This is a genomic window from Endozoicomonas sp. 2B-B (assembly GCF_053470045.1).
In genome coordinates, this window is the sequence record NZ_JBLZMU010000001.1 from 57,672 (window position 1) to 115,342 (window position 57,671).

35 protein-coding genes (2 of these 35 cut by a window edge) are annotated in these 57,671 nt (G+C 46.0%); 28 read left to right on the forward strand and 7 right to left on the reverse strand.

What is annotated here, in order from left to right; all coding sequences use genetic code 11:
* The 12 genes from ACOMHB_RS00205 to ACOMHB_RS00260 form a co-directional block, all read left to right on the forward strand.
* Positions 1-209 carry the 3' end of an F-box/WD repeat-containing protein gene (locus tag ACOMHB_RS00205; RefSeq protein WP_448215025.1) on the forward strand. The gene continues 1,465 nt to the left of window position 1, outside the view, so the window shows 209 of its 1,674 coding nt (coding positions 1,466-1,674); the start codon falls outside the window, past its left edge; the stop codon is at positions 207-209.
* Positions 210-445: 236 nt separating this feature from the next.
* Entirely contained in the window at positions 446-2,236 is a 1,791-nt protein-coding gene (locus ACOMHB_RS00210) for an F-box/WD repeat-containing protein (protein ID WP_448215026.1), read from the forward strand.
* A gap of 231 nt (positions 2,237-2,467) precedes the next feature.
* Entirely contained in the window at positions 2,468-4,159 is a 1,692-nt protein-coding gene (locus tag ACOMHB_RS00215; RefSeq protein WP_448215027.1) for an F-box/WD repeat-containing protein, read from the forward strand.
* 134 nt (positions 4,160-4,293) lie between these two features.
* A complete protein-coding gene (locus tag ACOMHB_RS00220; protein WP_448215028.1) occupies positions 4,294-5,955 on the forward strand; it encodes an F-box/WD repeat-containing protein in 1,662 nt (553 codons plus the stop codon).
* Between the two features lie 222 nt (positions 5,956-6,177).
* Positions 6,178-7,836 carry an F-box/WD repeat-containing protein gene (locus tag ACOMHB_RS00225; protein WP_448215029.1) on the forward strand — a complete coding sequence of 553 codons (1,659 nt, stop codon included), beginning with the start codon at positions 6,178-6,180 and terminating at the stop codon, positions 7,834-7,836.
* Positions 7,837-8,203: 367 nt separating this feature from the next.
* Entirely contained in the window at positions 8,204-10,000 is a 1,797-nt protein-coding gene (locus ACOMHB_RS00230) for an F-box/WD repeat-containing protein (protein WP_448215030.1), read from the forward strand.
* 124 nt (positions 10,001-10,124) lie between these two features.
* The gene (locus tag ACOMHB_RS00235; RefSeq protein WP_448215031.1) at positions 10,125-11,939 is read left to right on the forward strand and encodes an F-box/WD repeat-containing protein; all 1,815 of its coding nucleotides are present in this window, start codon (positions 10,125-10,127) and stop codon (positions 11,937-11,939) included.
* Positions 11,940-12,100: 161 nt separating this feature from the next.
* Positions 12,101-13,903 carry a DPP IV N-terminal domain-containing protein gene (locus ACOMHB_RS00240; RefSeq protein WP_448215032.1) on the forward strand — a complete coding sequence of 601 codons (1,803 nt, stop codon included), beginning with the start codon at positions 12,101-12,103 and terminating at the stop codon, positions 13,901-13,903.
* A 176-nt stretch (positions 13,904-14,079) separates the two neighbouring features.
* A complete protein-coding gene (locus ACOMHB_RS00245; protein WP_448215033.1) occupies positions 14,080-14,625 on the forward strand; it encodes a hypothetical protein in 546 nt (181 codons plus the stop codon).
* A 149-nt stretch (positions 14,626-14,774) separates the two neighbouring features.
* Positions 14,775-16,565, forward strand: coding sequence for an F-box/WD repeat-containing protein (locus tag ACOMHB_RS00250; RefSeq protein ID WP_448215034.1), 1,791 nt, complete (start codon positions 14,775-14,777; stop codon positions 16,563-16,565).
* A 245-nt stretch (positions 16,566-16,810) separates the two neighbouring features.
* Positions 16,811-18,622 (forward strand): F-box protein, encoded by a 1,812-nt coding sequence (locus ACOMHB_RS00255; protein WP_448215035.1) that lies wholly within the window; start codon positions 16,811-16,813, stop codon positions 18,620-18,622.
* A 194-nt stretch (positions 18,623-18,816) separates the two neighbouring features.
* Positions 18,817-20,607, forward strand: coding sequence for an F-box/WD repeat-containing protein (locus ACOMHB_RS00260; RefSeq protein ID WP_448215036.1), 1,791 nt, complete (start codon positions 18,817-18,819; stop codon positions 20,605-20,607).
* A gap of 39 nt (positions 20,608-20,646) precedes the next feature.
* Here the strand turns inward: ACOMHB_RS00260 and ACOMHB_RS00265 are convergent, their stop codons facing one another.
* Positions 20,647-20,805, reverse strand: coding sequence for a hypothetical protein (locus tag ACOMHB_RS00265; RefSeq protein WP_448215037.1), 159 nt, complete (start codon positions 20,803-20,805; stop codon positions 20,647-20,649).
* 304 nt (positions 20,806-21,109) lie between these two features.
* Between ACOMHB_RS00265 and ACOMHB_RS00270 the strand changes: the two genes are divergently transcribed.
* From ACOMHB_RS00270 to ACOMHB_RS00315, 10 genes are all read left to right on the forward strand, one after another.
* Positions 21,110-22,900 (forward strand): F-box/WD repeat-containing protein, encoded by a 1,791-nt coding sequence (locus ACOMHB_RS00270; RefSeq protein WP_448215038.1) that lies wholly within the window; start codon positions 21,110-21,112, stop codon positions 22,898-22,900.
* Positions 22,901-23,118: 218 nt separating this feature from the next.
* Entirely contained in the window at positions 23,119-24,909 is a 1,791-nt protein-coding gene (locus ACOMHB_RS00275; RefSeq protein ID WP_448215039.1) for an F-box/WD repeat-containing protein, read from the forward strand.
* A gap of 284 nt (positions 24,910-25,193) precedes the next feature.
* Positions 25,194-26,945, forward strand: a complete 1,752-nt coding sequence (locus ACOMHB_RS00280) for an F-box/WD repeat-containing protein (protein WP_448215040.1) — start codon at positions 25,194-25,196, stop codon at positions 26,943-26,945.
* 225 nt (positions 26,946-27,170) lie between these two features.
* Positions 27,171-28,934, forward strand: a complete 1,764-nt coding sequence (locus tag ACOMHB_RS00285; RefSeq protein WP_448215041.1) for an F-box/WD repeat-containing protein — start codon at positions 27,171-27,173, stop codon at positions 28,932-28,934.
* A gap of 134 nt (positions 28,935-29,068) precedes the next feature.
* On the forward strand, positions 29,069-30,730 hold the full coding sequence (locus tag ACOMHB_RS00290; protein ID WP_448215042.1) for an F-box/WD repeat-containing protein: 1,662 nt from the start codon (positions 29,069-29,071) through the stop codon (positions 30,728-30,730).
* A 72-nt stretch (positions 30,731-30,802) separates the two neighbouring features.
* Positions 30,803-31,552 carry an SDR family NAD(P)-dependent oxidoreductase gene (locus ACOMHB_RS00295; protein ID WP_448215043.1) on the forward strand — a complete coding sequence of 250 codons (750 nt, stop codon included), beginning with the start codon at positions 30,803-30,805 and terminating at the stop codon, positions 31,550-31,552.
* A gap of 293 nt (positions 31,553-31,845) precedes the next feature.
* Positions 31,846-33,357, forward strand: coding sequence for an F-box/WD repeat-containing protein (locus ACOMHB_RS00300; RefSeq protein WP_448215044.1), 1,512 nt, complete (start codon positions 31,846-31,848; stop codon positions 33,355-33,357).
* A 226-nt stretch (positions 33,358-33,583) separates the two neighbouring features.
* Positions 33,584-35,137, forward strand: coding sequence for an IS21 family transposase (istA, locus tag ACOMHB_RS00305; RefSeq protein WP_448215045.1), 1,554 nt, complete (start codon positions 33,584-33,586; stop codon positions 35,135-35,137).
* A gap of 10 nt (positions 35,138-35,147) precedes the next feature.
* Positions 35,148-35,906: an IS21-like element helper ATPase IstB gene (istB, locus tag ACOMHB_RS00310; protein WP_448218584.1), complete on the forward strand. Its 759-nt coding sequence runs from the start codon at positions 35,148-35,150 to the stop codon at positions 35,904-35,906.
* A 373-nt stretch (positions 35,907-36,279) separates the two neighbouring features.
* Complete coding sequence (locus ACOMHB_RS00315) at positions 36,280-37,944, forward strand: F-box/WD repeat-containing protein (protein WP_448215046.1); 1,665 nt, start codon at positions 36,280-36,282, stop codon at positions 37,942-37,944.
* Between the two features lie 113 nt (positions 37,945-38,057).
* Here the strand turns inward: ACOMHB_RS00315 and ACOMHB_RS00320 are convergent, their stop codons facing one another.
* A complete protein-coding gene (locus tag ACOMHB_RS00320; protein WP_448215047.1) occupies positions 38,058-40,217 on the reverse strand; it encodes a hypothetical protein in 2,160 nt (719 codons plus the stop codon).
* A 774-nt stretch (positions 40,218-40,991) separates the two neighbouring features.
* Between ACOMHB_RS00320 and ACOMHB_RS00325 the strand changes: the two genes are divergently transcribed.
* A complete protein-coding gene (locus ACOMHB_RS00325) occupies positions 40,992-43,838 on the forward strand; it encodes a hypothetical protein (RefSeq protein ID WP_448215048.1) in 2,847 nt (948 codons plus the stop codon).
* A 690-nt stretch (positions 43,839-44,528) separates the two neighbouring features.
* The gene (locus ACOMHB_RS00330) at positions 44,529-47,369 is read left to right on the forward strand and encodes a hypothetical protein (protein ID WP_448215049.1); all 2,841 of its coding nucleotides are present in this window, start codon (positions 44,529-44,531) and stop codon (positions 47,367-47,369) included.
* A gap of 300 nt (positions 47,370-47,669) precedes the next feature.
* Here ACOMHB_RS00330 and glmS read toward each other — a convergent pair whose 3' ends face one another.
* Together glmS and glmU are read right to left on the reverse strand one after the other, a co-directional pair.
* Positions 47,670-49,502 carry a glutamine--fructose-6-phosphate transaminase (isomerizing) gene (gene glmS, locus ACOMHB_RS00335; protein ID WP_422411270.1) on the reverse strand — a complete coding sequence of 611 codons (1,833 nt, stop codon included), beginning with the start codon at positions 49,500-49,502 and terminating at the stop codon, positions 47,670-47,672.
* Positions 49,503-49,537: 35 nt separating this feature from the next.
* A complete protein-coding gene (gene glmU, locus ACOMHB_RS00340) occupies positions 49,538-50,914 on the reverse strand; it encodes a bifunctional UDP-N-acetylglucosamine diphosphorylase/glucosamine-1-phosphate N-acetyltransferase GlmU (RefSeq protein WP_448215050.1) in 1,377 nt (458 codons plus the stop codon).
* A 329-nt stretch (positions 50,915-51,243) separates the two neighbouring features.
* On the opposite strand from glmU, the gene ACOMHB_RS00345 reads away from it, so the two are divergent.
* Together ACOMHB_RS00345 and ACOMHB_RS00350 are read left to right on the forward strand one after the other, a co-directional pair.
* On the forward strand, positions 51,244-51,984 hold the full coding sequence (locus tag ACOMHB_RS00345; protein WP_422139362.1) for a TrmB family transcriptional regulator: 741 nt from the start codon (positions 51,244-51,246) through the stop codon (positions 51,982-51,984).
* A 161-nt stretch (positions 51,985-52,145) separates the two neighbouring features.
* Complete coding sequence (locus ACOMHB_RS00350) at positions 52,146-52,559, forward strand: hypothetical protein (protein WP_448215051.1); 414 nt, start codon at positions 52,146-52,148, stop codon at positions 52,557-52,559.
* Between the two features lie 89 nt (positions 52,560-52,648).
* Here the strand turns inward: ACOMHB_RS00350 and deoD are convergent, their stop codons facing one another.
* Positions 52,649-53,359, reverse strand: a complete 711-nt coding sequence (deoD, locus tag ACOMHB_RS00355; protein ID WP_422136001.1) for a purine-nucleoside phosphorylase — start codon at positions 53,357-53,359, stop codon at positions 52,649-52,651.
* A 72-nt stretch (positions 53,360-53,431) separates the two neighbouring features.
* Positions 53,432-54,649: a phosphopentomutase gene (locus tag ACOMHB_RS00360; RefSeq protein ID WP_422136002.1), complete on the reverse strand. Its 1,218-nt coding sequence runs from the start codon at positions 54,647-54,649 to the stop codon at positions 53,432-53,434.
* Between the two features lie 427 nt (positions 54,650-55,076).
* Here ACOMHB_RS00360 and ACOMHB_RS00365 point away from each other — a divergent pair, with 427 nt between their 5' ends.
* Positions 55,077-56,900, forward strand: coding sequence for a hypothetical protein (locus ACOMHB_RS00365; protein WP_448215052.1), 1,824 nt, complete (start codon positions 55,077-55,079; stop codon positions 56,898-56,900).
* 3 nt (positions 56,901-56,903) lie between these two features.
* Here the strand turns inward: ACOMHB_RS00365 and ACOMHB_RS00370 are convergent, their stop codons facing one another.
* Positions 56,904-57,026, reverse strand: coding sequence for a hypothetical protein (locus ACOMHB_RS00370; RefSeq protein WP_422139364.1), 123 nt, complete (start codon positions 57,024-57,026; stop codon positions 56,904-56,906).
* A 400-nt stretch (positions 57,027-57,426) separates the two neighbouring features.
* Here ACOMHB_RS00370 and ACOMHB_RS00375 point away from each other — a divergent pair, with 400 nt between their 5' ends.
* Positions 57,427-57,671 carry the 5' end (the start) of a hypothetical protein gene (locus ACOMHB_RS00375; RefSeq protein ID WP_448215053.1) on the forward strand. The gene runs 1,546 nt beyond the window's last position, so only the first 245 of its 1,791 coding nucleotides appear in the window; its start codon is at positions 57,427-57,429; the stop codon falls past the right edge of the window.

Here is a 57,671-nt window from a genome sequence, read left to right on the forward strand (position 1 = left end):
GCCTGGTAGTGACCGCCAGTGATGACAAAACAGCGAAAATTTATGGTCTGGAACCCACAGGATCATGGGGGGAAAAAGCCATCATTTCTCACAGGGGTGCAGTCTACTTAGTCAGCTTCAGCCCCGATGGCCGAAATGTGTTGACCATAAGTAATGATCACACGGCGACAATCACTGAACTAATGGAAGAACGATTGATGATCGAATGAGCGTATTTTTGCTGAAAACCGATTAAAAAACAGCCTTATATTGAGAGCACGATGGCAATTTTTGCACTGGGCTCTCAATGAAACGTTTCTTTCTATCCTTTTCCCGGGTCAGAGCTCTTCTTTTTCTTAACTCAATATTTTGAACTTCCATTACAAAACCGACTCTATTTAGACCGAAGCCATTTTGAATGTCCTTTTCTATGTGAGGATAAATATTGACTCTGGAGGAGCTACTCATGGTCCCTTTGAACAACAATTCCAGCAATGACGGTTCACTCTCGTCAATACCTGAGCGACCTTCACTGGAAGGAACGCCGACGGCTGTCAGTACAGGCAGGGACGTTACTGTCTACAACCAAACGCAATCTTTATTCTTCTATTTGCCCGACGAACAAAAATCTATGATTGTTCGCTATTTGGGTTTTCGCGAGATTACCCGTTTAGCAAAGACATGCAAATACCTTCGCGATCTTATTAAAGATGAAAAAGCTCTGGAAAGAGCATGGTACCGCCGGTTTCCTTCAGAATACCAAAATCCACTGAAGACCCTCGTCAAAACAAAAGATGAGCAACAACTCCGTGAGTGGTTGATGCCGTTTGCGAATAAGGACACTATCGAGTCACTTTTAACACAAAAAGAAAGTACTTTTTTTCCTGCTCAACTCTTTTTCACCAGCAGTAAACTGATGTCTCAATGTGAAAAATTCAAGTTAGTGGAAAAAATCGAAATCACCCATGGTGCAATAGTCAACACGGTCACCTTCAGCACCGATGGTCGCCATATGGTGACCGGAAGTGATGATAATACCGCGAAAGTTTATGGTCAGGAGGACGATGGAACATGGAAACCAAAAACCACCATTTTCCATAATGATGAGGTTTCTTTAGCTAATTTCAGCCCCAATGGCCGCCATCTGGTAACCGCCAGTAAAGATCAAACAGCGAAAATCTACGCCCTGAAGGATGATGGATCATGGGAAGAAAAAACCACCATTACCCATAGGGAATGGCTCATTGCAGCCGCCTTCAGCCCCGATGGCCGCCATCTGTTAACCGCCAGTCTAAAACAAACAGCGACAATCCATGGTTTGGAGGACGATGGGTCATGGGAACTGAAGGCCTCCATTTTCCATGAAAAATCAATCATTTCAGCCGACTTCAGCGCTGATGGGCGCCATGTGTTCACCTTCGGCGATGGTGTGTTGGGGATCCATAGTCAGTCGGACGATGGATCATGGGAAATAGAGGGCACTATCGATGAGAGACTTATCGTTGTGACCAAGTTCAGCTCCGATGGCCGTCATCTGGCGGTTTGTATTATAGGAGACGGTCTGAAAATCTACAGTCTGGGGGCCGCCGGATCATGGGTAAAAAATGACCCTCCTCTACACATAGGCAGGGTCGAGTCTGCCAACTTCAGCGCCGATAGCTGCCACCTGGCAACTGCCAGTAGAGATTGCACGGCGAAAATCTATGGCCTGCAGGACGATGGATCATGGAAACAAACAGCCCTGATTAAGCATGATGTTGTGGTCTTCTCAGCCAACTTCAGCGCCGATAGCCGCCATGTGGTGACCATTGATGGTGATAATACGGCAAAAATCTATACCCGGAATGCCGCTGGAAAATGGTTAGAAAAAGGCAGCTTTACCTTCACACAGCCGATCGACTCGGCTAACTTCAGCGCCGATAGCCGACATCTGGCAATCATCAATCTGGATCACACTGCAAAAATCTATGGCCTGCAGGACGATGGTTCATGGGTAATAAAAGCCACCATTGCCCACGAAGGTTATATCCTGTCAGCCAACTTTAGTGCCGATGGTTGCCTTGTGGTGACCGCCAGTCATGACAAAAAGGCAAAAATTTATGGCCTGAAAAGGGATGGAACATGGGTAGAAAAAGCCACCATTCAACACAATGGAAGCCTCTTCTCAGCCACCTTCAGCGCCGATAGCCGACATCTATTGACCGCCAGTGAAGAAGATTACAAGGTGAAAATCACTGAACTACAGGGGAACAATTGAGGATTGTATGAGTACAAAGCCTGATAACGGCAGGCAACATTAGACGTGTTTTTGCAGAAATGACCGAGCAAAGCGAGTGGTGGTTTTTTGTGCGAACGGTTTCTCTTAATTCCACTGGTCTGAATATTTTGAACTTCCGTTATAAAACCGACTCTAAAAGGTTTAATCAATTTTGAATGCTTTTTCCAAGCAAGGATAAATACTGACTTTGGAGCTTTGGAGGAACCCGATATGACCCCTTTGAACAACCATTCCAGCGATGACGGTTCACTCTCGTTAATACCTGAGCAACCTCCACTGGAAGGAACGTCCATGGCTGTCAGTGCAGGCAGGGACGTTAGTGTCTACAACCAAAATCAATCTTTATTTTTCTGTTTGCCCGACGAACAAAAATCTATGATTGTTCGCTATTTGGCTTTTCGCGAGGTTACCCGTTTAGCAAAGACATGCAAATATCTTTACGATCTTGTTAACGAAGAAAAAGCTCTGGAAAAAGCATGGTACCGCCGGTTTCCTTCAGCATACCAAAATCCACTGGATACTCTCGTCAGAACAAAAGATGAACAACAACTCCGTGATTGGTTGAAGGCATTTGCGGATAAGGACACTATCGGGTCACTTCTAACACAAAAAGAAAGTACTTTTTTTCCTGCTCAGCTCTTTTTCACCAACAGTAAACTGATGTCTCAATGTGAAACATTCAGCCCGGTGGTAAAAATCGAAATTCCCAATGTCGAGACTAAAAATAAAGCTTCCTTCAGCCCCGATAGCAGCCATTTGGTGACTGTCGACCTTGATCAAACAGCGAAAATCACAGGCCAGAAGACCGATGGATCATGGGTAGTAAAAACCACCACCATTCCCCATGAGAGTCTTATCTTGTCACCCACTTTCAGTCCCGATGGTCATCTGATGGTGACCGACAGTCACGACTGCCATGCAAAAATCTGTGCTCAGGAGGACGATGGCTCGTGGAAAGTAAAAGACACCATTGCCCGTGAATTTGAGCTCACCATGTCCACCCCTCTCAGTTTTTCGGTCACATCAGCCACCTTCAGCACCGATGGTCGCTGCTTATTGACCAGCTGTATGGATGGGACGGTGAAAATCTACGACCAGGAGACCGATGGATCATGGAAAACAAAATACACTATCATGCAAAATCCTACGGTCCTAGGGGCCAGCTTCAGCGCCGATAGCAGTCATTTGTTGGTCTGTGGAGAAAACAATGTAACTATCTACGGCCAGAAGGACGATAGCTCATGGGAAGTAAAAGTCACTATTAACCATGATAATTCAGTCAGGTCCGCCAGCTTTAGCGCCGATGGCAGCTATGTGGCAACCGCCAGCGAAGATGGTACGGCAAAAATCTATGGCCTGCAGTCCGATGGATCATGGGAAAAAATCACCATCACTACCTATAATGCTCGGCTCTATTCAGCCACCTTCAGTCCCGATAGCCGCCATCTGTTGACCGTATATGAGGATAACACGGTAGAAATCCATGGCCCGCAAACCGATGGGCCATGGCAAGTAAAATACACCTTTAAGCATAACGACCGGATCAGGTCGGCCAGCTTCAGCCCTGATAGCAATCATATGGTGACCACCAGTATGGATAACACGGCAAAAATCCACTGCCTGCAGGCTGATGGATCATGGAAAGTAAAAGCCACTATTTGCCATAAAGATTATGTCCTGTCAGCCGCCTTCAGTCCCGATAGTTGTCATTTAGTAACCGCCAGTCTGGATTGTACAGCGAAAATTTATGGCCCGGGACCCAAAGGATCATGGGAGAAAAAAGCCATCATTTCTGACAGTTTTGGGATCCAATGGGCCATCTTCAGCCCCGATGGCCGAAATGTGTTGACCATAAGTAAAGATTGCACGGCGAAAATCATTGAACTTCAGAAGAACGACTGATGATCGAATGTTCCACTTGTGAACTTTCATCATAGAACCGAGTTAAAACGGTCTAATCAATTTTGAATGTCCTTTCCAGGCATCCTTTCCAGGCAAGGATAAATACTGAATCTGAATTTTTGAAGGATCCGAGATTGAACCCTCTTAACAACAATTCCGGCATTGACGGTGCACCCTCGACAACACCGAAGCAACCTCGGCTGGAAGCCGCGCCAACGGGTATCAGTGCGGGCAGGGACGTTACTGTCTATAACCAACATCAATCTTTCTTCTTCCGTTTGCCCGACGAAACAAAAACGATGATTATTCGTTATCTGGGCTTTCGAGAGATTACTCATTTAGTAAAGGTATGCAGATATCTTCGCGATCTTGTTAAAAATCATAAAGCTATGGAAAGTGCATGGTATCGCCGGTTTCCTTCATCACACCAATATCAATTAAAAGCTATGATTGCGACAAAAGATGAGCAACAACTCCGTGATTGGTTGCAACCGTTTGCGAATAAAGACACTGTCGAGTCACTTTTAAAACAGCAGGAAAGTCCTTATTTTCCTCTTCAGCTCCTTTTCATCAACAGTAAACTGATGTCTGAATGTAGAAAATTCAAGTTAGCGGAAAAAGCCAGAATTACTCATTCCTACAAAATCGAAACAGCCACCTTCAGTGCCGATAGCCGCCATCTGTTAACCGCCAGTTTGGACAGGACGCTGAAAATCTATAGCCAGCAGTCTGGTGGGACATGGCAAGAAACCGCCAACATTACCCATAACGGTTCAGTCAGGTCGGCCAGCTTCAGCTCCGATAGCCATCATGTGTTGGCCACCATTTATGATAAGACAGTGAATATCTATGGTCGGGAGGACGATGGATCATGGAAAGCAAATGCCATCATTCCCCATGTTGTCGGTGCCAAGTCAGCCAACTTCAGTGCAGATGGGCGCCGTGTGGTGATTGTCGTTGAAGATCATACGGCGAAAATCTTTGCTCAGGTGGACAATGCATCATGGGAATTGGAGGACACTATTCACCTCATTAGTCAGAACGTTTCGGCCAGTTTCAGCCCCGATGGCCGTCATCTGGCGATCTACGGTTTAAATTTCGCTCTGGAAATCTATTGTCAGTCAGACGCTGGATCATGGGTAGGAAAAGCCGTCATTCCACACGATAGCCCAATCCACTCAGCCAAATTCAGCACCGATAGCTGCCATCTGGTAACCACCAGTTTCGATTACACGGCGAATATCTTTAACCTGCAGGTCGATGGATCATGGAAAAAAACAGCCACGATTCAACATGGTAATTTTATCACCTCAGCCAACTTCAGCGCCGATTGCCTCCATCTGGTAACCACAAGCCGGGATTTCACGGCAAAAATCTATGGCCTGAAGTCCGATGGGTCATGGGAAAGAATAACCACCATTACCCATAATGATTGGGTCTGCTCTGCCATCTTCAGTGCCGATGGTTGCCATCTGGTAACCGCCAGTGACGATCGTACGGCGAAAATTTATGGTCTGCAGACCGATGGAACCTGGGCAAAAAAAACCAACATTACCCATGAGGGCCCTGTCCTTTCAGCCACCTTCAGTGCTGATGGCCATCATCTGGTAACCACCAGTCGGGACTGTAAAGCAAAAATTTGTGGTCTGGAGGCCGATGGGTCATGGCGGGTAAAAGCCATCATTGAACACAGACGAACAGTCAGCTCAGCTAACTTCAGCCCCGATATCCGAAATGTGGTCACCACCTGCTATGATGACACAGCGAGAATTACTGAACTTCAGAAGAACGAATAACAGCGTAGTACAGAGGGCACGATTGCAATTTTTATACTGGATTCTCAATAGAAAAATGTCTTCCTGTCATTTTCCCGAATCAGGGCTCTGTTTTTCCTGGTTTCACTGACCTCAATATTATGAACTTTCATCATAAAACCGAGTCTAATCGGTCTAATCAATTTTGAATGTCCTTTCCAGGCAAGGATAAATACTGAATCTGAATTTTTGAAGGATCCGAGAATGAATCCTCTTAACAACAATTCCGGCATTGACGGTCGACTCGCGCCAACGCCCAAGCGACCTCGACTGGAGGGAATCCCAACGGGTGTCAGCGCCGGCAGACAGGTTACCGTAAATGACCAAAAAACACCTTCATTCCTCGATTTGTCCGACCTGACACATTCCATGATTATACGCTGTTTAGGTTTTCGGGAGATTACCCGTTTAGCAAAGGTATGCAGATATTTTCACCATCTCATAAAAAAAGATAAGGCTCTGGAAAGAGCATGGTATCGCCGATTTTCTTCACCACACCAATATCAACTGAAAACAATCTTTGCAGCAAAAAATGATCAACAACTCAGCGATTGGTTGAAGCCGTTTGCGAATAAGGGCACTGTAAAGTCACTCGTAAAAAAACGGAATAATGCTTATTTTCCGGCGCTGTTCCTTTTCACCAACAGTAAACAAATGGCTCGATGTGAAACATTCAAGCCCGTGACAAAAACCAAAATTAAACACTTTGACGATGTCAACACGGCCAACTTTAGTGCTGATAGCCGACATTTCGCGACCGCAAGTCTCGATAATACGGTGCGAATCTGTGACCAGAAGACCAATGGATCATGGAAAAAAAAAGCCATCATTAACCATTATAATTGGGTCATATCAGCTACCTTCAGTGTCGATGGCCGTCACTTGGTGACCGCCAGTCGTGATCACACAGCGAAAATCTGTGGTCGGGCGGACGATGGGTCATGGGAAGTAAAAAAAACCATTTTCCATAATAGAAGGGTCAACTCAGCCACCTTCAGTGCTGATGGCCAACGCCTGGTAACCACCAGTGACGATTGCACGGCAAAAATCTGTGCTCAGGCAGACGATGGTTCATGGGAAGAAGAGGCCATTATTCACCATCATGCTGTGGCCGATTGGGCCAGCTTCAGCTCCGATGGCAGTCATTTGTTGGTCTGTGGAGATAACAATGTAGCAATCTACGGTCAGCAGGCCAATGGATTATGGGGAGTAAAAGCCACTATTACCCATAATCTCACGGTCTTCTCAGCTGCCTTTAGTGCAGATGGCCGCCATATGGTAACCGCCAGTGGAGATAAGACGGCAAAAATCCAGAGCCTGCGGACCAGTGGGTCATGGGAAGAAGTCGCCACCATTTCCCACGATGATGCGGTTTACTTAGCCAAATTCAGTGCCGATGGCCTTTATCTGGTAACCACCAGCCAGGATGAAACGGCAAAAATCCATGGCCTGCAGAGCGATGGATCATGGAAAGAAGAAATCACCATTCAACATGATAAGGCAGTCATCTCAGCCAATTTCAGCGCCGATTGCTGCCATGTGGTGACCGCCAGTGCTGACAATACGTCGAAAATTTATGGCCTCCGGGCCGATGGGTCATGGGTAGAAAAAGTGACCATCACCCACGACGATTGGGTCCTGTCAGCCACTTTCAGCGCCGATGCATGCCTCGTGGTGACCGCGAGTTGCGACAAAACGGCGAAAATTTATGGTCTGGGGAGCAGTGGGTCATGGGTAGAAAAAGCCACCATTAACCACAAGAGTGCAGTCACCTCAGCCAAATTCAGCATGGATAGCCGACATGTGGTGACCGCCAGTAAAGATAAAACGGCGAGAATCACTGAACTGGTGAAGAGGGATTGATGACCGAATGAACGTATTATTGCTCAGAAGCGATTAGCAGACAGCGTTATGTCAAAAGCCCGATGGCAATTTTTTGCACCAGGCTCTCAATAAAAAAATGTCTTTCTATCCTTTTCCCGGATCAGGGCTCTTCTTTTTCTTAATGCCAATGACCTCAATAGTTTGAACTTCCATGACAAAACCGGGTCAAACAGATCGAATCAGTTTTGGATGCCCTCTCTAACTCGTTGGATGTCCTCTCTAACTAGACAGGTATGGTTTCCCACGCTGGTGCATGGGAACCAGAGTTATCCATTTTGAATGTCCTTTTTTATGTGTTTTTTATGTGAGGATAAATATTGACTCTTTAGCTCTGGAGGAGCTGCTCATGACCCCGTTGAACAACAATTCCAGTAATGACGGTTCACTCTCGCCAACACCTGAGCAGCCTCGACTCGAGCAAGCGCCAACGGGCATGGTTGCAGGCAGGGATGTTACTGCATATAACCAAAATCAATCTTCATTCTTTTGTTTGCCCGACGAAACGAAAACCATGATTATTCGCTATCTGGGTTTTCGGGAGATTACCTGTTTAGCCAAGGTATGCAAATACCTTCGCGATCTTGTTGAAAACCATAAGTCTCTGGAAAGAGCCTGGTATCAACGGTTTACTTCACCACACCAGTATCAACTAAAGACCATCGTTACCACAAAAGATGAGCAACAACTCCGTGACTGGTTGAAACCGTTTACGAATATGGACGCTGTCGAGTCACTCGTAAAACAACAAAAGAGTATTTATTTTCCTGCTCTGCTCTTTTTCAACAACAGTAAACTGATGTCTCAATGTGAAGCATTTAAATTAGAGACAAAGACCGAAATTACCCATCCTGAAAAAATCTTAACAGCCACCTTAAGCGCCGATAGCCGCCACTTAGTGACTGCCAGTTTGGACGGTACAGTGAAGATCTGTAGCCAGGAGACCGATGGATCATGGAAAGTACAAGTCTCCACTCCCAATAATGGTTCGTTCAAAAAGGTCATTTTCAGCACCGATAACCGCCATGTGTTGGTCGACTTTCGTCTCTGGGCGGAAATCTATGGTATGAAGGAGGATGGATCATGGGAAGCAAAAGCCACCATTGCCCATAATCATTGGATCTGCTCAGCCACATTCAGTGCTGATGGTCGTCATGTATTCACCGTCAGCCTCGATAATACGCTGAAAATCTTCGGCCAGAATACCGATGGATCATGGGAAGCAAAATACACCATTAACTGTGATACTCCGGTCATTTTTGCCAGCTTCAGCGCCGATGGCCGTCATCTGCTGGTTGTCAATACATCTGACGTTGCGACAATCTATGATCTGAAAGACGATGGGTCATTAGAAGCAAAAGCCACCATTACAGATACGAGTGGTGCCAGTCAGGCCCGTCTCAGCTCCGATGGCCGTCATGCGCTGATCCGTATTGGTTATAACACTTTGAAAATCTGCGGTGAGCAGGCCATTGGGTCATGGGATGTAAAAGCGACCATTACCCATAATCATAATATCGGCTCAACCACTTTCAGCGAAGATTGCCGCCATCTTGCAACCGCCAGTTTCGATCATACAGCGAAAATATGTGACCTGCAGGACGATGGATCATGGAAAGAAATAACCACGATTTCTCATGATAGTTTTGTCTACTCAGTCGAGTTCAGCGCCGATGGCCGCCATTTAGTGACCGCCAGTGGTGATAATACGGCGAAAGTCTATGGTCAGGAGACCCCTGGAACATGGGTAATAGAAGCCATCATTGAACACAATGGGAGTATCACCGCAACCAGGTTCAGCGCCGATGGCTGTCATTTAGTGACCGCCAGTGGTGATAAAACGGCTCAAATCTATGGCCTTGAGGCCGGTGGATCGTGGGTAAAAAAAACCACCATTGTCCACGAAGGTTGGATCCGATCAGCCACTTTCAGTGCCGATGGATGCCTTGTGGCGACCGCCAGTGAGGATAACACGGCGCAAATTTATGGTCTGGGGAAGGACGGAACATGGGTAAAAAAAGCCACCGTTCTGCACAATAAAACCGTTATCACAGCCAGTTTCTGCACCGATAGCCGACATGTGGTGACCACCAGTGAAGATTACAAAGTGAGAATCACTGAACTATTGAAGAGCGATTTTTCTTGATGCCAATGGCCCCAATATTTTGAACTTCCATTACAAAATCGACTCTATGTAGATCGAATCCATTTTGAATGTCCTTTTCTATGCGGGGATAAATATTGACTCTGAAGCTCTGGAGGAGCTGCTCATGACCCCTTTGAACAATAATTCCAGTAATGACGGTTCAACACCTAAGCAGCCCCGACTCGAGCAAGTGCCAACAGGCATGGTTGCAGGCAGAGATGTTACTGCATATAACCAAAATCAATCTTCATTCTTCTGTTTGCCCGATGAAATAAAAACCAAGATTATTCGCTATCTGGGTTTTCGGGAGATTACCCGTTTAGCAAAGGTATGCAAACATCTTCGCGATCTTGTTGAAAACCATAAAGCTCTGGAAAGAGCTTGGTATCGCCAGTTGCCTTCACCACTCCAATATCAACTGAAGACCATCGCTACGACAAAAGATGAACAACAACTCCGTGACTGGTTGAAACCCTTTGCGAATAAGGACGCTGTTGAGTCACTCGTAAAACAACAAAAGAGTACTTATTTTCCTGCTCTGCTCTTTTTCAACAACAGTAAACTGATGTCTCAAAGTGAAACATTTAACTTAAAGACAAAAACCGAAATGACCCATCTTGACGAAATCTTGGTAGCCACCTTAAGCGCCGATAGCCGCCACTTAGTGACCGCCAGTTTGGATGATACAGTGAAGATCTGCAGCCAGGAGACCGATGGATCATGGAAAGTAAAAGCCTCCACTCCCGATAGTGTTTGGGTCAAAAAAGCCATTTTCAGTAGCGATAAACGCCATCTGTTGGTCATCAGTACTCTCTGGGCGGGAATTTATAGTATGAACGAGGATGGATCATGGGAAGCAAAAGCCACCATTTCCCATAATCGTTGGATCGTCTCAGCCACCTTCAGTGCTGATGGTCGCCATGTGTTGACCGCCAGTTTCGACAAGACTCTGAAAATCTTCGGCCAGAAGACCGATGGATCATGGACAGCAAAATACATTATTAACTGTGATGCTCCGATCAAGTCGGCCAGTTTCAGCGCCGATGCCCGTCATTTGTTGGTTGTCGATACATCTGACGTTGCGACAATCTATGGCCAGAAGGACGATGGACCATTGGAAGCAAAAGCCACCATTACTGATCCGAGTCGTGTCAACTGGGCCTGCCTCAGCTCCGATGGCCGTCATGCGTTGTTCTGCATTGGACGTAACACTTTGAAAATCTGCGCTCAAGAGGCTACTGGATCATGGGAAATCAAAGCCATCATTATCCATAATCGTGTTATCAACTCAGCCACTTTCAGCGAAGATTGCCAACATCTTGCAACCGCCAGTTACGATAATACAGCGAAAATATGTGACCTGCAGGACGATGGATCATGGAAAGAAATAGCCACGATTTATCACGATCGTTTTGTCTGCTCTGTCGATTTCAGTGCCGATGGTCGCCATCTGGTGAGTATAAGTGATGATAAAACGGCGAAAATCTTCAGTCAGGAAAGCCCTGGATCATGGGTAAAAAAAGCCACCATTGAACACAATGAGATTATCGCCACAGCCAGCTTCAGTGCTGATGGCCGCCATTTGGTGACCGCCAGTCATGATAAAACGGCACAAATCTATGGCCGTGAGGCCGCTGGATCATGGGTAAAAAAAGTCACCATAGCCCACACAGATAAGGTCCGATCCGCTACCTTCAGTGCCGATGGTTGCCTTGTGGTGACCGCCAGTATGGATAAAACGGCGCAAATTTACGGTCTGAAGAAGGATGGATCATGGGTAAAAAAAGCCACCGTTGTACACAACAGAGCAGTCATCTCAGCCACCTTCTGCGCCGATGGCCGACATGTGGTGACCGCCAGTGAAGATCACAAGGTGAGAATCACTGAGCTATGGAAGAACAGTAGTTTGAACTTCCATGACAAAATCGAGTCTATATAGATCGAATCAGTTTTGGATGTCCTCTCTAAGTCCTTTGGATGTCCTCTCTAAGTCCTAACAACTCGTTCCCACGCCGGAGAGAGTTTTGCGACACCCTCGCTCTGCGTGGGAATGCATACAACAACTGAAAAGCGAACTCTGAAGCTCTGGAGGAGCTGCTCATGACCCCTTTGAACAATAATACCAGCAATGACGGTTCACTCTCACCAACACCTGAGCAGCCCCGACTCGAGCAAGTGCCAACAGGCATGGTTGCAGGCAGGGATGTTACTGCATATAACCAAAATCAATCTTCATTCTTTTGTTTGCCCGACGAATCAAAAACCACGATTATCCGCTATCTGGGTTTTCGGGAGATTACCCGTTTAGTAAGGGTATGCAAATATTTTCGCGATCTTGTTGAAAACCATAACGCTCTGGAAAGAGCCTGGTGTCGCCGGTTTCCTTCACCACTCCAATATCAACTCAAGACCATCGCTACGACAAAAGATGAACAACAACTCCGTGACTGGTTGAAACCGTTTACGATTATGGATGCTGTCGAGTCACTCGTAAAACAACAAAAAAGTACTTATTTTCCTGCTCTGCTCTTTTTCAACAACAGCAAACTGATGTCTCAATGTGAAACATTTGACTTAGAGACAAAGACCGAAATTACCCGTTCTAATAATATCTTTGCAGTCACCTTAAGCGGCGATGGCCGCCACTTAGTGACCGTCAGTTTGAACAATACAGTGAAGATCTTTAGCCAGGAGACCGATGGATCATGGGAAGTAAAAGCCTCCACTTCCGTCAATGGTTGGGCCAAAGAAGCCATTTTCAGCGCCGATAATCGGCATGTGTTGGTCGTCAGTAGTTTCAGGGCGGGAATCTATAGTGTGAATGAGGATGGATCCTGGGAAGCAAAAGCCACCCTTTCCCATAATGGTTCGGTCATTTCACCCACATTCAGTGCTGATGGTCGCCATGTGTTGGCCGCCAGTTTCAATAATACGCTGAAAATCTACGGCCAGAAGACCGATGGATCATGGGAAGTAAAATACAATATCAACTGTGATCTTTCGATCTTGTCGGCCAGCTTCAGCGCCGATGGCCGTCGTCTGTTGGTCCTTACTTCATCTTACGCTCCTATAATCTATGGTCAGAAAGACGATGGGTCATGGGAAGTAAAAGCCAACCTTAATGGTGAGAGTGGTGTCAATTGGGCCTGCCTCAGCTCCGATGGCCGTCATGCGTTGATCCAGGTTGGACATTACACTTTGAAAATCTACGGTCAGGAAGCCATTGGATCATGGGAAGTCAAGGCCACCATTACCCATAATGATATTGTCAACTCAACCACCATTAGTGACGATTGCCGCCATCTTGCAACCGGCTGTTTCGATAATACAGCCAAAATATGTGACCTGCAGGACGATGGATCATGGAAAGAAATAGCCACAGTTTCTCATGACAGTTCTATCTACTCTGTCAGGTTCAGCGCCAATGGTCGCCATCTGATGGCCCGAAGTGATCGTATAACGGTGCAAGTCTATGGTCAGGAGACCCCTGGATCATGGGTAAAAAAAACCATCATTAAACACAATGGGTGGATCACCACAACCAGGTTCAGCGACGATGGCCGCCATTTAGTGACTGCCAGTTTTGATAAAACAGCGAAAATCTATGGCCGTGAGGCCGGTGGATTCTGGGTAAAAAAAGCCACCATAGTCCACACAGATAAGGTCCGATCCGCTACCTTCAGTGCCGATGGTTGCCTTGTGGTGACTGCCAGTAAGGATAAAACGGCGCAAATTTATGGTCTGGGGAAGGATGGATCATGGGTAAAAAAAGCCACCGTTGTACACAATGAAGCAGTTATCTCAGCCACCTTCTGCGCCGATGGCCGACATGTAGTTACTACCAGTGAAGATCACAGGGTAAGAATCACTGAACTATGGAAGAAGATTTTGATGATCGAATGAACGTATTTTCAATCTGAACCGATCAGCAAACAGCTTTTTATCAAAAGCCCGATGGCAATTTTTGCACTGGGCTCTCGGTTGATCCTCGGCACTGGCCAGAGGATCAATCAGCCCAGGTAGTTTGTTCATCCATGGTCTATGCTTCAGCCTCTTCCATCGGTTAACAGGAGCTGAATGTGACGGACACGCTGTTCAACGAACTGAAAAACATCGGCATCAGTGAGGAGCTGGCGGCAAAAGTCAGTGCCTCCCTCGACCCGGACCACAACGCCAGCAAGAAAGACGTGCTGATCATGCAAGAGGCCATCTTGCAGCATCAGGCACACTTCAGCCAAAAAATGGCCGACATGAATGACAAGTTTGATACCGAATTCAAACAACAGAAAGCTGAGTCAGACGCCCACTACGAAAAACAAAATGCCAAGTTTGATGCCCGCTACGAAAAACTTAAAGCCGAATCAGACGCCCACTTCAAAGAACTTAAAGCCGAGTCTGACGCCCACTTCAAAGAACTTAAAGCCCAGTCTGACGCCCGCTACTACGAAGTGAAAGCCGACTCTGACGCCCGCTACCACGAACTGAAAGTGGACAGCACCAAGGCATACGCCGAACTAAAAACCGAAATCCACACCACCATCAACCGACAATACCTTGTCACCTTTGGCAGCGCCCTGCTAACCATCGCTTCCGTACTGGCCGTAAACTGGTACTTTCATGTTTAACAGTGCCTGACTTTCGTTTTCTTAATGGCACTGACCTCAATAGTTTGAACTTCCATGAAAAAATCGACTCTATGTAGATCGAATCCATTTTGAATGTCCTTTTCTATGTGAGGATAAATATTGACTCTGAAGCTCTGGAGGAGCTGCTCATGAACCCTTTGAACAATAATTCCAGTAATGACGGTTCACTCTCACCAACGCCTAAGCAGCCTCGACTCGAGCCAACGCCAACGGGGATCGTTGCAGGCAGGGATGTTACTGCATATGACCAAAATCAATCTTTATTCTTCTGTTTGCCCGACGAATCAAAAACCATGATTATTCGCTATCTGGGTTTTCGGGAGATTACCCGTTTAACAAAGGTATGCAGATATCTTCGCGATCTTGTTGTAAACCATAAAGTTCTGGAAAGAGCCTGGTATCGCCGGTTTCCTTCACCACACCAATATCAACTCAAGACCATCGCTACGACAAAAGCTGAGCAACAACTCTGTGATTGGTTGAAACCGTTTGCGAATAAGGACGCTGTCGAGTCACTCGTAAAACAACAAAAGAGTATTTATTTTCCTGCTCTGCTCCTTTTCAACAACAGTAAACTGATGTCTCAATGTGAAACATTTAACTTAGAGACAAAGACCGAAATTACCCATCCTGATGATATCTTTGCAGTCACCTTAAGCGCCGATGGCCGCCACATAGTGACCGCCAGTTTGGATAATACAGTGAAGATCTGTAGCCAGAGGACCGATGGATCATGGAAAGTAAAAGCCTCCACTTCCAATAATGGTTGGTTCAAAGAAGCCATTTTCAGCGCCGATAGCCGCCATCTGTTGGTCGTCAGTCGTTTCGGGGTGGGAATCTATGGTATGAACGAGGACGGATCATGTGAAGTCAAAGCCACCATTACCGATAATAGTTCGGTCATTTCAGCCACCTGCAGTGCTGATGGTCGCCATGTGTTGATCGCCAGTTGCGATAATACGCTGAAAACCTATGGCCAGAAGACTGATAGATCATGGGAAGCAAAATATATTATTAACTGTGATGCTTCGATCAGGTCGGCCAGTTTCAGCGCCGATGGCCGTCATCTGTTGGTTGTCAATACATATGACGTTGCGACAATCTTCGGCCTGGAGGACGATGGATCATGGCAAGTAACAGCCACCATTACTGATCCGGGTGGTGTCAATTGGGCCTGCCTCAGCTCCGATGGCCGTCATGCGCTGATCCGCGTTATACCAAACACTTTGAAAATCTACGGTCAGGAGGCCATTGGTTCATGGGAAGTAAAAGCCACCACTAACCATAATAATTTTGCCAACTCATACTCCTTCAGCGACGATTGCCGCCATCTTGCAACCACCAGTTCAGATAATACAGTGAAAATACTTGACCTGCAGGATGATGGATCATGGAAAGAAATGACCAGGTTTTCTCATGATCGTTTTGTCTTCTCAGTCAAATTCAGCGCCGATGGTCGCCATCTGGTGACCAGAAGTGATGATAATACGGCGAAAGTCTGTGGTCAGGAGACCCCCGGATCATGGGTAGAAGAAACCACCATTAAACACAATGGGAGGATCATCTCAACTGAGTTCAGTGCCGATGGCCGCTATTTGGTGACCGCCAGTCATGATAAAACGGCGAAAATCTATGGCCGAGAGGCCGGTGGAGCCTGGGTAAAAAAAACTACCATTGTCCACAAAGGCTGGGTCCTATCGGCCACCTTCAGTGCCGATGGTTGCCTTGTGGTGACCGCCAGTAAGGATCACACGGCGCAAATTTATGGTCTGAGTGAGGATGGATCCTGGGTAAAAAAAACCACCATTCAACACAATGACAGAGTCATTTCAGCCGACCTCTGCGCCGATGGCCGACATGTGGTGACCATCAGTGAAGATCACAAGATGAGAATCACAGAACTATTGAAGAACGATTGATGATCGAATGAAGGTATTACCAAAAGGCCGTTGGCAATTTTTGCACTGGGCTCTCAATAAAAAAATGCCTTTCTATCCTTTTCCCGGATCAGGGCTCTTCTTTTTCTTAATGCCACTGACCTCAATAGTTTGAACTTTCATGACAAAATCGACTCTATTGTAGATCGAATCCATTTTGAATGTCCTTATTCTATGTTTCTGTGCGGGGACAAATATTGACTCTGAAGCTCAGGGAGGAGCTGCTCATGAACCCTTTGAACAACAATTCCAGCGATGACGGTTCACTCTTGCCAATCAGGCAACTTCGGCGAGAAGAAGCACCAACAGGTGTCAGTGCAGGCAGGGACGTTACTTTGTATAACCAAAAGCAATCTGCATTATTCTGTTTGCCCGATGAAACAAAAAACTTGATTATCTGCTATTTGGGTTTTCGGGAGATTACCTGTTTAACCAGGGTTTGCAAATACCTTCGCGATCTTGTTGAAAACAATGAGGCTCTGGAAAGAGCCTGGTATCAACGGTTTCCTTCACCACACCAATATCTACTAAAGACCATAGCTACCACAAAAGGTGAGCAACAACTCCGTGACTGGTTGAAGCCGTTTGCGAATATGGACACTGTCGAGTCACTCGTACAAAAACATGAGAGTACTTACTTTCCTGCTCTGCTCCTTTTCAACAACAGTAAGCTGATGTCTCAATGTGAAACATTTGACTTAAAGACAAAAATCGAAATTGCCCATCCTGAAAGAATCTTAAAAGCCACCTTAAGCGCCGATAGCCGCCACCTGGTGACCGCCTGTTCAAATGATACATTGAAGATCTGTAGCCAGGAGACCGATGGATCATGGAAAGTAAAAGCCTCCATTCCCAGGAATGGTTGGGTCAATGAAGCCTTTTTCAGCGCCGATAACCAGCATGTGCTGGTCGTCAGTCGCTTCACGGCGGAAATCTATAGTATGAACGAGGATGGATCCTGGGAAGCAAAAGACACCATTCCCAATAATCGTACGACCTTCTCAGCCACCTTCAGTGCTGATAGTCGCCATGTGTTGACCGCCGGTTTGAATAATGTGGATATTGTGGATAATACGCTGAAAATCTATGGCCAGAATAACGATAGATCATGGGAAGTAAAATACATTATTAACTGTGATACTCCGAACAGGTCGGCCAGCTTCAGCGACGATAACCGTCATCTGTTGGTTGTCAGCACATCTGGCGTTGCGACAATCTATGGTCAGGAGGACGATGGATCATGGGAATTAGAAGCCACCCTTCCTGATGAGGGTAGTAACAGCTGGGCCTGCCTCAGCTCCAATGGCCGTCATGCGTTGTTCTGCGATGGATGGATGACTTTAAAAATCTATAGTCAGGAGGACGGGTCATGGGAAACAAAAGCCACCATTACCCATAATAGTGGTCTCAGCTCAATCTCTCTTAGCGAAGATTGCCGCCATCTTGCAACCGGCAGTTACGATAATACAGCAATAATATGTGAACTGCAGGACGATGGATCATGGAAAGAAACAACCAGGATTTCTCATCACGACTTTGTTCTCTCTGCCAAGTTCAGCGTCGATGGCTGCCATCTGGTGACCAAAAGTTATGATAACAAGGCGAAAATCTGTAGTCAGGAGACACCTGGATCATGGGTAGAAGAAGCCACCATTGAACACAATGAGTATATCACCGCAGCCATGTTCAGCGCCGATGGCCGCCATTTAGTGACTGCCAGTCATGATAAAACGGCAAAAATCTATGGCCGTAAGGCCGATGGAACCTGGGTAAAAAAAGCCACCATAACCCACAAAGATAAGGTCCTATCCGCCACCTTCAGTGCCGATGGTTGCCTTGTGGTGACCGCCAGTGAGGATAATACCGCGCAAATTTATGGTCTAAGCAAGGATGGATCATGGCTAAAAAAAGCCACCGTTGTACACGATAAAGCCCTCATCTCAGCCACCTTCTGCGTCGATGGCCGACACCTGGTGACTGCCAGTGAAGATTACACGGTGAGAATCACTGAACTGGAAGAACGATTGATCTACGAATGAACGTCTTTTTGCTCAGAACCGATTAGCAAACAGTGTTATATCAATAGTTTGAACTTCTATGACAAAACCGAGTCAAACAGATCGAATCAATTTAACAACTCGTTCCCACGGCATGGGAACCAGAGTTATCGATTTTGTATGTCCTTTTCTATGTGAGGATAAATACTGACTCTGAAGCTCTGAAGGAGCTGCTCATGACCCCTTTGAACAATAATTCCGGTAATGACGGTTCAACACCTGAGCAGCCTCGACTCGAGCAGGTGCCAACGGGCATGGTTGCAGGCAGGGATGTTACTGCATATAACCAAAATCAATCTTCATTCTTTGGTTTGCCCGACGAATCAAAAACCATGATTATTCGCTATCTGGATTTTCGGGAGATTACCCATTTAGCAAAGGTATGCAAATACCTTCGCGATCTTGTTGAAAACCATAAAGCTCTGGAAAGAGCCTGGTATCGACGGTTTCCTTCACCACACCTGTATCAACTAAATCCCATCGCTACGACAAAAGATGAGCAACAACTCCGTGATTGGTTGAAGCCGTTTGCGAACAGGGACACTGTCGAGTCACTCGTAAAACAACAAAAGAGTACTTATTTTCCTGCTTTGCTCCTTTTCAACAACAGTAAACTGATGTCTCAATGTGAAACATTTAACTTAAAGACAAAAACCGAAATTACCCATCCTGACGAAATCTCAATAGCCACCTTAAGCGCCGATGGCCGCCACTTAGTAACCGCCAGTTTGGATAATACAGTGAAGATCTGCAGCCAGGAGACCGATAGATCATGGAAAGTAAAAGCCTTCACTCCCGATAATGGTTGGGTCCAAAAAGCCATTTTCAGTACCGATAACCGCCATGTGTTGGTCGTCAGTCGTCTTAGGGTGGGAATCTATGGTATGAATGAGGATGGATCATGGGAAGCAAAAGCCAACATTTCCCATAATCCCTGGCTCATCTCAGCCACATTCAGTGCTGATGGTCGTCATGTGGTGATCACCAGTTTGGATAATACGCTGAAAATCTATGGCCAGAAGATCGATGGATCATGGGAAGCAAAATACATTGTTAACTGTGATGCTTCGACCAGATTGGCCAGTTTCAGCGCCGATGGCCGACATCTGTTGGTTGTCAATACATCTGATGTTGCGACATTCTATGGTCTGGAGGACGATGGATCATTGGAAGCAAAAGTCACCATTGCTGATCCAAATGGTGTCAATTGGGCCTGCCTCAGCTCCAATGGCCGCCATGCGTTGATCCGCTTTAGACCTAACACTTTGAAAATCTACGGTCAGGAGGCCGGGTCATGGAAAGTAAAAACCACCATTAACCATAATAATTTTGCCAACTCACACTGCTTCAGCGACGATTGCCGCCATCTTGCAACCGCCAGTTCCAATAATACAGCGAAAATATTTGACCTGCAGGATGATGGATCATGGAAAGAAATAACCACGGTTTCTCATAATCATTTTTTCTACTCTCTCAAGTTCAGCGCTGATTGTCGCCGTCTGATGACCGGAAGTGATGATATTACTGTGAAAGTCTATGGTCAGGAGACCCCTGGATCATGGGTAGAAGAAGCCACCATTAAACACAATGAGAGGATCATCTCAACCGGGTTCAGCGCCGATAGCCGCCATTTGGTGACCGCCAGTTATGATAAAACAGCGAAAATCTATGGCCGTGAAGCCGGTGGATCCTGGGTAAAAAAAGCCACCATAGTCCACAAAGATTGGGTCCGATCAGCCACCTTCAGTGCCGATGGTTGCCTTGTGGTGACCGCCAGTAAGGATAACACCGCGCAAATTTATGGTCTGGGGAAGGACGGATCATGGGTAAAAAAAGCCACCGTTGTACACGATGAAGCCGTCATCTCAGCCACCTTCTGCGTCGATGGCCGACACCTGGTGACCGCCAGTGAAGATCACATGGTGAGAATCACTGAACTAATGTCTTTCTATCATTCTCCAAGTTGATCCTCGGCACTGGCCGGAGGGTCAATCAGGAAAGCCGAGTCAGACGCCCGCTACTACGAAGTGAAAATGGACAGCATCAGGGCATACGCCGAACTGAAAACCGAAATCCACACCACCATCAACCTGCAATACCTTGTCACCTTTGGCAGCGCCCTGCTGACCATTGCTTCCGTACTGGCGGTAAACTGGTACTTTCATGTTTAAGCCAACTCACTCACACTCTGCGCCGCTTGCAGTTGCCGCACCGGGCTGGTGCCTGCTACTTCAATCTGTACTCCACGACCCGCATAACCCGATGGCATCCTGAAAGGCTGGTTGTTCGTAACCGCCTGCCCATGGCGCATATTTTTGTTAACAGTGCCTGGCTTTCGTCTTCTTAATGCCAATGACCTCAATAGTTTGAACTTTCATGACAAAACCGAGTCTATAAAGATCGAATCCATTTTGAATGTCCTTTTCTATGGGGATAAATATTGACTCTGGAGCTCTGGAGGAGCTGCTCATGAACCCTTTGAACAACAATTCCAGCAATGACGGTTCACTCTCGCCAACACCTGTGCAGTTGCGACTCGAGCAAGCGCCAACGGGCATCGTTGCAGGCAGGGATGTTACTGCATATAACCAAAATCAATCTTCATTCTTCCGTTTGCCCGATGAAATAAAAACCAAGATTATTCACTATCTGGGTTTCCGGGAGATTACCCGTTTAGCAAAGGTATGCAAATATCTTTGCGACCTTTTAGAAAACCATAAAACTCTGGAAAGAGAATGGTATCGCCGGTTTCCTTCCCCACACCAACATCTACTAAAGACCATAGCTACTACAAAAGATGAGCAACAACTCCGTGACTGGTTGAAGCCGTTTGCGAATAAAGACACTGTCGAGTCACTCGTAAAACAGCAAAAGAGTACTTGTTTTCCTGCTCTGCTCCTTTTTAACAACAGTAAACTGATGTCTCAATGTGAAACATTTAACTTAGAGGCAAAAAACGAAGTTACCCATCACAGCAAAATCTTAGCAGTCACTTCAAGCGCCGATGGCTGCCACCTGGTGACCGCCAGTTTGGATAATACAGTGAAGATCTGTAGCCAGGAGAGCGATGGATCATGGAAAGTAAAAGCCTCCACTTCCGATAATGGTTGGGTCAAAAAAGCCGTTTTCAGCGCCGATAGCCGCCATCTGTTGGTCATCAGTCGTCGCAAGGCGGTGATCTATGGTATGAAGGAGGATGAATCATGGGAAGCAAAAGCCACCATTTCCCATAATCGTTGGGTCCTCTCAGCCGCACTCAGTGCTGATGGTCGCCATGCGTTGACCGCCAGTATGGATAATACGCTGAAAATCTATGGCCAGAATACCGATGGATCATGGGAAGCAAAATACATTATTAACTGTGATACTCCGATCAGGTTGGCCAACTTCACCGCCGATGGTCGTCATCTGTTGGTTGTCAATGCATCTGACGTTGCGACAATCTATGATCTGGAGGTCGATGGATCATTGCAAGCAAAAGCCACCATTACTGATCCGGATGGTGTCAATTGGGCCTGCCTCAGCTCTGATGGCCGTTATGCGCTGATCCGCATTGGACATGAAATTTTGAAAATCTGCAGTCAGGAAGCCACTGGGTCATGGGAAGTCAAAGCCACCATTAACCATAATAATTTTGCTCACTCACACTCCTTCAGCGACGATTGCCGCCATCTTGCAACCGCCAGTTTCGATAATACAGCGAAAATATGTGACCTGCAGGACGATGGATCATGGAAAGAAATAACCACGATTTATCACGATCGTTTTGTCCACTCTGTCAAGTTCAGCGCCGATGGTCGTCATCTGGTGACCATCGGTGATGATAAAACGGCGCAAGTCTATAGTCAGGAAACCCCTGGTTCATGGGTAAAAAAAGCCGCCATTGAACACAGTGATCATATCACGTCAGCCGGGTTCAGTGCCGATGGCCGCCATTTAGTGACCGCCAGTTATGATAAAACAGCGGAAATCTATGGCCATGAGGCCGATGGATCCTGGGTAAAAAAAGCCACCATAGTCCACAAAGATAAGGTCCGATCCGCCACTTTCAGCGCCGATGGTTGCCTTGTGGTGACCGCCAGTGAGGATAACACCGCGCAAATTTATGGTCTGGGGAAGGATGGATTATGGATAAAAAAAACCACCGTTGTACACGATAAAGCCGTCATCTCAGCCACCTTCTGCGTCGATGGCCGACACCTGGTGACTGCCAGTGAAGATCACAAGGTGAGAATCACTGAGCTATCGAAGAACGATTGATGATCGGATGAACGTATTTTTACTCTGAGCCGATTAGCAAACAGCGTTATATCAATAGATTGAACTTCCATGACAAAACCGAGTCAAACAGATCGAATCACTCATTCCCACACGGGGAACCGCTGGGCCTGAAAGCATGGAAACCAGAGTTATCCATTTCGAATGTCCTTTTCTACGCGCGGATAAATATTGACTCTGAAGCTCTGGAGGAGCTGCACATGACCCCTTTGAACAATAATTCCAGCAATGACGGTTCACTCTCACCAACACCCAAACAGCCTCGACTCGAGCAAGCGCCAACGGGCACCCTTGCAGGCAGCGATGTTACTGCATATAACCAAAATCAATCTTCATTCTTCTCTTTGCCCGACGAATCAAAAACCATGATTATTCGCTATCTGGGTTTTCGGGAGATTACCCGTTTAGCAAAGGTATGCAGATACCTTCGCGATCTTGTTGAAAACCATAACGCTCTGGAAAGAGCCTGGTATCGCCGGTTTCCTTCACCACACCAATATCAACTGGAGAACATCGCTACCGCAAAAAATGAGCAACAACTCTGTGACTGGTTGAAACCGTTTGCGAATAAGGACACTGTCGAATCACTCGTAAAACAACAAAAGAGTACTTCTTTTCCTGCTCTGCTCCTTTTCAATAACAGTAAACTGATGTCCCAATGTGAAACATTTAACTTACAGACAAAGATCGAAATTACCCATCATCCTGATGATATCTTTGTAGTCACCTTAAGCGCCAATAGCCGCCACTTAGTGACCACCAGTGAAGATGGTACAGTGAAGATCTGTAGTCAGGAGACCGATGGATCATGGAAAGTAAAAGCCTCCACTCCCATGAATGGTTGGATCTATGAAGCCTTTTTCAGCACCGATAACCGACATGTGTTGACCGTCAGTCGTTTCAGGGTGGAAATCTATGGTATGAAGGAGGATGGATCATGGGAAGCAAAAGCCACCATTGCCCATAATTTTCGGGTCTTCTCAGCCACCTTCAGTGCTGATGGTCACCATGCGTTGACCACCAGTTCCGATACGCTGAAAGTCTATGGCCAGAAGACCGATGGATCATGGGAAGCAAAACACATTATTAACTGTGATACTCCGATCAGATTGGCCAGCTTCAGCGCCAATGGCTGTCATCTGCTGGTTGTCAATACATCTGACGTTGCGACAATCTATGGTCTGGAGGACGATGGCTCATTGCAAGCAAAAGCCACCATTGCTGATCCGGGTAGTGTCGATTGGGCCTGCCTCAGCTCCGATGGTTGTCATGTTTTGATATGCGTTGGACACAGCACTATCAAAATCTACGGTCAGGAGACCATTGGGTCATGGGAAGTCAAAGCCACCATTAACCATAATAATTTTGTCCACTCATACATCTTCAGCGACGATTGCCGCCATCTTGCAACCGTCAGTTCCGATAATACAACGAAAATATGTGGCCTGCTGGACGATGGATCATGGAAAGAAATAACCACGATTTCTCATGATATTTTTTTCTACTCTGTCAAGTTCAGCGCCGATGGTTGCCATCTGGTGACCGGAAGAGATGATAATACGGCGCAAGTCTATAGTCAGGAGAACCCCGGATCATGGGCAAAAAAAGCCATCATTGAACACAATGATCATATCACGTCAGCCGGGTTCAGTGCCGATGGCCGCCATTTAGTGACCGCCAGTTTTGATAAAACAGCGAAAATCTATGGACTTGAGGCCGGTGGATCCTGGGTAAAAAAAGCCACCATAGCCCACAAAGATAGGGTCCGATCAGCCACCTTCAGTGCCGATGGTTGCCTTGTGGTGACCGCCTGTGACGATAACACCGCGCAAATTTATGGTCTGGGGAAGGATGGATCTTGGGTAAAAAAAGCCACCGTCGTACACGATAAAGCCGTCATCTCAGCCACCTTCTGCGTCGATGGCCGACATCTGGTGACCGCCAGTGGAGATCACAAGATGAGAATCACCGAACTATGGAAGAACGATTGATGATCGAATGAATGTATTTTTTCTCGGAACCTATCAGCAAACAGCGTTATATCAAAAGCTCGATGGCAATTTTTGCAGTGGGCTCTTAATGAAATGTTTCTTTCTATCATTTCCCGGGATCAGGACTCTGTTTTTTTGCATTGAGCTCAGGTTTTCTTAGTTTCACTGACCTCAATGTTATGAACTCCCGCTACAAAACCAACTCTAAATATCGAATCCATTTTGAAAATGTCCTTTTCTACGCAAGGATAAATAATGACTTTGGAACCAGGGAGGAATCGGGTATGGATCCCATGAACAGCCATTCCAGCATCGGCGTTTCAAACCCGCCAACACCCGGGCAACCTGTACCGGAGGAAGCACCAACGGGTGTCAGTGCAGGCAGGGACGTTACTGTATATGACCAAAACCAATCTTTATTCTTCTGTTTGCCCGACGAAAAAAAAACTATGATTATCAGCTACTTGGGCTTTCGAGAGATTACCCGCCTAAAAGAGGTATGCAGATATTTTTGCGATCTTGTTGAAAACCATAAACTTCTGGAAAAAGCCTGGTATCGCCGATTTTCTTCACCACATCAAAATCAACTAAAGACCATCGTTAAGTCAAAAGATGAGCAACAACTCCGTGATTGGTTGAGTCCTTTTGCACCTCAGGGCACTGTCGAATCAATGGTAAAACAACGACTGAGTACTTATTTTCCTGCTCTGCTTCTTTTTAACAACAGCAGTCTGATGTCTGAATGTGAAAAATTCAAGTTAGTGAAAAAAAACGAAATCACCCATTTTGACGAGGTTTACATAGCCAGCTTCAGCGCTAATGCCAGCTTTATCATGGCCAGTGACGACGATGGTTCGTTGACAATCTGTGACCGTAGGACCGATGGATCATGGGAAGCAGAAGACACTATTAACCCTGGTGGTCCACTCTTTGCGGCCAGCTTCAGCTCTGATACCTGTCATCTTCTGACTTCCGATGGAGATAACTCTGAGACTGCGAAAATCCATGTTAAGGAGAGCGATGGATCATGGAAAGTAAAAGCTACCATCCCCCAGGAGGGTAGTATCATTTCAGCCACCTTCAGCCCCGATGACCGCTATCTGTTGACCGTCAATCAGTATAATTTGGTGAAAATCCATGGTCAGGAGACCGATGGATTATGGAAAGAAAAAGCCGCTTTTAAACATGATAATAGGATCATGTCGTTCAGCTTCAGCTCAGATAGCCGTCATTTGTTGATCGCCAGTTCATATAACACTGTGACAATCTATGGTCTGCAGGACGATGCTTCCTGGGATGTAAAAGCCACTATTACCCATGAGGGTAAGATCTTCTCAGCCACCTTCAGCGCCGATAACCGCCGCCTGGTCACCACCGCTGATGATCGTACGGCGAAAATCTGTGACCTGCAGGACGATGGATCATGGAGAGAAACAGCCACAATTGTTCATCACGATACTGTCTTCGCAACCACATTCAGCCCCGATAGCTGCTATTTGGTGACCGTCACTCAAAGAAAAGTCAGAATTTTTCATGATGATGCGAATTACCCAGCCAGCTTCATCGCCGATAGCCGCCACCTGGTAAACGCCAGAGAAGATAACACGGCAAAAGCCGGTAACCAGAAGGCAGCCGGATCATGGGTGAAAAAAGCCACCATTTCTAACAAGAAGGACATCCACTCAGCCACCCTTAGCCCCGATGGCCAGCATCTGGCAATTAACGGCACTGATAACAAGGTAATAATCTATGGCCTGGAGGAAGATGGATCATGGAAGAAAGAAACCATCATTTACCACAAAGGTTATTTCTCAGAAGCCACCTTCAGTCCTGATGGTACCCATCTGGTGACCTGGGCCGATAATGACAAAATGGCAAAAATTTATGGTCTGGGTCCCAAGGGAACATGGGTAAAAAAAGCCATCATTTCTCACGAAGAGGGCATCTCCTCAGCTACCTTCAGCCCCGATGGCCGACATGTGTTGACCGTCAGTGATGATTACAAGGTAAGAATCACTGAACTGCGGAAACTTTGATGAGCTAATGAGTTTAAAACCCATTGACTGCAGACGGCTATCAGATAGAAATGCTTTTTGCAGAAATGAATTTTCCCGGACCAGGACTCTTCATTTTCTTAATTCCACTGACTTCAATATTTTGAACTTCCATTACAAAACCGACTCTAATAGAACTAATACATTTTAAGTGTACTTTTCTATGCAAGGAAAAATAATGACTTTGGAACCAGGGAGGAATCGGGCATGGACCCTATGAACAGCAATTCCAACATCGACGTTTCACACCCGCCAATACCCAAGCAACATCGACTGGAGGAAGGACCAACAGGTGTCAGTGCAGGCAGGGACGTTACCGCATGTGACCAAAATAAATCTTTATTCCTCTATTTGCCCAACGAAACAAAATCTATGATTATTCGCTATTTGGGTTTTCGCGAAATTACCCATTTAAAAAAGGTATGCAGATATTTTCGCGATCTTATTGAAAAAGATAAACTTCTGGAAAGAGCCTGGTATCGCCAATTTTCTTCACCACACCAATATCAACTAGAGACCATCGTTAAAGCAAAAGATGAGCAACAACTCCGTGACTGGTTGAGCCCTTTTGCACCTCAGGGCATTGTCGAGCCAATCATAAAACAACGGCTGAGTACTTATTTTCCTGCTCTGCTTCTTTTCAACAACAGTAAACTGATGTCTGAATGTGAACAATTTAAGTCGGTTAATAAAATCAAAACCACCCATTTCAGAAAGATCACCATAGCCAGCTTCAACGCCGATGGCCGCTTTATGATGACCGCCAGTTATGATTGTACGTTGAAAATCTGTGGCCAGAAGACCGATGGCTCCTGGGAAGCAAAAGACACTATTAACCTTAATGGTCTGGTCTTATCAGCCAGCTTCAGCTCCGATACCCGGCATTTTCTGATTTCCGATGGAAATAACCTTAAAGTTGCGAAAATCCATGTTCAGCAGGATGATGGATCATGGGAAGTAAAATCCACCATTTCCCATGAGGCTCCGATCTTAGCCACCTTCAGCCCCGATGGCCGCTATCTGTTGACTGCCAGTCATTATGAATCGGTGAAAATCCATGGTCAGGAGACCAGTGGAGCCTGGGAAGAAAAGGCCGCTTTTAAACATGAGGGTACGATCAAGTCATACAGCTTCAGCTCAGATAGCCGTCATTTGTTGATAGTGAGTTCAAATAACACGGTGACAATCTATGGCCAGGAGGAGGATGGATCCTGGGGCGTAAAAGCCACCATTAGCCATGAGGGCATGGTCTTCTCAGCCAGCTTCAGTGCCGATAGCCGCCGCCTGGTCACCACCGCTGAAGATCGTACGGCGAAAATCTGTGACCTGCAGGACGATGGATCATGGAGAGAAACAGCCACAATTGTTCATGACAATACTGTCTGCTCAGCCTCATTCAGCCCCGATAGCTGCTATTTGGTGACCGTCATCAGTGGCTATAAAGTCAGAATTTTTCATGATGATGCGATCCACTCAGCCAGCCTCATCGCCGATAGCCGCCATCTGGTAAGCGCCAGTGAAGATAACACGGCAAAAGCCCATAACCAGAAGGCCGCCGGATCATGGGTGAGAAAAGCCGGCATTTCTCGCAAGAAGCGCAAGAAGGGCATGCACTCAGCCACCTTCAGCCCCGATGGCCGCCATCTGGCGATTAATGGAACTGATAACAAGGTATTAATCTATGGCCTGCGGGAAGATGGATCATGGGAGAGAAAAACCATTATTTGCCAGAAAAAAGGTTATTTATCAGAAGCCATTTTCAGTGCTGATGGTTCCCATGTGTTGACGACTGCCTATGATGGCAAAAAAGTAAAAATTTATGGTCTGGGACCCAATGGAAAATGGGTAAAAAAAGCCATCATTTCTCACAAGGAGGGGATCTCCTTAGCTACCTTCAGCCCCGATGGCCGACATGTGTTGACCGTCAGTGATGATCACAAGGTAAGAATCACTGAACTGCGGAAATTTTGATGAGCTAATGAGTGTAAAGACTTCAATATTTTGAACTTCCATTACAAAGCCGACTCTAACAGACCTGATCCATTTTGAGCCTCCTTTTCTATGGGAGGATAAATATTGACTTTGAAGCCGTTGAGGAATCGGGCATGGACCCAATGAACAGCCATTTAAGCACCGACGTTTCAAACCCGCCAACACCCAGGCAGCCTGAACCGGAGGAAGCACCAATGGGTGTCAGTGCAGGAAGGGACATTACTGTATATGACCAAAATCAATCTTTATTCTTCTGTTTGCCCAACGAAACAAAATCTATGGTTATTCGCTATTTGGGTCTTCGAGAGATTACCCGTTTAGTAACGGTATGCAAATATCTTCGCGATCTTGTTGAAAACGATAAAGCTCTGGAAAGAGCATGGATTCGCCGATTTCCTTCACCATACCAATATCAACTAAAGACCCTCGTTACGGCAAAAGATGAGCAACAACTCCGTGACTGGCTTAAGCCGTCTGCGAATGAAGACACTGTCGAGTCACTCGTAAAACATCGAGATAGCGCTTATTTTCATGCTCTGGTCCTTTTTAACAAGAGTAAACTGATGTCTCAATGTAAAAAATTCCACCTGGTGAAAAAAGCAACCATTATCCATCGTCACGATGTGGAGACAGCTACTCTAAGCACCGATAACCGCCATCTAGTGACCGCCAGTTTGGATAGTACTGTGAAAATCTGTGCCCGGGAGGCCGATGGATCATGGAAAGAAAAAACGACCATTTCCCATAATCGTTGGGTCATATCAGCCACCTTTAGTGCCGATGGCCGTCATTTGGTGACCGCCAGCCGTGATCACACAGCGAAAATCTGTAGTGAAAGAGATGATGGCTCATGGGAAGTAGAAACCACCATTTCCCATAATAGTTGGATCAACACATCGAGCTTCAGTGCTGATGGCAGCCACGTGGTGACTGCCAGTCACGATCACACGGCAAAAATCTGTGGTCGGGACGACGATGGATCATGGTCAATAAAAGCCACCATTCAACATGATGGTCCGGTCAAATCAGCCAGCTTCAGCTGCGATGGCCGTCATGTCCTGACCGCAAGTATCGATCACATGGCAAAAATCTATGTCCGGAAAGCTAATGGGTCATGGGAAGAAAAGACCACCATCGCCCATGAGGATAAAGTCTTCTCAGCCAGTTTCAGCGCCGATGGCCGATATGTAGTGACTGCGGGTGAAGATCACACGGCAAAAATCTACGGCCTGCAGGACGATAGTTCATGGGAAGAAAAAGCCACCATTAGTCATGAGGGTGCAGTCTACTCAGCCTCCTTCAGCCTCGATGGCCTCCATGTAGTCACTGCCAGTAAAGATAACACGGCAAAAATCTATGGTCTGAAGGCCTCTGGATCATGGGAAAAAGAAGCCACCATTAACCACATCAGGGCAGCCACTTCAGCCAACTTCAGCGCCGATGGCCGCCATGTGGTGACCACCAGTGCTGACAATACGTCGAAAATCTATGGCCTCCGGGCCGATGGGTCATGGGTAGAAAAACTTACCATCACCCACGACGATTGGGTCCTGTCAGCCACCTTCAGCCCCGATGGGTGCCTCGTGGTGACCGCGAGTTGCGACAAAAAGGCGAAAATTTATGGTCTGGGACACAATGGATCATGGGTAATAAAAGCCATCATTTCTCACAAGAGGCCGATTACCTCAGCCACCTTCAGCGCCGATGGCCGATATATAGTGACCGCCAGTGAAGATTACACGGCTAGAATCACTGAACTACGTGGGAGCAATTGATTATCGAATCAGCCTGAAGGGGTCATTCTGCCGCTGCAAAGTTGCCCATTCTTTACCGTTAAGGAGAGTCTTATGTCGTTTTCAGTTAAAGATAAAGTCGTGTTGGTAACAGGTGCCAATCGAGGGATTGGAGAAGGTTTTGTAAAGATTTTATTGGCACAGGGCGCTAAAACCATTTACGCCGCTGCTCGTGATCTGGATAATTTGCCGTCAGTCATTGCCCTTGACCCCCGGGTGATTAAGCCCATCCAGTTGGATGTAACGAATAACGCGCATGTGACCAACGTGAGGGAATCCGTACCAGAGCTGGATATTCTTATTAACAATGCGGGGATTGCCACAGGAATCCACACCACCGAGCCCGGAGCCCTTGAGGTGGCACGCAAAGAAATGGAAGTAAATTTATTGGGTCCAATGGCGCTGACCCATGCTTTACTGCCGAAATTAAAAGCGTCTAATCAAGCGGCCATCATTAATATTTCGTCCATTGCGGCCATAAGTAATTTCCCATCTTTAGGGCCTTATTCAGCAACAAAAGCAGCATTGCATTCTTACACTCAGGGGTTGCGAGCAGATTTAAGCGGGTTTGGGATACGGGTTTTAGGGGTCTATCCCGGCCCAACGGACACTCGCCTGGCTGAAGGCATTGAGATGGATAAACCTGCTCCTGAAGAGGTGGCAATCAGGACATTCGAAAGTTTAGATGCCGGGGTTAGTGATGTATTTCCTGATGATTTTGCCAGTCAAATGTATTCTATCTTTTTAGATAAACCTCAAAAATTAGAAGCTTTTTTTGCTGAAATGACCGCGCAAAGTGAATAATAGTTTCTTGCACGGACTGTTTCTAAATGAACAGTAATTAAGCTTAATTTTGGTGAGAACCAATTAAAAAATAGCGTTATATCGAAAGCCCGGTGGCAATTTTTGCACCGGGCTCTTAATAAAAAAATTTCTTCCTGCCATTTTCCCGGATCAGGGCTGTTTTTTTCTTGGTTACACTGACCTCAGTATTTTGAACTTTCATTATAAAACCGACTCTAACTGATCGAATCCATTTTGAATGACCTTTTTAAGCAAGGATAAATACTGACATTGGAGCTCTGGAGAAGCCCGGCATGAACCCTTTGAACAACACGTCCAGCAATGACGGTTCACTCTCGCCAATACCCAAGAGACCTCGACTGGAGGGAGCACCGACAGGTGTCAGTGCCGACAGGGACGTTGCTGTATATAACCAAAATCAATCTTCATTCTTCCGTTTGCCCGACGAAACAAAATCTATGATCATTCGCTATTTGGGTCTTCGAGAGATTACCCGTTTAGTAAGGGTATGCAAATATCTTCGTGATCATGTTGAAAATAATAAGGCTCTGGAAAGAGCATGGATTCGCCGGTTTCCTTCAGCACACCAATATCAACTAAAGACCATCGTTACAGAAAAAGATAAGAAACAACTCAGTAATTGGTTGCAGCCATTAGCGAATAAAGGCACGATCAAGTCACTCATAAAACAAAGAAAGAGCAGTTATTTTGCTGCTCAGTTACTTTTCAGCAACAGTAAACTGATGTCTCAATGTGAAAAATTTCACAGGGTGACCAGAAAAAAAACTAGCCATAATTACCAGATCACCACAACCACCTTCAGTCCCGATGGTTGCCACTTGGTAACCGCCAGTATGGGTAAGGTGAGAATCTATGGCCGCAAGACCGATGGATCATGGAAAACAAAAGCCACCATTTCCCATGAGAATTGGGTCAGATCAGCCTCCTTCAGTCCAGATAGCAGGCATCTGGTGACCGCCAGTTATGATCGCACATCGAGAATCTGTGGTCTGGGGGACAATGGCTTATGGGAAGTAAAGACCATCATTTACCATCAAGCTTCGGTCAGGTCGGCCAACTTCAGTGCTGATGGCCGCCATCTGGTGACTGCCAGTATGGATGAGAAGGTGAAAATCTATGGTCTGAAGACCGATGGATCATGGGAAGAAAAAGCCACTATCAAACATAATGGCCCGGTTACCTCAGCCAGCTTGAGCGCCGATTGCCGTCATGTGTTGGTCGACGGTTTTGATAGAAATGCCACAGTCTATGGTCAGGAGGAAGATGGATCATGGAAAGTAAAAGGCACCATTACTCATGGGGGTATTGTCTACTCAGCCACCTTCAGCGCCGATGAACGTCATCTGGCAACCGCCAGTGAAGATTGTTCGGCCAAAATCTGTGCCCTGCAGGCCGATGGATCATGGCAAGAAATAGTCAAAATTTGTCATGATGATTTGGTCTACTCAGCCACCTTCAGCGCCGATGGCAGCTATCTGGTGACCGCCAGTGAAGATGGTACAGCAAAAATCTATGGTCAGGAGACCCCCGGGTCGTGGGTAAAAGAGGCCACCATTAAACACAAACAATCAGTCATCTCAGCTAACTTTAGTCCCGATGGCCGCCACCTGGTGACCACCAGTAAAGATCACAGGGCAAAAATCTATGGCCGGGAGACCTCCGGATCATGGAGAAAAAAAGCCACCATTGCCCACAAAGGCTGGGTTCGACCAGCCGCCTTTAGTGCTGATGGTTGCCATGTCGTTACGACCGCCATAGGTGATGCATATTCTGGCATCGCTTGAACACTGATTCTGCTAACTCTTGAACACCTATTCTGGCAGCACTTGAACACCCATTCTGTCAACTCTTGAACACTTTTTGGAGATTTCCAGAATTGCTGTTCAACTGCCCAGAATCCGTGTTCAAGCCTCCAGAATCTGAAACCTCTTCTTTCGGTAGATTATCTCTTACGCATTGATTTCCTTGAACTTTAGCCGCTGACCTTTCTAAACAGAAAGGACAGCAGTCATGCCAAATAACAGGATTTCCATGCGAAAACTTCAAGAAATACTTCGGATGCGCTTTGAGTGCCGCCTCAGCATCCGGCAAATAGCTCGCAGCACGCGGGTCAGTGTTGGCACTGTGTCCAACTACGTTCAGGCCTTTGAGCGGTCCCCACTCAGCTGGCCTCTGTCCTCCGATTGCTCTGAGGCTACCCTGGTGCAAACATTGTTCCCTGAGCCCCCACTGTCGAGCCGCCAGGGGCTGGTCGACCCGGACTGGGGCGTTATTCACCAGTCACTCAAGCGCAAGGAGGTGACCAAGCAAACACTCTGGGAGGAGTACTGCCAGGAGAGCACTCTCAATGCCTACAGCTACTCGCAGTTCTGTCACCGCTACAATCAGTGGCTGGGCTGCCAGAAACGTTCCATGCGACAGCATCACAAGGCGGGTGAAAAATTGTTTGTAGACTACGCCGGTCTTACGGTCCCTGTCGTTAATCCAAAGACCGGTGAGATCGCCCATAACGCCCAGATTTTCGTAGCGGTGATGGGAGCCTCTAACTACACCTACGCAGAAGCCACCCTATCCCAGAAGTCCGAAGACTGGCTGGGGTCTCATGTTCGGGCCTTTGAGTTCTTTGGAGGTATTCCAGCTGTCGTGGTACCAGACAACCTCAGGAGCGGTGTCAGTAAGACTTGCCGTTATGAACCGGACCTGAACCCGGCTTACCAACACCTGGCCAACCACTACCAGGTGGCGGTCATTCCAGCTCGGCCCTACAAGCCCAAGGACAAGGCGAAAGCCGAAGTGGGTGTGCAGTTGGTTGAACGCTGGATACTGGCCAGACTTCGTCATGAGACCTTCTTTACCCTGGCAGAACTGAACAGTCGTATACGGGAGCTGTTGACTGAACTCAACCTTAAGCCCTTTCAAAAACTGCCAGGTACACGACGAAGTACCTTTGAGCAACTGGACGAACCCGCTTTGCGACCTTTGCCCAAACAGGCCTTTGAGTACGCTGAGTTCAGCAAAGCCAGGGTGAACATTGACTATCACATTCACTGTAAAGGCCATTACTACTCAGTGCCTCATCAGCTGGTCAAGAAAGAGGTGGAAGTTCAGGCAACAGAACATACGGTCACTGTCTTCTGCAAAGGTGAAGTTGTGGCCTGTCACCCCCGTAAGTTCACAACCGGTTTTACCACTCAATCAGCCCATATGCCTGAACGACATAGCAAGCACCAGGAGTGGACACCGGAACGACTGCTGGAGTGGGCAAAACAGCTGGGCCCCGATGTTCACTGGATAACTCAGTATCTGTTGAACAGTCGTGAGCATCCGGAGCAGGCTTATCGGTCTTGCCTGGGGTTATTGAACCTCAAACGGGATTACGGAGCTGACCGGTTAAACAATGCTTGCGCCCATGCCCGGAAAATCAAAGGTTACCGACTCAAGAATATCCGGGCGATCCTGCAATCAGGTAAAGACAAACAGGCTCTTCAACCTGAGGTGAAACAAACGACACTACCTCTTCATGACAGCCACGAAAATGTTCGTGGTGCAGCCAGCTATCAGTAACCGGAGACGTATCATGATGAATCAAACTCTGAACCGTCTGCGGTCACTGCGCCTGACAGGCATGGCCGATGCCCTGGCTCAGCAACTGGAGCAGCCCGGCACCTACGACAGCCTGAGCTTTGTGGAGCGGCTGGCCCTCCTGACAGAACAGGAAGAGACCGAGCGCAATAACAAACGTCTTGCCCGGTTACTGAGGGCGGCCAGGTTTAAGCTGGCTGCACGGGTAGACGACATTGACTACGAACATCCCCGGGGGTTGAAGAAAGTCCAAATAGCCACACTGTCCAGCGAGGACTGGTTAAACAGGCACAGGAACCTGCTGATTACCGGACCTTGTGGCAGTGGTAAAAGTTACCTGGCTTGTGCACTGGGACACCGGGCCTGCATACAGGGTTACAGTGTCCGCTATTACCGACTCTCGCGCTTACTGGAAGAGCTGAGCCTTGCCCATGGTGATGGCAGCTACAGCAGGCAACTCAAGCAACTGGCGAAGGTGGATTTGTTGATACTGGATGACTGGGGGCTGGAACCTCTGACCCAGCAGCAACGCAACGATTTACTGGAAGTGATGGATGACCGTCACGAACAAAGTTCAACGTTGGTTACCAGCCAGCTACCGACCCGGCAATGGCATGGCAGCATCGGTGATGAGACTCTGGCAGACGCCATTCTGGATCGCCTGATGCACAACGCCCACAGGATTACGCTGAAAGGGGAATCCATGCGCAAGAAGCTGGGAAAACTGGAAACACTTGAACACTTGGACTAAAAATCAGACTGGGTGATGCGTAGGAGATCCAGGGTGTTCAAATGAACCAGAATGGGTGTTCAAGCTGACCAGAATACGCAGGTGACAAAAAAGCAAAAATTTATGGACCAGGGGCCAATGGATCATGGGTAAAAAAAGCCACTATTCGACACAAGGAGAAGCTCAGATTGGCCACCATCAGCGCCGATGGCCGACATGTGTTGACCGTCGATGAATATACCACGACGAAAATGACTGAACTAAGGAAGAAGGAATAAGCTGTTCAATATTTTGAACTTCCATAACCAAACCGACTCTAATAGATCGAATCAATTTCGAATGTCCTTTCCAGGCAAGGATGAATACCAACTATAGAGCTACGGAGAAATCAGGCATGGAGCCCATTGAAAGCCATTCCGGCATTGACGGATCACTCTCACCAACACCTGAACAGCTTTCACTGGAGGAAACACCAACAGGTGTCAGTGCCGGCAGGGGCGTTAGTGTATATAACCAAAATCAATCTTCATTCTTCTATTTGCCCAACGAAACAAGATCTTTGATTATTCGCTATCTGAGTTTTCGAGAGATTACCCGTTTAGCAAGAGTATGCAAATATCTTCGCGATTTTGTTGAAAGAGAGAAAGTTCTGGAAAGAGCCTGGTACCGCCGGTTTCCTTCACCACGCCAGGATCAACTAAAGACCATCGCATCGACGAAAGATGAACAACAGCTCCGTGATTGGTTGAAGCCGTTTGCCAATGAGGACACTGTCGAGTCACTCATAAAACATCAATATAAGGCTTATTTTCCTGCTCTGCTTCTTTTCAACAACAGTAGACTGATGTCTCAATGTGAAGAATTTGACCTGGTGAAAACAGCCGAAATGAGCAAATGTCACACTGTCATGTCGGCCACCTTCAGCGCTGATTGTCGCCATGCATTGATTGCCACTGTCGCTGAAGTGGTGGAAATCCATGGCCGGGAGAACGATGGATCATGGAAACTAAAAGCCACTATTAACCATAACAAAGCGGTCAGATCAGCCGCCTTCAGTTCCGATGGCCGTCATGTGGTGACCGCCAGTAAAGATTGCACAGTGAAAATCTATGGTCTGGAGGACGATGGATCATGGGAAATAAAAGCCAACATTCTCCATAAAATTTCAGTCAAGTGGGCGGCCTTCAGTGCTAATGGTCGCCATGTGGTGACTAACGGTTATGATGCCATAATGAAAATCTGTAGTCAGAAAGACGATGGATCATGGGAAGAAAAAGAATCTGTCAAGCATAATTGTCCAGCCAGGTCAACCAGTTTAAGCTACGATGGCCGTTATGTGTTGATTGTCGATACAAATAACAATGCGACAATCTACGGTCAGGGAGACGACGGATTCTGGGAAATAAAGTCTACCATTTCCCATAATTATTTTGTCACCTCAGCCACTTTCAGCGCCGATGGTCGCCATATGGCAACCACCAGTAAAGATGGTACGGCAAAAATCTGTGTCCTACAGGCCAATGGGTCATGGAAAGAAATAGTCAGGATTTCTGACTATGAGGAGGCCTACTCAGCCAACTTCAGCGCCGATGGCAGTCATATGGTGACCGCCAGCAGAGATGGTACGGCAGAGGTCTATGGCCAGAGGGCCCCTGGATTATGGGTAAGAGAGACCACCATTTTACACAATGAGTCAGTCAAGTCAGCCGACTTCAGCGCCGATGGACGCCACCTGGTGACCACCAGTGACGATCACACAGCAAAAATCTATGGTCTGGAGGCCACTGAATCCTGGGTAAAAAAAGCCACCATTCACCACAAAGGTCCGGTTCAACGAGCCGCCTTTAGTGGCGATGGATGCCATGTTATAACAACCGCCAGTGATGACAATATGGCGAACATTTATAGTCTTTGGCCCGATGGATCATGGGTAAAAAAAGCCACTGTTCAACATGAGATAGCGTCCAGATCAGCCAACATCAGCGCCGATGGCCGATATATATTGACCTTCAGTGACCTTAACCAAGTGGAAATCACTGAGCTTCGGAAGAAGGATTGATGATCGAATGAGCCTGACCTCACAGCCAGGCTCCTGCCACAACAAGATAGGTTCGCTGAGACTCGCCATTACTGATTAAAGGTGCGGGTGATTTCGCCATACAGCTTTTGTGGTTACCAGTCATCAGCTAATACAGCCATTATGCGTTTTTCTGCCACTTTTTTCTGACCATTACTGCTTTTAAAGTCTATATCTTCACATTGGTGAACCAACCCCTTCCTGTTAGTAAAGATAAAACCGCAATTTCTTTTATAACGATGTGTTTCTTTCGTACCTTCATCTGGCGAGTCAACAGCAAACTCAGGGCTTGAAGACTGGCCAATATTAAGCCCACCGCCTGAATATTCAATCTCACAATCGTTGTCATTCAACTGTACGACCAGAGTTGCCAGCCCTTTGTCGCGATGCCAGGGCATATCCACAACGTTCTGGGGTGTGAAGAAGAATCCTTCAAAACTGTCAGGATTGATTGAGGGATAGCGAATTATCCAAAACTTTATCTTTTCAACTTTTTTACCTGACCAATCTAATGAATCAGCCATATTTTCTAATGCCTGACAGCATAGCTCTTTAACAGCTTCTGAACGAGTATGAATAATATTTTTCTTGAACGCTTCTTTTTCTTTTATCTTGCCATTTTCATCAAAATGACTAATTAAGTTTTGGTTCCTCGAATGCAAAAGCGTTGAATGCCGTATGTTAGTGCCCTGATAGCTGACTAAGATACGATCAAAAATATCATTCTTTGGTATTTCAAATTCACAAGCGGTGGATTTATCAATCTCGCTTTTCAGAAAATCGGCATCAAACAATCGGCGATCTTTGTCTACTTCTTCGTTGACCATTTTTAAAAGATCTTCATCAAATAAATGGTTTACCATTATAAATTTATCACCATATTTTATATGTTTATTAACTGTCCTTTCCCCCAAAACCAGTGGAGTGGCGACATGGCTACCAGCGATTATGCCACTACCTACTCCAGCTTCTGAAACATCCTGCCTGTGCAGTCTGTTGCGCAGAGGCGATTTGCCTGCTTCTGCCATCTCTTTGAAATTATGTGTCAATGATCTAAAAAAAACAGGCACTGCCGAGCGTTTCGATAATTGTGTCGTCGACTCCCGAACATTTGACAGGCTGTTTTTAAAGGAGTTGCTCTGTTGAGGTGATGGGGTTGCGCCAAAGTTAGACGACCTTGCCAGATAGGTATTCGTGGAGTGATAGAACAAGTGCCCGGTTCCCATTTGGAGTAATAACATCAGGTCATTGATATGATCTTGCCTCCAGATTTTTTGCGACGAAATCCCCGTAGCCAGTCTATCTGATGTCGTACTGAGAGCCAGTGAAAACAGATTCTCTGAATGTTGACTTGAGTCAGTGAGCAATAAAAAGCCCGGATGATGTGTAAAAAGATCATGATCAGAGTAAACCAGTCGTGATACCGGGTTATTCTGGCTACTACTCAGGCCGATTACCGCAGCGCCTTTTTGACTTTTTAAAACATCGGTTAAAGGTGGGGAAAAAAGCTCCCGTTCAGCGGTATTGCCTGACAGTGCGTTTTCAATGGCCCGGTTAACAGCCTTTAAGGTTTGTCCATGAAAGAGGCTGTAAACCTTATCCTCTTGAAAGTGTGAGCAGAGGGTTGTGATTGTCTCTAAGTCCCATTGAACATCCGCTTCAGCGTCAATAAGCAGGTTTATTTCCTCAGAAACCTGATCGCCACTCATCATAAGTTTTAACAGGTTATTATTGATCCCCTGAATTTGGATAGTCAGTTTATCCATACGGTTGTCAGAAAGCGTTTGATATAAATTGACCCATTCCGGAATATCTTCAGGCGGATCAATTTCAGCACTGTTTCCCGTATCATTCAGAACATTGATTTCCAGGAAAGGCTTTTGATCTTCGGGGAATACAACCTGCTGATAATAATGACTGGCCAGCCAGGGGTGCTCAGGATAGACAGGCATAATGCCTTTGCGGGGAAGTTGTGCGTCACAGGCAAGGATTTTGTTTTCTCTATCCACATATTCAGATAGCGTACTGGTCAGATAGTTAAAATAAAATTTCAGGTTGATCAGTATAAAAAATGCCCTGATCTGAGACTCCAATGTCATTGCAGATACTGCGAAAAAATCGGTTATATAAGAGTGACTGCCTGCTGACGGCTGCCTGAGAACAACCTCGCCGACGGCGGCTATGTAGTAGGGTAAAAATGCGACCCCCACAAGTGACGCAGAAGTTCTCAGTGTGGCCAGTATCTGCTGTGCCATTGTGTAAGAATCCTGGTGTAGCAGAAGGTGGGTCTGAGCTTTTAATAAATGAGGTATTCTCTGACTCGAAAGAGTAGTACCTACCGGATTTTGATTGACTGTAATGAGTGTTTCAGTATTTCCACTTGCAGCGAATGGAAGTGCAGTCAAAATTAAAATTAATGTCGTACATCTGGCTAAATTATTCATTTTTTAAATGGCTCCGAATTTACTATTTATGTTTAGTCAAATTCAGCTAACAGCTAAAGAAAGTCCCTTCTTGATGTTTTAGACAGGTTGCAACGGATTAGCATTTGATTCGCTGCAATGTGCTAGCAATGCTTCACAAACCCAGCATTGAACTAAGGTCATGAATCAACACATAGCGATATAATACTGAACAACTGGTCAAGGAGATTTCTCAGAAATACGACGGAGTTTCGTACCAGTCTATGGGTTGTGTTTTTTATCTGTTTAAATTCTGCTGCTTTCAGATTTCTCTGAAGTTTATATGAGTTTCGAAGGTTAGCTGTAAAAAAGCAGAAGTGCTTAATTTTTTCATAAAAACGCTGCTGGATTCAATTCCAGGGAACTAAAAGCCATTGTAACTGTCAATACAATTATCCTGCTTTCTGACTACCGTAATGAGCATGTCAAGGAAGCGAACAGTAATAGCTGGTATTGCGAGGAGCACCAATGCCACGTTGGTACACAGATTGCCGACACAATAGCGTAGTTACAAGGCTCGATTGCTACATCTAGTTATTTTATACACAAGAAAAGGAGATAATTCTTATGGATACTATTAAATCAACCAATTCTCAGTTCGTCTCAGATGAAACTGCTCGAAAAAGGATGACAAATTCTACAGACGATCATTCAGAGAGCGGTAAAATCTCTAAAAAAATGCCAGAATCTAAAGTTTTACCCTTCAAAAATGAGCAGTTAGTTCCAAATACTAAACCAGAAGGTATGACTTCATCAAAGCCTTATGCAGAAACAGGCTTAGAAAGGAAGGTGGATATGCTGGACTTATCCTTGGCAGATACCCGACTGGCCAAGCTGCAAAGTTCAAGTGCTGCATGCATGCCTGCAGAAGAGATTGTTAAAATGCCGGCTACCGGGCTTGATTATAGACCCCATTCTGCAAGCAATAACACCGAAACAATAAGGCCTTGGTCTGATTGTTTCGGGCAAATCTATGAATCTTTGCAAGAAAATGACCATCTAACACTTGAGAAACAATTATATGCACTTAGAGAAGATCAGATCAAAAGCCTCTTGATGGCTGAAGCCCCTAGACCTTTTCTAACTAAACATTATACCCAGAATCACGCCAGTTTACTTTTGCAAGCAGCCAGGGAATCCGAGGCAAACATAGTTTTTTTCAAGTGTTTATTTGACCGGCTGAGTACGGAAGAATTGCGGATTATGCTTTTAATGTCTGTCGATAATGGTCTGACACTATTGCATTATGCCAGCTCCGTTATAGAAGAGTCACTATTCAAGCAGCTGGAGCAGAAATTAGGTAGGGAAACACTTCTGGAAATGGTAACCCTTAAGGTAAACAATCATGCTCCTCCTATTGCATATGCCTGCCTTTATAATCAAAGTACATATCTGTTTAAAACCGCTCTCACACAAAACAGGGAATTGATAGAAAAACTCCTGAAGGGTGGTCCTGATATTGATGAAAGTTTGTTACAGTTCATGTTTGTTAATTTTGGGAATTACGTGCTAGGAAAGGCTCTAAATAATGAGGAATACTGGGAGCGTTTAAATTATCTGTCAAATTTTCTGATTGGTCAAGAATTTTTGGATGCGGTCAGATTTGCTGGCAAAAAGAATGAGTCTGTTTTTCTGACGGCCTGTAAAAACGTAAACAGCTGGGAATTTTATAAATTAATTGCGGCAAAACTTAGTGATAACAAGCTTTTTGAGCTTTGTAAATGGGAAGTGGAAACGGGCAAATCACTGTTGCACAAGTGCTTTGAAATAAATCATTCAGTTACTGTTATGCGTATTGTCAATTTAATCCAATCTGCATTATTGAGATTTAAAGTATTGTCGTTGCCCAATGCAGAAGGCGATTCCGTATTTCAACGGCTGTTAGTCGAAAATAATTTTTTTTACAGTAATAATAATGTGAAAGACATATTACGTGATATGGATTCTAGCGAACGGAATCAACTGGTTATTGGTGATGCAAATATTTGGGAGCAATCTGCCGTGAGTAGCGATCGAGCACTCAGACAGCAAGAGCGAAATCCAATAGTAGTTGCCTTGAACAAAAAAGATATGATGTCTCTGGCTGAATATCTCTGGACGCAGATTACTGACCCGCAATTACGAATTAAACTCTTACTTTACAGGTCAAAACACCAAAAAAACCTCTTCCAGCACATTTTGGAAAAAGGAGTTAGTCTGCAATGGTTCAACAAAATGCTGACAGATACCGACAGCGGAACCGGACGGGATCTACTCGCGGCTGAATTATATAAGCTTGCATTAAAAGCTGATCGCATGAAAGATGCCTCTTATTACCTAAGCCAAATCAGGGATTCACAATTAATAAAGGATGAGTCTAAAGATCATTATAAATATTTTTTAGCTAACCTCTTCAAGCAGGGTAAGAAGCTTACAGAAGCTGCTTTCAGCAAAACAACCTCATCTCAATGTACAGACGCTATTACATATATATTTGAACATAGCTTCTATACAAAAGAATACCCCGGGAAAAATCATTTGCCGTTACTTATGGTACAGGAGAATAGGGGTGATAAAGATGCTTTTGTCAAGTGGGTTTTAAGTCCGTTGAACGGAAAGCAAAGCCCATTGATTCAGATCCTGGAACGGTTTACTACTGCTTGTCTTGCGATCAATAGCCCTGATAAAAGTTATCTCTGGGGGAAGCTTTTTTTAGAAAGTAAAAGTGCCAAAAAAGAAATCATGTTGAGTAGGCCGATATTTCAGAAGATCATTAAAATGATGACACTGGAGCAGATAAGAGAGTGGCTTTTGCCTGAACTGGGTGGGAGTAATAATTTATACTTGCTTGTTTATAAAGATATCCTTGAGCCAATCGTGGAAAGACCGGACGGTTCAGGCAAAGCCTTTCTTGAAAAAACAGATCCGAAGACTGGTGAAAATTTATTGCATATTATTTTCAGGAGCAATCTTATTAATGAAAATTACGTAGATAAGAAAAATATGATTGATACAGTTGAATGGCTGGATAAAATCTATGGATTATCCTCGTTTTTGCAAAGTCATTCGGAAAACGATGGCTCAACCCCTTTACATGTACTCTTGGATGCAGAAGGAGGAATACGTCGCTCGAGGGCTGGATCAACACAAAAAAATATTCTGCAGCGCCTATGCCGGACAAAAACAGATCGCATTGATCTGGTTGAGTTGCTCAAACTAAAAGACAACAATGGCTGCACACCTCTGCACAAATTATTTTCCTTTTATAGAATAAATTATGAAATCGTTGATCTGTTAATTGATGAACTTGGTCTTGGAACATTTCGTGAGTTAGTGAATATCAAAGACAATCAAGATGAACCTGCTATAGATGTTGTCAAGTTTGAAAAAAAATTGAACTCTGATCCAAAATACGCCGTTCTGTTTAAAAATTGAGACTCATCGTCAATTGTATCGGTGGCAGAAAAGTCAGCTAATACTAACCCACCGGCAGTAGAAGCCAGGTCAGGGCCGATAAACATAATCACCGGCCTGACCACCGCTGGTGTAGACAGCCGGTGAAGTATGCTGATCCATGAACAGCACACTCAATCCGATATAACAGCCTCTTTCTCAATACTCTCGGTTACTGAGAGTCATGAATCAAAAAAGGCGACATCTATCCTGACACGGGGGGATACAACAAGAGGACAATCCCATGAATAAATCAAACAAGTAGAGAAAAAACAAGATAGTCATTATTTCAGTTCAGCAACCAAAAAAGCAAAGCGATTGCAATTTCAAGCGCTTCTTGTCGGTTGATTCATGTTTCGCATCTCCTGCGTTGTTTGCAGGAGAAAGTCTGGCAGTCAGGTTGTGATTTTTGAAGACGCCCTCAAATGAGCGCTTACATAAAAATGCTGCTGGATTCAATTCCAGGGAACTAAAAGCCATTGTAACTGTCAAATACTATTATCCTGCTTTCTAATTGCCGTAATGAGCATGTCAAGGAAACGAACAGTAATAGCTGGTATTGCGAGGAGCACCAACGCCACGTTGGTACACAGATTGCCGAACAATAGCGTGGTTACAAGGCTCGATTGCTATATCCAGTTATTTTATACACAAGAAAAGGAGATAATTCTTATGGATACTATTAAATCAACCAATTCTCAGTTCGTCTTGGATGAAACTGCTCGAAAAAGGATGACAAATTCTACAGACGATCATTCACAGAGCGGTAAAATCTCTAAAAAAATGCCAGAATCTAAAGTTTTACCCTTCAAAAATGAGCAGTTAGTTCCAAATACTAAACCAGAAGGTATGACTTCATCAAAGCCTTATGCAGAAACAGGCTTAGAAAGGAAGGTGGATATGCTGGACTTATCCTTGGCAGATACCCGACTGGCCAAGCTGCAAAGTTCAAGTGCTGCATGCATGCCTGCAGAAGAGATTGTTAAAATACCGGCTACCGGGCTTGATTATAGACCCCATTCTGAAAGCAATAACACCGAAACAATAAGGCCTTGGTTTGATTGTTTCGGGCAAATCTATGAATCTTTGCAAAAAAATGACCATCCAACACTTGAGAAACAATTATATGCACTTAGAGAAGATGAGATCAAAAGCCTTTTGATGGCTGAGGCCCCTAGATCTTTTCTAACTAAACATTATACCCAGAATCACGCCAGTTTACTTTTGCAAGCAGCCAGGGAATCCGAGGCAAACAAAGTTTTTTTCAAGTGTTTATTTGACCGGCTGAGTACGGAAGAATTGCGGATTATGCTTTTAAAGTCTGTCGATAATGGTCTGACACTATTGCATTATGCCAGCTCCGTTATAGAAGAGTCACTATTCAAGCAGCTGGAGCAGAAATTAGGTAGGGAAACACTTCTGGAAATGGTAACCCTTAAGGTAAATAATCATGCTCCTCCTATTGCATATGCCTGCCTTTATAATCAAAGTACATATCTGTTTTATACCGCTCTCACACAAAACAGGGAATTGATAGAAAAACTCCTGAAGGGTGGTCCCGATATTGATGAAAGCTTGTTACAGTTCATGTTTGTTAATTTTGGGAATTACGTGCTAGGAAAGGCTCTAAGTAATAAGAAATACTGGGAGCGTTTAAATTATCTGTCAGATTTTCTGCGTGATCAAGATTTTTTGGATGCGCTCAGATTTGCCGGCAAAAACAATGAGTCTGTTTTTCTGACGGCCTGTAAAAACGTACACTGCTGGGAATTTTTAAAATTAATTGCGGCAAAACTTAGTGATAACAAGCTTTTTGAACTTTGTAAATGGGAAGTGGAAACGGGCAAGTCACTGTTGCACAAGTGCTTTGAAATAAATCATTCAGTTACTGTTATGCGTATTGTCAAGTTAATCCAATCTGCATTATTGAGATTTAAAGTATTGTCTTTGCCCAATGCAAAAGGCGATTCCGTATTTCAACAGCTGTTAGTCCACGATAAATTTTTTCACAGTAATGAGGTGAAAGACACATTACGTGATATGCATTCCAGCGAACGGAATCAACTGGTTATTGGTGATGCAAATATTTGGGAGCAATCTGCCGTGAGTAGCGATCGAGCGCTCAGACAGCAAGAGCGAAATCCAATAGTAGTTGCCTTGAACAAAAAAAATATGTCTCTGGCTGAATATCTCTGGACACAGATTACTGACCCGCAATTACGAATTAAACTCTTACTTTACAGGTCAAAACACCAAAAAAACCTGTTCCAGCACATTTTGGAAAAAGGAGTTAGTCTGCAATGGTTCAACAAAATGCTGACAGATACCGACAGCGGAACCGAACGGGATCTACTCGCGGCTGAATTATATAAGCTTGCATTAAAAGCTGATCGCATGAAAGATGCCTCTTATTACCAAAGCCAAATCAGCGATTCACAATTAACAAAGGATGTGTCTGAAGATCATTATAAATATTTTTTAGCTAACCTCTACAAGCAGGGTAAGAAGCTTACAGAAGCTGATTTCAGCAAAACAACCCCATCTCAATGTACAGACGCTATTACATATATATTTGAACATAGCTTCTATACAAAAAAATACCCCAGGGAAAATCATTTGCCGTTACTTATGGTACAGGAGAATAGGGGTGATAAAGATGCTTTTGTCAAGTGGGCTTTAAGTCCGTTGAACGGAAAGCAAAGCCCATTGATTCAGATCCTGGAACGGTTTACTACTGCTTGTCTTGCGATCAATAGCCCTGATAAAAGTTATCTTTGGGGGGAGCTTTTTTTAGAAAGTAAAAGTGCCAAAAAAGAAATCATGTTGAGTAGGCCGATATTTCAGAAGATCATTAAAATGATGACACTGGAGCAGATAAGAGAGTGGCTTTTGCCTGAACTGGGTGGGAGTAATAATTTATACTTGCTTGTTTATAAAGATATCCTTGAGCCAATCGTGGAAAGACCGGAAGGTTCAGGCAAAGCCTTTCTTGAAAAAACAGACCCGAAGACTGGTGAAAATTTATTGCATATTATTTTCAGGAGCAATCTTATTAGTGAAAATCACGTAGATAAGAAAAATATGATTGATACAGTTGAATGGCTGGATAAAATCTATGGATTAACCTCGTTTTTGCAAAGTCATTCGGAAAACGATGGCTCAACCCCTTTACATGTACTCTTGGATGCAGAAGGAGGAATACGTCGCTCGAGGGCTGGATCAACACAAAAAAATATTCTGCAGCACCTATGCCGGACAAAAACAGATCGCATTGATCTGGTTGAGTTGCTCAAACTAAAAGACAACAATGGCTGCACACCTCTGCACAAATTATTTTCCTTTTATAGAATAAATTATGAAATCGTTGATCTGTTAATTGATGAACTTGGTCTTGGAACATTTCGTGAGTTAGTGAATATCAAAGACAATCAAGATGAACCTGCTATAGATGTTGTCAAGTTTGAAAAAAAATTGAACTCTAATCCAAATTACGCCGTTCTGTTTAAAAATTGAGACTCATCGTCAATTGTATCGGTGGGAGAAAAGTCAGCTAATACTAACCCGCCGGCAGTAGAAGCCAGGTCAGGGCTGATATACATAATCACCGGCCTGACCACCGCTGGTGTAGACAGCCGGTGAAGTATGCTGATCCATGAACAGCACACTCAGTACGATATAACAGCCTCTTTCTCAATACTCTCGGTTACTGAGAGTCATGAATCAAAAGAGGCGACATCTATCCTGACACGGGGGGTATGTGATTTACCAAACTTTAATGTCCACCGACAACAACAAAACGGGCAACAACCCAGACTACTCCACCGTCACAGACTTGGCCAGGTTACGAGGCTGATCAACATCTGTTCCCTTGATAATGGCCACGTAGTAAGACAACAGTTGCAGAGGTACAGTGTAGAGAATGGGCGCAACGACTTCCGGTGCTGTCTCTAATGGCAATACCTTAATTCCGTCGCCTGCCACCAGACGGGCATGGCGGTCTGCAAAGACAAACAGCTGGCCACCTCTGGCGCGTACTTCTTCCATATTGGATTTCAGCTTTTCCAACAGGTCGTTGTTGGGTGCCACCACAATTACGGGCATATCGTTATCAATCAGAGCCAATGGACCGTGTTTCAATTCACCCGCCGCATAGGCTTCTGCATGGATGTAGGAGATTTCTTTCAGCTTCAGCGCACCTTCCATGGCAATCGGGTATTGAGTGCCGCGCCCCAGGAAAAGGCTGTGATGTTTGTCGGCAAAATCTTCAGCGACCGCTTCAATTTCACTGCTCATTTCCAGCGTACTGCTGATGATATGAGGCAATTCTCTCAGGGCTTTGACGACTTCAGCCTCCTGTTCTTCGGTCATTCCGGTGTGGCGACCAATGGCCGTTACCAGCATCAGTAGGGCGGCCAGCTGAGTCGTGAAGGCTTTGGTTGAGGCGACGCCGATCTCAGCTCCGGCCCGGGTCATCAAGGCCATATCAGATTCACGAACCATGGACGAACCCGGAACATTACAAATACTCAGGGAAGCCATGTAACCCATCTCTTTAGCCAGTTTCAGAGCTGCCAGAGTATCGGCCGTTTCTCCTGACTGGGAAAGTGTGACGAACAGACAGTCTTCAGGCACAAAGAATTTGCGATAGCGGAACTCTGAGGCAATTTCTACACGACAGGGGATTCCGGCCAGCTCCTCAAACCAGTAACGGGCTACCATGCCGGCATGGTAACTGGTGCCACAGGCAACAATCTGGATAGCTTTGGTTTTATTGAGGAGTTCGATACCGTTTTTACCCAGTATGTCGAGGTTCAACTTTGTCTCACCCAGTCGGCCTTCCAGTGTGTTGGCAATGGCATCGGGTTGCTCATGAATTTCTTTGAGCATGTAGTGCCGGTATGGCCCCTTGTCACCGGCATCGTGCTCAAGATTACTTTCTCTGGCGGCACGGGTAATGCTTTTGCCATCCGTATCAAAGACAGACACCTCTGTACGGGTCACTTCAGCCACATCACCTTCTTCCAGGAAAATAAAACGACGAGTCACCGGAAACAGCGCCAACTGATCGGAGGCAATGAAGTTTTCACCCAGTCCCAGGCCAATGACCAGTGGGCTGCCAGAACGGGCAACCACCAGCCGCTCCGGGTCTTTGCGATCCATAACGACCATGCCATAAGCACCTTCCAGCCGGGGCACAGCTGCCTGAACGGCGGCGATCAGGCTGTCAGTACTTTTCAGTTCGTGGCTGACCAGATGGGCAATAACTTCTGTGTCTGTGTCAGAGACAAAGGTGTAGCCCTCTTGCTCCAGATAGTTCCTCAGTAACTCGTGGTTCTCAATAATACCGTTATGAACCACAGCGATATCTTCGCCAGAGACATGGGGATGAGCGTTGCGCTCATTGGGCTCTCCATGGGTCGCCCAGCGTGTATGCGCAATACCTGTGCCACCAGGCACCTGAGACTCATTGATCGCTTCGCTCAATTCGGAGACCTTTCCGGTTCTGCGAAGTCGTTGAAGTTCACCACTGGCAGCGATGATGGCGACACCTGCAGAGTCATACCCGCGATATTCCAGACGACGTAAACCTTCTAACAGAATGGGCGCCACATCCCTCTGCGCTACAGCACCGACAATGCCACACATAATTTTCTACCTTTGATTTGTGTTCTGCCTGATATTCAGTTCTTTTTGGTGGGACGCTGCCAGCCGTCAATGTTTTTCTGACGACTCCGGGCTACCCCAAGCTGGTCTTCGTCCAGGTTCCGGGTAATCACTGAACCCGCCGCTGTAGTGGCACCTTTACCAACAGTAACCGGTGCAACCAGTGAACTGTTGGTACCGATGAAAGCATTATTTTCAATGACGGTTTTGTGTTTGTTAATCCCATCATAGTTACAGGTCACGGTACCCGCTCCGACGTTGACACCCGCACCTATTTCAGCGTCGCCTATATAGGTCAGATGATTGACCTTGCTGCCCTCACCGATGGATGCCTTTTTGATTTCGACAAAGTTGCCCACTTTGGCATTTTCTGCCAGTTGAGTACCCGGACGCAGTCGTGCAAAAGGACCTACTTCACAGTGAGCGGCTACCTCTGCATCCTCAAGAATCGAGTGCGCTTTGATGACAGCACCTTCACCAATTCTGGAATTGCGGATGATACAGCCAGCCTCAATGACTACGTTATCGGCAATCTCGACTTCTCCTTCCAGAATCACGTTGACATCCAGCAGGATATCCTTGCCGGTTTTGACATCACCACGAATATCCAGCCGGGCAGGATCAATAATGGTGACACCGCTGGTCATCATGGCGGTAGCCAGCTGTTGCTGGAAAGCCCGCTCCAGTTCTGTCAGCTGAACCCGGCTGTTGACTCCCTCGACTTCGGTAGCCTTTTGCGGTTGAACGTGCACCACGGGGGTCTCTTCAGACACGGCTTTAGACACGACATCCGTCAAATAATATTCCTGCTGGGCATTATTGTTATCCAGCCCCATGACCCACTCACCCAACTTGCTGCCGGGAATGGCCATGATACCGGTATTCACCTCGTTTATAGCCAGCTGTTCAGGCGTTGCGTCTTTATCTTCAACAATAGCCAGCACACTGCCAGCATCATCCCGGACAATACGACCATAGCCTGATGGGTTAGCCAGATTGATGGTCAGCAGACCCAGACGCTCACCGTTACTGGCGGCCAGCAGGGATTGCAGCGTAGAGGAATGTATCAGCGGCACATCACCATAGAGCACCAGCACGACATCAGCACCTTCGCAACCTGGTACAACCTGCTGAACAGCATGACCTGTCCCAAGCTGCTCTGTTTGCTCAACCCAATTCAGGTCATAGTGTCCCAGGGCACTTTTTACCTTGTCTGCACCGTGACCAATCACGACATGAATTTCACCCTTGCCAATCACTTGCTGGGTTTGCAGGGCACTGAGAATGACATGCTCCAGCATCGGTTTACCGGCAATGGGATGAAGAACCTTGGGAAGGTTAGATTTCATACGGCTGCCTTGACCAGCAGCAAGAATGACGATATCAGCTCTCATGATTAGCTCTTAACAATAGTCTCTTGATCATTCAGAGTTCTCTCTGCGTTACCTGCCGGGGAAAAAATAAAAAGCAAAAAACCATGGCAAAACGACATGGTTCACCGCCCCCGGAAAAATCTTTGAATCTCTTAGCCTGAGCTCATTACTTTTCAATGAACGCATGAAGACAGCAGTCAGGGCAAATAACAGCAGGAAACATCAGAAACAGGTGCCCTTTTCCTACAACCCATGTCATAAGAAAAAGTGACACTTTTCTGCGGTATTCAATTTAGCTTATCCTATACAGACTGAAACACAACTGTGTTTGTCATTGGAAAATTGACAATATGAACCTGGACACATTGAAACAGCTGGGGCTCGACCAGAAGGAAATCAAGCTTTATCTGGCCCTGTTGAAGCTGGGAACCGCCTCTATCCGTGATATTGCGGCCGAAGCGGATATTAATCGCGGCACCACTTATGAGACCCTGAAAGGCCTGGCGGGTAAGGGTATTGTCAGTTACTTCCCGAAAGGAAAAAGACGGGTTTTCTGTGCAGAGCCTCCTGAAAAGCTGCTGGATCTGGCAGAAGAGAAAAAGCAGTCTCTGGAACAGAGCATTGAAGAGATGAAACAAAAGCTGATCCCGCAACTGAATCAGCTTAAACCTGACTTCAATACCGGAAACGTCCGCTTTTATGAGGGAGACAGCGGTATCGAGTTCGTTCTAAAGGACATACTGAACACGGTCGCCAAAAAAAATGATAAAAACTACTCCATTTTCTCATCCAAACCGATCCGGCAGCATCTCTATCGCCCATTTCCAAACTATACCCAGCAGCGTATCCGCAAGGGTATTAATGTCCGGGTCATTGCCATTGGTGAAGGTGGCGAGGATGCCGAGCTTTCTGAGCGCAAATGGATCAATGCCACCGGTAAAATTGATGCCAGCTATATTGCTATTTACCCCCCAAAAGTCGCCATGATCTCCCTGGCCTCGATGGACTACCCCGTTGCTGTTGTGATCGACTCTATTGAGATCGCCAACACTCAGCAAATCATCTTTGATACGCTGTGGAACACTTTGTAAAGGTATGGAAAACATTAATATCTGGGCTTCTGTATGGCAGTTCCACTGCCTGTTAGTCTACCTGACAGCCCTGTCAGTGTAATTCTCCACCCCATCAGAATCCTTATGATGCTCACGAAACCCAGCTCACCAGCGGGGTCATATATCAAGGAGGAATGACTATGATAACATCGGGAGAAATTTTAAAAGGGATCTGTATTCTTACATCCAGACTCGCCGGTGTGCCCGGCAGAGTAATTGGCCATTTTGGTGGACGCGCTGTGGGTGCCGTGGGTGGTTCTGCTATCGTTGGCGGAGCCAAGCTCTCCAACACGTTGTTCAGAACAGCTTTTGAGCCCCAGTCTGTCAATCAATACTCTGAAGAATCGGCTGAGCGCGCCAGAGTATTGGGTGGTTTCGCCTCCAAGACAATCGTTGCCCTTTCTACGGGCCCGATGCTGGCTATACCCACTGCTCTGGGCATTGTTTTTGATCTGGAGAATACAATTAAGGCAATAACGCGTTGCAGCGAACATCAGGCTTTCCTGGCTGGCATACCAGCCGTAGGTGAGGATGTGCATCCATTGGCGACTTAAACCAGAGCCTGGATGAATTGTTAACAAACCATCAGTAGCCACACGGTTGCTGATGGTTTTTTATGGAACACGGACTGGAACAACGAGAATCAGTCTCCCAACAGCACAGAGTCCAGAGCCAACACAATCATTTCGTTCAAGGATATCTGCCTGTCCTCGGGAGACATGGCCTCACCCTTGCGAATGTGATCGCTGACAGTGCAGATAGCCAGACCTTTGGCACCGTACTCAGCACATACGCCATAAAGGCCTGCGGTTTCCATTTCAACACCCAGAATGCCGTGCTTTTCCATGATGTCGAATATATGTGTCTCCGGGCTGTAGAAAAGATCCGAAGTGAAAATGTTGCCTACTTTTACCGGCATTTTTTTGTCACGGGCACTCTTAACCGCATTCTCCAGCAGGCCAAAGTCTGCAATAGCTGCAAAGTCATGGTTATTAAAGCGGATACGGTTCACTTTGGAATCGGTGCACGCCCCCATACCAATCACTATGTCGCGCAGCTTCACATCGGCAGAGATAGCACCACAGGAACCAATACGAATCAGCTTGTCTACACCGTACTCAGTAATCAGTTCCTTGTAGTAGATGGAGGCCGAAGGAATGCCCATCCCGGAACCCATCACGGATACACGACGACCTTTATATGCTCCGGTGTAACCAAACATATTACGGACGTCGTTTACCAGTTCAGCACCTTCCAGAAAGTTCTCGGCAATATACCTGGCACGCAGTGGGTCACCGGGCATCAGGCAGACGTCGGCAAAAGCACCGGGTTTGGCATGAATATGAGGGGTCATTTTATTCCTCTTGAGGGCTTTTCAAAAAGCGGGCCATGGGGCAGCATGGTATCTGTTAACAGTCAGCTCTGTTTATGGCAGAAAGCTGGTCCCGTAATCCATGGACTCCAGATCAAAGAAACTGGCCAGACTCTGACCGATATCTGCGAAGGTTTCCCGTTCACCCAGAGAAACCGGTGGAACCTTTTTGCCATAGACCAGTACCGGTATGTGTTCCCTGGTATGGTCGGTACCGTGCCAGGTGGGATCGCAGCCATGGTCAGCACTGATGATCAGCACATCGTCTTTTTGCATGGCGTTGAGCAGTCTCGGTATCATAGCGTCCAGCTCCTCCAGGGCCCGGGCATAACCCGCCACATCACGACGATGGCCAAAGGATGAATCAAAATCGACGAAGTTGGTGAAGATCAGGGAGCGATCTCCGGCTGACTCCAGCGCCTGCATAGTGGTTTCAAACAAAGCAGGAATGCCGGTCGCTTTCAAGGTTCTGGTAATGCCCTGATGGGCGAAGATATCCGCTATCTTTCCGACACTGACCACTTCGCCACCGCTGCCCACCAGCTTATCCAGCAGCGTGGGAGCCGGGGGCAGAACCGAGTAGTCCCGACGATTTCCTGTTCTCTGGAAGTCACCGGCATCATCACCTGTGAAGGGACGGGCAATGACACGGCCAATATTGTAAGGGTCGAGCAGCTCACGGGCGATTTTGCAGACTTCATAGAGTCTTTCCAGACCAAAAGTCTCTTCATGGCAGGCAATCTGAAAAACGCTGTCAGTCGATGTATAAACAATAGGCTTGCCAGTGCGCATGTGTTCTTCACCAAGAATTTCCAGAATGGTAGTTCCTGAGGCGTGACAATTACCAATAACACCGGGCAGGCTGGCTTTCTCGACCAGTTGATCCAGCAGCGCCTGTGGAAAGCTGTTTTCCACGTCTTTGAAGTAACCCCAGTCAAACAACACCGGAGCGCCCATCATTTCCCAATGGCCACTGGGAGTATCCTTGCCACTGGAAATTTCCCTGGCGTAACCGTGGGCACCGATCAGCTTTACATTGGTGTTCATGCCAGCGGGAAAAGCTCCTGAGGAATCTTTAGCCGCGTGCAACAGACCAAGACTGGCCAGCATTGGCAATTCAAGTATACCCCGTCGACCAATGTCTGCCTCGCCCTGTGCGCAGGTCCTGGCGATGTGGCCAATCGTATTGGAGCCTGCATCACCAAACTGATCGGCATCAGCACTGGCGCCAATCCCGAACGAATCCATCACCAGGACAATTGCTCGTTTCATATGAGATACCTTACCAACTCCTTGCGAGTCCCCTAATTATTACTCAGAAAAATACAGAGCAGCACAGTGATTAGTACCTAATCCATTGAAGGTCAGGAAATTAACTGAGCTGTATGCACTTTCATACGCTACTGCAATTCGGGGACTACTCTATCAGGACATTCAGAAACTTCGGAAGGCACTGGAGCAAAACAACCGCAGTCATTTGACAATACCCCTCCTCGTGACTCACGCAGAAATGGGTGTCATGAGGAGCATCATGAGGAGCATCATGAGGAGCACGAAGCCCTGCGCTCCCGGTAACTTCCGGAAAACCGAGTTGGCTGGACGATCAGGCCGGGGCCGCCTGTCGGTTAAAATTGAGCACTGCTGCGATTCGTAGACTACTTTATCAGGGGCATCCATAAACTAAAGAAGGCAGATGTTGATGAGTAACTCCATTTCTCGATTTCCCGAAACAGGAAAACAATCGGTACATTTCCGTCCTGACAGGGCTAGTCAGTGGGTTGCTGCTGTCCTTGGCCTCATCACTATGGCCTGCCCATGTTCAAAACTGCTGGCAGACAGTCCTCTACCAACGCCGGGGGGGGAGATATCTGTTGGCCATAAAACGACAAAAGATTCCAGCTTGCTGGACAACTACATTAACCATTACTCAATTTTGGGGGAAGTCCCTCCAGCTGCTCTCAGCACGGATATGACCCATCTTGTCTTTGCCATGAACTATGAAAATGAGCAAGACGAAAAAAAAGATGAGAACTCATTAGAGCCGGAGGCAGCTGCAGCACCGCAACAGCAGTCATTAATCGAGATTGCACTCCCGCTAATGAGCCCTTCCCAAGTTTCCAACATTATTCAAGGTATGAATACAGGCCTTAATGTCAACACCGTGAACGTTATGCTGGAGGGCATCCCGGAGACCCCTCCCGTTCACGGCCAGACAATTGCGAACATGATTCAGCATTTGATAGAAACACTCAGTATAAATGTCAACGAAGTCCAGAATGGTTTGATTAGCGCTCTGTATGATATCCATGGCAGCGAATCTCCTGTTGATTTAACCAAACCACAACAGCAACAGAGCCTCGCGATGTTGATAGTGAGTTACTATACAGCCCTTAATTCAAATGGAACATCTCCTCAAACCACTCAGGCTTTTTTTAGCTCATTTTTGCTTCACGCTGTCGGCTTGTCCTGTATCGGGAGACTCCATGCCAAAAAAGAAGACCTTTTAGGTTCAAAAGAACCCATAGAGGATTCCGAAGTTTTAAAAGCAAATGTTAAAGAATCCGGCTCAGTCTTTTCTACCCTTAAATTATTGGAAGAAGCGCGCCGTGATTTTTTGCTACAACTCGATAATTACGCAGAGGTTGAAAAAACTGACGCACTTCTTGATCCAAAGCTCACAGCCGCTACCAGTCTACTCAACTATCGTGTTGATAAGAACGGGATACCGCTTTATAAACGTAATAAAAAATCACACGAGCGAATGTTGAAACTAATAGGGGTACATGGTGAAAGCAACCCTGAGCTGGTTGCCTGGAACAGTCAGTTTATGACTTTGATTCACACTATAAGCATGCTTCTTGATCCTTTCGTTATCCAATTCACAGGTTCGCATGTTGACAACCTGTCGCATTATTTTTCTGCACTAAATTGGGATCATCTTATTACTGACTCTGAAGGCAAAGAGCGGAGCATATTTGAAGTATTCAAAGAGGTAGTAGGCGACGCAAAAAATAACCCTGGAAATGAAAGGCCTGAATTATTTAAAAAATTACTTCACGCCCTGAGAGAATACATAGAAAAGCAATTACAAAAAACGTTCACTGAAAATGATTACAAAGTCGTAATGGTAACTCTCGGCACAGGATTTGCCGACCTTCTGGAACAATCAAATGATATGTTGGAAATATTTGATAAGCAGATTGATGGAGCCAAAGATGACAAGGCAGCAGAAGGACAAGAAGGACAGAAGCTCAGCGAAGTAGAGAAGAAGAGGAAACATTTGGGGCAAAGGATTAACTACTTGCAAGATTTCGTCATTTGGCTCAGATCTAACTATGATTTTGACATGACGTTGCCTTATGACTCTCACAGCAATAACTCCCATGTTGGAGACTCTGAGAGTAATGATGCTGACAGAAGTAGTAATGATGCCGACGGAAGCAGTAATGATGCTGACGGAAGCAGTAATGATGCTGATAAAAGTAGTAATGGTGATGAAAGAGCCAGTCTTGAAGGAAGTTAAGCTCTAATCCTCATACTGACCGAGTGCCACCAGGCTTCCCAGCGTTCTGCCAGCTCCGAAGTGGCTGCGGTTTCGGTCGGTAAATTTCTGCCATGCCAGTGGCAATGGCTTGTTGTTTTTCAGCATTTTTGCTAATCGCCTCACCCACGGAATTCGAGCCTGCGGCCTGGCCGCCTTGTCTTATGCAAAAGTCTTGATGAACAGCCATTGAATCACAAAGCCCTATGCAGCCTGTCGGACTTAAGCGTCCGTAGCGAGGATTGCAAGAAATTGAGGATAAAAATCTCTGTTTCTGAGGAGAATAGCGAGCTATTTGACGAAGAAACAGAGATTTTTAGACCAATTTATTGCAACCGCAGTAGGACAGTCTTAAGTCCGACAGGCTGCTATGTCTTCATAATTCCTTGTATCTGCAAAACGGAGCTGGCTGTTCAGTATTGGACTATCGTACCCTTGAAATTGTGCACTGCTGCTATCCGTGGACTATTTTGTCAGAGCATACATTATCTGAAGAAGAAAAATGTTGATGGTTAACTCGATTTCGCGATTACCTGAAACGGCAAAACAATCGACAATTTTCCGTCGTGACAAGGCTAATCAGTCGGTTGCTGCTTCCATTGGCCTCATCATTATGGTCTTCTCCTATTCAAAACTGATGGCAGAAAATACTTTATCAACGACAGTGGAGGAGAGATTTTTTGAAGATAAAAGCACAAAATCGTCTGGCTTTCTGGATCACCTGATTAACCATAATGCCTACATGGGAAGAAT

Coding starts and splice junctions, on each gene's coding strand:
- ACOMHB_RS00210 (WP_448215026.1), top strand. CDS start 446: ATGGTCCCTTTGAACAACAATTCCAGCAATGACGGTTCACTCTCGTCA.
- ACOMHB_RS00215 (WP_448215027.1), top strand. CDS start 2,468: ATGACCCCTTTGAACAACCATTCCAGCGATGACGGTTCACTCTCGTTA.
- ACOMHB_RS00225 (WP_448215029.1), top strand. CDS start 6,178: ATGAATCCTCTTAACAACAATTCCGGCATTGACGGTCGACTCGCGCCA.
- ACOMHB_RS00230 (WP_448215030.1), top strand. CDS start 8,204: ATGACCCCGTTGAACAACAATTCCAGTAATGACGGTTCACTCTCGCCA.
- ACOMHB_RS00235 (WP_448215031.1), top strand. CDS start 10,125: ATGACCCCTTTGAACAATAATTCCAGTAATGACGGTTCAACACCTAAG.
- ACOMHB_RS00240 (WP_448215032.1), top strand. CDS start 12,101: ATGACCCCTTTGAACAATAATACCAGCAATGACGGTTCACTCTCACCA.
- ACOMHB_RS00250 (WP_448215034.1), top strand. CDS start 14,775: ATGAACCCTTTGAACAATAATTCCAGTAATGACGGTTCACTCTCACCA.
- ACOMHB_RS00255 (WP_448215035.1), top strand. CDS start 16,811: ATGAACCCTTTGAACAACAATTCCAGCGATGACGGTTCACTCTTGCCA.
- ACOMHB_RS00260 (WP_448215036.1), top strand. CDS start 18,817: ATGACCCCTTTGAACAATAATTCCGGTAATGACGGTTCAACACCTGAG.
- ACOMHB_RS00265 (WP_448215037.1), bottom strand. CDS start 20,805: ATGAAAGTACCAGTTTACCGCCAGTACGGAAGCAATGGTCAGCAGGGC.
- ACOMHB_RS00270 (WP_448215038.1), top strand. CDS start 21,110: ATGAACCCTTTGAACAACAATTCCAGCAATGACGGTTCACTCTCGCCA.
- ACOMHB_RS00275 (WP_448215039.1), top strand. CDS start 23,119: ATGACCCCTTTGAACAATAATTCCAGCAATGACGGTTCACTCTCACCA.
- ACOMHB_RS00280 (WP_448215040.1), top strand. CDS start 25,194: ATGGATCCCATGAACAGCCATTCCAGCATCGGCGTTTCAAACCCGCCA.
- ACOMHB_RS00285 (WP_448215041.1), top strand. CDS start 27,171: ATGGACCCTATGAACAGCAATTCCAACATCGACGTTTCACACCCGCCA.
- ACOMHB_RS00290 (WP_448215042.1), top strand. CDS start 29,069: ATGGACCCAATGAACAGCCATTTAAGCACCGACGTTTCAAACCCGCCA.
- ACOMHB_RS00295 (WP_448215043.1), top strand. CDS start 30,803: ATGTCGTTTTCAGTTAAAGATAAAGTCGTGTTGGTAACAGGTGCCAAT.
- ACOMHB_RS00300 (WP_448215044.1), top strand. CDS start 31,846: ATGAACCCTTTGAACAACACGTCCAGCAATGACGGTTCACTCTCGCCA.
- istA (WP_448215045.1), top strand. CDS start 33,584: ATGCCAAATAACAGGATTTCCATGCGAAAACTTCAAGAAATACTTCGG.
- ACOMHB_RS00315 (WP_448215046.1), top strand. CDS start 36,280: ATGGAGCCCATTGAAAGCCATTCCGGCATTGACGGATCACTCTCACCA.
- ACOMHB_RS00320 (WP_448215047.1), bottom strand. CDS start 40,217: ATGGCACAGCAGATACTGGCCACACTGAGAACTTCTGCGTCACTTGTG.
- ACOMHB_RS00325 (WP_448215048.1), top strand. CDS start 40,992: ATGGATACTATTAAATCAACCAATTCTCAGTTCGTCTCAGATGAAACT.
- ACOMHB_RS00330 (WP_448215049.1), top strand. CDS start 44,529: ATGGATACTATTAAATCAACCAATTCTCAGTTCGTCTTGGATGAAACT.
- glmS (WP_422411270.1), bottom strand. CDS start 49,502: ATGTGTGGCATTGTCGGTGCTGTAGCGCAGAGGGATGTGGCGCCCATT.
- glmU (WP_448215050.1), bottom strand. CDS start 50,914: ATGAGAGCTGATATCGTCATTCTTGCTGCTGGTCAAGGCAGCCGTATG.
- ACOMHB_RS00345 (WP_422139362.1), top strand. CDS start 51,244: ATGAACCTGGACACATTGAAACAGCTGGGGCTCGACCAGAAGGAAATC.
- ACOMHB_RS00350 (WP_448215051.1), top strand. CDS start 52,146: ATGATAACATCGGGAGAAATTTTAAAAGGGATCTGTATTCTTACATCC.
- deoD (WP_422136001.1), bottom strand. CDS start 53,359: ATGACCCCTCATATTCATGCCAAACCCGGTGCTTTTGCCGACGTCTGC.
- ACOMHB_RS00360 (WP_422136002.1), bottom strand. CDS start 54,649: ATGAAACGAGCAATTGTCCTGGTGATGGATTCGTTCGGGATTGGCGCC.
- ACOMHB_RS00365 (WP_448215052.1), top strand. CDS start 55,077: ATGAGTAACTCCATTTCTCGATTTCCCGAAACAGGAAAACAATCGGTA.
- ACOMHB_RS00370 (WP_422139364.1), bottom strand. CDS start 57,026: ATGCTGAAAAACAACAAGCCATTGCCACTGGCATGGCAGAAATTTACC.